Origin of the sequence: Mucilaginibacter sp. OK268, from assembly GCF_900103125.1 — a bacterium.
Lineage (GTDB): Bacteria > Bacteroidota > Bacteroidia > Sphingobacteriales > Sphingobacteriaceae > Mucilaginibacter.
This window is the reverse complement of record NZ_FNJV01000002.1, coordinates 346029-403699: the sequence shown is the minus strand read 5'-3', so window position 1 is coordinate 403699 and position 57671 is coordinate 346029. Positions and strand designations below refer to the sequence as shown.

Here is a 57671-nt window from a genome sequence, read left to right as displayed (position 1 = left end):
TTGGATCGTAACGGATTGATCCTGGCTACGAGCAAGCCAGAACTGATAGAAAAACAAAAAGAAAAACTAGCCGCTACCGGTATCATGCACTATGATCTGGATTCGGCTATGCACAAACGGCTTGAAAGATATTATCCTTTTGAAGAAAATATGTTCTTTTGGACGGGCGACGAAAATACCGGCGTATTTAATGGCAGCACCAATGGTTACTTCGCCGAGTACGAACATGCCGCCGAGCTGCGTGGATTTAAAATGCCTATTACCAGCTACAATGTGAAAGCTTCCCGCTACCAGGAAGACCGCTTTTTACCCCGTGGCATGAAAGAGATGACAGTAAGCAAGCGCGATTACAGTGCATTGGCCCCGCTGTTACTTGCTGATATTAACGGCCCCGAAATAGCTGCTTTTAAAAACAAGAACCGTGATGTGCAGCTTACTGTGGACGCCGAACTGCAAACCAGTATACAACAAGCCATCGCTGCCGATACATCCTTACAGGATAACCGGGTGTCGGTGGTAATTATGGAAGCCAATACCGGTGATGTACTGACTTCTGCGGTGTATCCGCTGCCGCCTGTACATAACTGGGATCAGTTGACCATGGCGCAGGCTGATCAGAATAAACTGGCCACCTGGATGACCACTACCGATCTGGGTTTTACCTATGCTTCGCAACCGGGATCAACGGCCAAGGTGCTCACAGCCATGTCGGCATTTAATAAGTTGGGCATGGGCGCTGCCGATGTGGTGTATCATGTAAGTACCGAAGAACGCATCCGGACAAAAGGTATCGAGCCCGATGAAACCGGGATGATCACCATGGAAAGGGCCATTGCCAAATCAAACAACGTATATTTTATCAAACTGGCTAATCAGCAGCACCTGGAAGAGTACATGGGTAACCTGTACCTGAAAACTGGGATGTTTTTGCATGGTGTAGGCGGCTACTATTATAACAAACCACCAGAAAATGATGCGCAGGAAGAGAAATGGCGTACCCTGTGGCGTAAAACCGAATTTAATACCAAGCCGCGCTATGACCCTAACAATATCCATAAAACAAGGGCCAAAGGTATATCGGGCATGGCCTGGGGACAAGGTGAGCTGATCGCGACCCCTGCGGCTGTAGCCAGGCTTATATCGGGTGTGGCTAATGAGGGGATGTTGCACCCTAATCGCTTTGTACTCAAGACCAACGATACGGCAATAGCGGTAAAACCGGCCTTTAAACTGGCCGAAAAACCGGAGTACGCTGCCTTACTGAAGCAATACATGATAGCGCAAAGTGCACCGAAAGTGCCTATATTGCATATAGCTGTAGCCGGTAAAAGCGGTACGCCCGAGCGTATTGTGAAAAATAAAAGCGTAAATGATGGCTGGTATGTGTTTTTTGCACCCGAGGCTAAAGGCACCGGCAATATGGTGGTGTGTATCCGTATCGAATCAACACGGGGCTCGTCGGATGCGGTACATCTGGCCGGGAATCATATAATCCCACTTTTATTGAAAAAGGGTTATATGAAAAGCTTCGATCCCGAAAAAGTGGTAGTTCATGAAAAAGCGGAAGCACCTGAGGAAATAAATTTTCCTACGGATACCACGCAATAGGGATTTTTGGAACAAGGATTTATAGAGCAAGGATTTTTAGATAAAGGAGTAAGGACAGAACTTTAAAAGTATAAAAGTATTTTGTATCGTTCAAAAATCTTTGTTTCTTGATCTCCCAATCCTTGCTCAAAAAAACAGAAATATGGCATTCAAATTATTTGGAAATAAGGGCGAGAAACGCGAATGGGATGTAAAAAGTCTGCGCGATGCCCTTTTGCGTTTTATCAAAGAAGCATTACAAAAAATAGAAGGCGGTGAAGGTGGTCATATCAAAGAATTGCTGCTTTATATAGCTGCCAATCCCGAGGATAAACATCTGTATGAGGGAGCGGTTTATGTGCACGACAAAGAAAAATTCAGGAATGAGGTACAAAAAATAGCCGACGATTATGCGCTTGATCTGCCATCCGACTGGACAATAGAGGTGGAATTTGTTGATGAGCTTCCGTTGGAAGCAAGCCCGGTCCCGGATCTGGATGCCGCATTCCTGATGCACACCCGTCGGCAGGTAATGCATAACGCTTCATCGGCCGTGGCCTATATCCGGATCTTGAACGGAGAAGCGGAGCAGGAGGAGTACGTGATCAAGGCTACCGACGATAAAATAAACATCGGTCGCGATAAAAAAGCGGTTACCGATAACGGATCATACCGCTTAAATAAATTGGTGTTCCCGGCCGATAGTAAGGATGATAGTAATAAATTCATCAGTCGCCAGCACGCCCATATTGAATGGAATAAGGACTCGGAGTGTTTTATGATATTTGCCGATGAAGGCGGTGTGCCTCCGGGCAACAAAACCAAGATCCATATTGCTGCCGATGGCAAAATGATCAAGCTGAACTCCACGCAGATCGGTCACCCTATGAGCGAAGGAGACCAGGTGATCCTGGGTGAATCGGCGGTATTTTTGTTTAGTACTAAGGCGGAGGGGTAATTATAAGTTTACTCTTCACGCGTCATTGCCACGCTGCGCTCGCAATGAGGTGTGGTGTAGTCCTTATTCCTTGTTCCAAAAATCCTTGCTCCAAAAATCCCCCTTTATTTCTTATCCTACATCAAGTGTAAACCGTGTTTTACACGGTAACTTTGAATCATCAATTAAAACAATTATTAATTTTTGATCACGAAAGGACAACAATGGAAAATACAATAAACGGCATCCACCACATTACTGCTATTGCAGGTAACGCCAAAAAGAACTATGATTTTTATACCCGTGTTTTGGGTTTAAGACTGGTTAAAAAAACAGTGAACTTTGATGATCCGCAAACTTATCACCTCTATTATGGTGATAAATTTGGTACACCTGGTACTATCCTTACCTTTTTCCCATGGGAAGGTATTACTGCCGGCAGAAGAGGGGCTCGTCAGGCTACCGAAATTGGTTACAGCGTACCCGAAGGCAGTTTGGATTTCTGGTTAAAAAGATTGGAGGCCAACAATGTACTGTATAACAAACCAGCCGAAAAATTTGGAGAGCAATACCTTACCTTATTGGATCCGGATGGCTTAAAGCTGGAACTGATCGTACCTAAAACAGCCGATAGCAGGCTGCCCTGGGAAACAGCAGAGGTGAAGGCTGAAAATGCTACACGTGGTTTCCACAATATCACCATCACTACCAATAAAATGGATGCTACCGCTAAAATACTAACCGATGTGTTTGGTTATAAATTGTTAGAGCAGCATGTAAACCGTTTCCGTTTTGTGACCGATGCGGTAGATAACGCGGCCATAGTGGACCTGGTTGAAGTGGCCGGAGAGGTTGCAGGCCATGTGGCCGGAGGTTCGGTACATCACGTGGCATTCCGTGTTAAAAACGAGGAGATATTGATGCAATACCGCGAAAAGATTGCAGCATTGGGTTTACATATTACGGATAAAATTGACAGGAATTATTTTTACTCGCTGTATTTCCGCGAACCGGGAGGTGTGTTGTTTGAACTGGCTACCGATAATCCGGGCTTTTCTGTTGATGAACCGGTTGATCAATTGGGTAGTGGTTTGAAACTGCCTGCACAATATGAGAATATACGCGAGGATCTGGAAAAATCGTTACCTTCATTAATATAAAGTCATGTACACGCATCGTAAACAGATAGTAACAGCGGGGATACCCGCCGATCAGGCCAAAAAAGCCATGATCATGCTGCATGGGCGCGGGGCATCGGCAGTAAGTATCCTTACATTGAAAGATCACCTGCAACTGGATGGTTATGCTATTGTTGCACCACAGGCTACCGAACATAGCTGGTACCCATATAGCTTTATGGCTCCGGTTAGTAATAACCAACCTGCCCTCGATTCGGCACTGGAGGTGATTGGCAGTTTGGTGGAGGATATTAAAGAACAAGGCATAGCACAAGAGAATATTTATTTCCTTGGTTTTTCGCAGGGGGCATGTTTAACGCTGGAGTATGTAACCCGCAATGCCGGTAAATATGGAGGTGTGATAGCTTTTACAGGTGGATTGATAGGTGAAAAACTGATCAGCGAAAACTATCAGGGCGATTTTGGTCAAACACCCATACTCGTTACCACCGGTGATCCTGATCCGCATGTGCCCGTAAGCAGGGTGAACGAAACCGTGAGCCTGCTCAAAAAGCTCAACGCCAACGTTACCCTGAAAATATATAAGGGGCGCCAGCATACGGTAACAGCCGAAGAGCTGGCTTTAGCTAACAGTATTTTATTATAAATATATCTTCAATAAGTAACAAAAGGGGCAGCTGAAAAGCTGCCCCTTTTGTTTTATATATCATACTTAACTAAATTTTAAATTCATTTTAATTTAACACAACCAATCCGTGTAAAATTTGTTAAGCATGTAATTGATTGTGCTACAGTTGCATTGGATTGTAGAGGTATTGAAACGCATATTCAGTTAATATAAACTCAATTTAGCTTATGGTTTAACATTTAGCCCTTGTCATAAATATGCCTGCCAAAATAGTTTTAAGTGATATAGAGCTGATAGATCGTCTGAAACTGGATGACGAAACTGCGTTAGCGGCTATTTATAAAAAATATTGGGCACTATTATACACTTCTGCTTACCATGTTTTAAAAGACGGTCATGCCTGCGAGGACATCATCCAGGAACTGTTTATTAAACTCTGGAATAACCGGTATCAATTACAGATCACATTTTCACTTCGGGCTTACCTGTATGCCAGCATCCGTTACGAGGTTTACCGGCAGATACGGAAGGGGCCGGTAAGGGCAGATATTTTTGATGAGGCCCTAAATCATATCCACAGTCCGGATGCTTATGACAGTATGGAATATAAGGAGTTGAGTACCCGGGTAAGTTCTATTGTAAATACCCTTCCAGAAAAATGCCGTGAAGTATATAAGCTAAGCCGGGAGGATTGTTTAAGCCATAAAGAAATAGCATCGCAACTAAACATATCCACTAAAACCGTCGAAAATCACCTCACCAAAGCCTTGCGCCACCTGCGCACTTCTATTGGCTGTGCTTTACTGCTGCACACCCTGTACCTCTTTATAAAAAAATAGTCCGAAAAAAATACATATCACGTAGGGGATACGCGGTTTTTTATACTCTCCCTTAAAAAACCAAATCCACGTGCAGCAACAGGAATTACTACAACTGATTGATAAATACCTGAACGGACAAGCCTCTGCCGAAGAAGAACAACTGCTGCTGGATATTTTCGAACGCTTTCAACCTGATCAGGATCATTGGGACGAGTCGATATTAGGCCTTAAAGATCAGCTCGAAAATAAAATGCTGAACCGTTTGCAACAGGCCGTACATGAACAGCAGCAATCAAAAGTTCAACAACTTTTTACATTTCGTAAAATAGCTGCAGCCGCGATCATAATTTTTATTGGTGCCGGGGCATATTATTATTCGCATAAACAAGCACTTAAGGCAAATCATTCCCAACTGGTTAAACACGATGCTGAGCCCGGTAATAACAAGGCCATACTTACACTCGGGAATGGAACTAAACTGGTGCTCGACTCTGCTAAAGTTGGCCTCCTGGCCAAAAAAGGCCATATCAGTATCCAAAAAACTCAAGACGGCCAACTTATGTACACGGTTGACAAGGGTGACGGCAAAACACAAAATGAACCCATTACCTGGAATACCATCAGCACCCCGCGTGGCGGACAATACCAGGTGATATTACCCGATGGTACCAAAGTGTGGTTAAATGCGGCGTCGTCCTTAAAATTCCCTACTGCTTTTACCGGCAATACTCGTAGTGTAGAGCTCACAGGTGAGGCTTATTTTGAAGTTGTAAAAAATGCAGCTCAGCCCTTTACTGTAAAGGTTGATCATATGCAGGTTAAAGTTTTCGGAACTCATTTTAACATTATGGCCTATCAGGATGAGCCGGCCATAAAAACTACGTTGTTGGAGGGATCTGTTCAGCTTAATGATGGCGGCTCGGGTAGTTTTCTGAAACCCGGGCAGCAGGGCGTGGCAAAAGGAGGTAACATTCGGGTTGCAGAAGTTGATGCGGAGCAGACCATTGCCTGGAAAAATGGATTTTTTGAATTTAACCGGGCAAGCATCTATGATATTATGAAGCAGATAAGTCGCTGGTATGATATTGAAGTAATATACGATGGCAAGTTACCTGATGATGAGTTTGTAGGTAAAATTGAGCGCAATGTAAAGTTGTCGCAGGTGCTGCATATACTGGAGCTTAACCGGGTGCATTTTAAGGTCGAGAATAAAAAAATAACAGTAACCCCATAATTAACAAGTTTTAAACACCAACAAATAACATGATGATCAAATACCAGCCCAGTCAATAACAATCTCCCCCGTCTTGACCATTCATAAAAAAACCGGAAGTGCGGCAACACTCCCGGCGTAAATGATTGGATCAATTTTACTGAGTTTCATTAACAGACACATTAACCCAAACACGACGAAGTTATGCAATTAAACTTTAGGGGTAAAGTATTTTACTTACCCCGTACATCAACCTCAAAACTGTTTTTAACTATGAAGTTAACGGTCTTATTAGTTATTATCGGTTGCTTACAGCTTAGCGCTAAAAGTTTCTCGCAAACCATTACGTTAAACACCAGCAACACGGCTATTGAAAAAGTATTTAAGGCTATTGAAAAGCAAAGCGGGTATTATTTCTTTTACAAGTACAACGATATTAAAGGAGCTAAGCCGGTTACTTTATCCCTAAAAGATGCGTCGTTGGAAGAGACTTTGCAGGAGTGCTTTAAAAACGAGTCTTTTACCTATACTATTGACAATAAAACCATCATCGTCAATAAAAAAGATGCAAGTGTTATGGCTAGTCCAGTGCAGGCGCCTATAACCATAACGGGCCAGGTAAAAGATTCGCAAAATCAACCGCTGCCGGGTGTTAATGTGAAAATAAAAGGGACAAGTATTGGGGCAACCACGGGTGTGGATGGCAAATTTAGTTTACAGGCCGACGATAACGCGGTATTGGTATTCACTTTTGTGGGTTTCAGAACGAGGGAAGAGCCGGTAAATAAACGTACTACCATAGATATAGTGTTAGAAGAAGACAAAACACAACTGCATGAGGTAGTAGTGGTAGGCTATGGTAACCAGGAACGAAAGGATGTGACAGGAGCTGTAGGAACTGTTAAAATGTCCAATATCAAGGAGATTAAGGCGGCCAGCATTGATCTGAAACTGGCCGGACAGCTGGCCGGTGTAACCGTGAACCAGGTAACAGGTACCCCGGGTGGTGGTGTATCAATCAATATCCGTGGTGCAGGTTCGGTAGGGGCTGGTGACGATCCGCTGTATGTGATAGATGGATTTCCCATCTCCCCAGGCTTTGATCAGTATTCCAATCCGCTGAGCACTATTAATCCCGATGATATTGAAAATATTAGTGTGTTAAAAGATGCTGCTTCAACAGCCATATATGGTTCGCGCGGAGCAAACGGTGTTATACTGATCACCACTAAAAGGGCCAAAAAGGGTGAGTCGACAGTTACTGTAAACACATCTACCGGCATCCAAACCATATTGCCTAAAACCAAGCTTAAAATGATGACGGCTTCTGAGTTTGCCCAATGGCGTACAGAGGCTATTGAAGATGCTAACAAAGTTAATGGCACAAATAACCCTATACCGGATGCCTACAAAAAACCGGCATCCCTGGGTAAGGGTACAGATTGGTTTGATGCGGTTACCCGGGTGGCTCCCATGCAAAACTATGATGTTACGATAGCTAATGGTACCGAAAAAGTAAGATCGTTATTTTCATTAGGCTATTTTAATCAGGAGGGTACGGTGCTGAATACCGGTTTCAAAAGATACTCTTTAAAAGGTAATATGGATGTCGATGTGGCAAAAAACGTAACGGTAGGCTTAAGCATCGCGCCTACTTATAGCATCCGAAATTTGCAGGAAACAGATGGGCACTTTTTATCGGGGGTATTGAGCCAGGCATATCTCGAAAGTCCGCTGATACCGGTGAAACAGCCTGATGGCTCCTATACCAATGTGGTAGGTTCGCCAGGTACCTTCCAAAATGCCAACCCGGTAAGCGAGTTGATGAACATTACCAATAACCGAAATGAGTTTCGTGCATTGGCCAATACCTATGTAGAATGGCAAATCATACCTGGTTTAACCTTAAGGTCGACATTTGGGGTCGATTATCAAACCAAATCACAGGACTATTTCCGGCCATCATTCCTCGGAGGCTTTAATGCGCCAAACCGTGATGGCACACAGGTAAAGGCAATAGGGTCTGCTACTTCGGTAAATTCACTTAACTGGCTCAATGAAAATTCAATTAATTATAAAAAAACATGGGGTAATCATACTTTAACCGTATTGGGCGATTATTCCATTCAACAGGAAACAAGTCATAACCGGTTCACATTCGGAACAGGTTATCCCGACGATGTTGTCAGGTCAATTGGTGCTGCAACTATCATAACCGCACCAGCAGATAATAATGGTGATGAACAGTGGCGCCTGCTTTCATTAATAGGCAGGGTAAATTACGCTTATAAAGATAAATACCTGTTAAGTGCCTCTGTCCGCCGGGATGGTTCATCCAGGTTTGCGGTAGGGCATCAATGGGGTACCTTCCCTTCAGTATCCGGAGGGTGGCGTATCTCGGATGAATCATTTTTTCCAAAAACCTCATTTATTGATCAGGTGAAATTTACAGCCAGCTACGGCCTTGCCGGCAATAATAATATACCTAACTACCCATCTATACCTTCGGTTGATCAAACCAATTATACGTTTGGCGGTGTGTTGGTACCTGGCAAGTCTTTAACCGTTCTGGGAAACCAATTGCTCGGATGGGAAACTACCAAGCAAACGGATATTGGTATGGATATTTCGCTGATCAAGGGGCGCATTTACCTGATTGCTGAATATTATAATCGTTATACACAACGCATGTTGCAGGGTATCGCTCTACCTATTGCTTCAGGGTATGATTATTCCTATACCAATGTGGGCAATGTACGTAACCGCGGATGGGAATTTACTTTAACCACCAAAAATATTGTGGGCAGCGGCTTTAACTGGAGTACGGATATGAATATATCTTTCAACCGCAATAAGGTGCTCGACCTGGGATCTACCCAACAAATATATGATGCGCCTGCCAATGACAATCCAACCAGCATTACCAAGGTGGGCTTACCTCTTGGGCAGTTTTACGGATATATATTCGAAGGTATTTTTCAAAACCAGGCAGAGCTTGACAAGTATCCGCATTTTGATGGCGAACAGGTAGGTAACATCAGGTATAAGGATGTTAATGGTGATGGGGTGATTGATGGCGGCGACCAGGTGCCTATTGGCAACCCCTGGCCAAAATTCACTTTTGGTTTTAACAATCACCTGTCATACAAAAACTTTGATATGAACATTATTTCGGCTGGTTCTGTTGGTGGTCATGTGTTTGATATGTATAAGCAGTTTACCACCAATCTGGATGGGGTATTTAATGTAGAGCAATCCGTGATTCAGCGCTGGCGTTCTGCCAGTCAGCCAGGTGCGGGGCTTTTGCCTACAACGGTATCCAATACCAACCTGGCCCGCGATTATTATCCCTCATATTGGGTAGAAAGCAACTCCTATCTCATGGTCAAGAACATCGACCTGGGGTACAACTTCAAAACCAAATTCAGCAAAAATATCAGGGTTTATTTCAGCGCGCAGAATGCCATCCTCATAACTGGTTATAAAGGAGGTAACCCGGAAGTGGGTATCGACGGGCAGGACGGTAACAGATCGCTTTCGCCAAATGTGAATTTTACCGGTTATCCTGTTTCTGCAGTGTATACTGTGGGTTGCAATGTAACCTTTTAGGAGATTTTGGAGCAAGGATTTTTGGAACAATGAACCAATAAACTAACAACTGAAGACATGAAAAAATACATATATCTATTTTTGATCCTTACCGCTGCTGGTATTGCCGGCTGTAAAAAGGATTATCTCGCCCTTCAACCTACTGATACCGAAAATAAGGCCAATTTCTTTAAAACACCGGCCCAGTTTACCCAGGCTATTAATGGCGCCTATGCCCCCTTGCAGGGTTTATATACGGGATCTTTTTGGGCCATGGGCGAAATGAGATCAGACAATACATCCTATGAGTTTAATCCTAACGACCGCTCCGGTACTAATAAAGAGGAGATAGACGAATTCAGGGAACTGAACAATAACGATATGGTTGGCGCCTTTTTCAATGCCAGTTTTACGGCCATTGGCAGGTGTAATATTATCTTAGAACGCTTACCGGCTGCTAAGCTGCCTGCTGCCATTGCCGATACCATTGGAGGTCAGGCCAGTTTTTTACGTGCTTTTAACTATTTTAACGTGGTGCGTATGTTTGGTGATGTGCCCTTGGTACTCACCGAAGTACAATCGGTAAGTGAAGCATTTAAAGTAGCCACCAAGGCCCATGTTGCCGATGTATACACACAAATAATTGCAGATGCTACTGCTGCCATAGCCAAATTACCGACTCAGTACTCCGGCGCGGGTAACAAAGGCAGGGTTACTAAAGGTACTGCCGAAACACTGCTCGCCGAAGTGTACATGACCCAGAAAAAGTTCGACCTGGCCGTACCACTGCTGCGTACTATCATCGCCTCTAACGTTTACCACCTGAATGCTAACTATGCTGATAATTTCGATCTTACTAAAGAAAACGGCCCCGAGTCGATATTTGAGATCCAGTACATCGAAGGCCCAAATGGCCTGGGCAGCGATTTTATAGATACGTTTGTGCCCTGGGATGTATATGACGATTCGGTAACCGGTTATGAAATAGCCAATGGGGCCCAGAACGGCTGGAATATACCAACCCAGGACCTGCTTGATGCTTATGAACCCGATGATAACAGAAGGGAAGCTTCGGTTGATGAAACTTTTACATCAGACGAGTACGGTATCACCATGCCTTTTATCAAAAAGTACCAGAGCATAGGCGCGGTTCAGGGTATCACTGGCAACAACTTTCCAGTGTATCGCTATTCTGATGTTTACCTGATGCTGGCCGAATGTTTGAATGAGCAAGGTTTTGCAGGTGGGGGTGATGCCTTTAGATATTTAAACCTGGTAAGAGAACGTGCTGGTTTACCTGATAAAAGCACCGGCAATGCCGATGCTACGCTGAATGTGGCTAGCCAGGAAGATTTCCGTACGGCTGTGGCGCATGAAAGACAAATTGAACTATGCTTCGAAAATCACCGTTGGTTCGATCTCCTGCGTACCGGAAAAGCGGTGGCCGTAATGACAGCCCACGGCGCCAGGGAAAAAGCCATCAAAAAACCATATTGGACTGTAAACTCAGCCGCGTACACCAATATTCGATTGCTTTTCCAATATCCGTTAAATGAAGGACAACTGGAACATTGATTAAGGGAAGGAGAATCAGGAATCAAGAGACAAGAATCAAGACAAAGGCGAAACCCAAGTTATTATTTGTTTTTCTTTCCTGGTTCTTGTCTCTTGATTCTTGACTCTTAAATTTGTAACAATGCCATCATATTTAATTTTGAGGCTAAAAAATATGTTATTTATACAAACAAAAACCGTTCTTAAGCTATATTTAATAGCATGAATTATATAACCCAAACAGGCGTTCTTAAAAAGATATGCCTGAGTATCGTAATATTACTTTTTATTTGCCGCCAGGGTTTTGCACAGGCTCAAAATGTGCCTGTTAATTTTAGGGTTGATAATTTGATATGTGAGTATAAAATTAATCCTATAGCTGTGGACGCGGCCAACCCGCGCCTGAGCTGGAAGCTGATAACCCAGGATCGCAACATACAACAAACATATTACGAAATACGGGTTGGTACGAATGCGGTATCGTTAACCAAAGGGCAAAACCTGATCTGGACCTCGGGCAAGATTCCATCTGATGAGTCGGCGCATGTATATTATGGCGGACCGATGTTAACGTCCCGCGAAAAATGTTACTGGCAGGTACGGGTATGGAATAATAAAAACCAGGTAACGCCCTGGAGTATGGTGAATTTCTGGAAAATGGGCTTGCTGAAACGGGAGGACTGGTCGGCTAAATGGATCCAGGATAATTACGTGTCTGATACCACTGGCGGCCCCAGCCCTATGTTCCGCAAAGCATTTAAACTCGATCATAAAATACGCGCGGCCCATTTATATATCACCGCTCATGGCGTATTCGAGGCGCAGATCAACGGCAAAAGGGTAGGTAATGATTACTTCGCGCCCGGCTGGACAAGCTATAACAAACGACTGCAATACCAGGTATATGATGTTACCTCACTGCTTAAAAGAGGGGATAATGCCACCGGTGTAACTATCGGCGATGGCTGGTATCGAGGTTATACCTACAATCGCAAAAAGAATGTCTATGGTAAAAAACTTGCCCTGCTTTATCAGCTCGAAATAGTTTATACCAACGGCAAACGCGAGGTGATTACTTCAGACAAAAGCTGGAAGGTAGCTTATGGCCCTATCCGCTCATCATCATTTTTTGATGGTGAGGTTTATGATGCCCGTAAGGAAAAGAACGGATGGACAGATCCCCTTTACAAGGATGCTACCTGGGATACTGTAAAAACAGACGAAAGCATCAAAAGCAACCTGATCACCACTGTTGGCCCTACGGTAAAAAAACACGAGAAATTTTTACCGCTAAAAGTATTTACCACACCAGCCGGCGAAAAGGTGATCGACTTTGGGCAAAACCTGGTGGGCTGGGTACAATTTAAGCTGAAAGCAAAGGCCGGCGATACCATCCACCTTTTCCACGCCGAGGTGCTTGATCAGAAAGGTAATTTTTATACCAAAAACCTGCGTACCGCCAAACAGGAGATCACCTACGTATTTAAAAGCGACAGCGCGGAAAGCTATGAACCACATTTTACATTCCAGGGTTTCCGTTATATGAAAGTGGTGGGCTATAATGGCCCGCTCGACTCTACCAACGTCGCCGCCTATGCCTTATATTCAGATATGGCGCAAACGGGCAAGTTCTCTACTTCCAATCCATTGATCAATCAACTACAGCATAATATACAATGGGGTCAAAAAGGCAATTTTGTGGATGTGCCTACCGATTGCCCGCAACGGGATGAACGTATGGGCTGGACGGGTGATGCGCAGGCCTTTGTCCGTACCGCTACTTTTAATATGGATGTGGCCGGCTTTTTTACCAAATGGCTAAAAGATCTTTCGGCCGATCAGCATAAAGATGGGGCCGTGCCTTATGTGGTACCCAATGTGCTGGACAGCGTGTCATCTGCTGCTTCGGGCTGGAGCGATGTGGCCACTATAGCGCCCTGGACTATTTACCTGGCCTATGGCGATAAACAGGTATTGCAGCAGCAATACGAAAGTATGAAGGCCTGGGTGGGCTATATTCAGCTCCACAGCCGCAATTACCTTTGGGATACCGGTAACCACTTTGGCGACTGGCTCTTTTACGCCGGAACCAATTATGAGGACGGGGCTGCATTGACCGATAAAAACTTGATAGCCCAGGCATTTTACGCGTATTCTACCCAGTTACTTGTCAATGCCGCCAAAATATTACACAGGGGCGATGACGTGCAGAAATACACCCAGCTGTTATACAATATCAAAAAAGCTTTCCAGAGCGAGTATGTAACCCCTAATGGACGAATGATATCGGGCACGCAAACCTCCTATGTGCTGGCTTTAAACTTTGACCTGCTGCCCGAAAATTTACGGGAGTCGGCTGCAAAAAGGCTGGTGAACAATATCCAGGATTATGACGAGCATATCACTACCGGCTTTTTAGGCACACCCTATATTTGCCATGTACTGAGCCGCTTTGGACATACCGATATTGCTTATGACCTGCTGATGAAAGAATCGTACCCATCATGGTTGTATCCGGTAAAACACGGTGCTACCACTATTTGGGAACGCTGGGACGGCATTAAGCCCGATGGTAGTTTTGAAGATCCCGAAATGAACTCCTTTAACCATTATGCCTATGGTGCCATTGGCGATTGGATGTACCGGGTGATAGCAGGCATCAATACCGACGAAACCTTACCAGGCTTTCATAGGATCATCATTTCGCCGCACCCGGGTGGCAAACTGACCAGCGCCCAGGCCGAACTGGAAACTTTATATGGTAAGGTAAAATCGGCATGGAGTATTGATAGTGGTATATTTACATTGGATGTTATTGTGCCGCCCAATGCCACCGCCGAGATCGTACTGCCATCGGTAACCGACCAGATCACCGAAAGCGGCCTGGATATCAATACCGAAAAGGAAATTACTGGTATACAAAAAATAGGCAACGATGAGCATTTAAATGTTGGTTCGGGCACATACCATTTTGTGTATACGCTAAAAACGTTTGGCAAGCACGTAAATTAATAAGAAGTAATTGGGTTTACATGGTTTACACTTTTTATGGTTAATATTTATATAATTAATTGGTAATCAATTGATTGTATTCTTTTTTCCGTCGTGTGGTGGGTTTGCATGTAAACCCACCCAGGGTGTCATTAAATAAGGGTTTAGTGATTGAAAAAATGATGAAAAAAACAAGATTTAAAGCAAGGTCTGTGCTATTCCCCTCTTGAGGGTAATAGCCCATGAGTAGACATAACGGAAGAATAATGCCCAAAAAAGGGACTGTCACCCTGAACTCCTTCGAAGGGGCGAGCGTAGAGGCTTGCCCACCATGCTTCGACGGAGCTCAGCATGACACCCTTTTTTGAACAAATATGCTTCTGATAAATAAAATTTTCGAATCGCTAAACACATTATATTAGGAATCATATAAAAATCATTTCCGTTGACTTTAGTCAACGGGATAATGACCGAAAACAAGGGGCTTTAGCCAAAAGCCGCTTGAATAATTGGGCTGAAGCCCATGATGATATTTTCTTTTACCGTTGAAAAAGTCAACGGCAATGAATAGTTGTCGTTTTTAAACAGATTAAGGTTTTTGATCAACAGAGAATAAAAATATGGCAAACACCGTCGTTGGCGATAAAGCCACCAGTATTAGTCGCCCGCGCTTACTTTCGCTCGATTTTTTTCGGGGATTTACGGTAGCGGCCATGATACTGGTGAACGATCCCGGGGATTGGGGGCATATTTACTGGCCTCTGGAACATTCCAAATGGAACGGCTGTACACCTACTGACCTTGTTTTTCCATTCTTTTTATTTATGGTGGGCGTATCCATAGTTTATGCCATGCAGGCTAAAAAGACTGACGCGGCGGGGCATCCTAAACTGATGTTATCCATCCTGCGCCGTACCATTATTATCGTGCTGTTGGGGATCTGTTTACCGCTTATCGGCGATTTTCAATTTGCTCATTTACGTTTCCCCGGTGTGTTGCAGCGCATCGGTGTTGTTTTTGGTATTACGGCTGTGTTGTACATTAAAACCAATACCCGTACACAGATAACTATTGCCGCGGTTTGCTTAATCGGCTATTACCTACTCATGACGCTGGTGCCTGTACCCGGTTTCGGACATGCCAATCTCAATCCAGAAACTAATTTGGGTGCCTGGATCGATAGATTGGTATTTACGCCCGACCACCTTTGGGGCGCATCCAAAACCTGGGATCCGGAAGGTTTGCTGGGTTCCATCCCAGCCATCGGTACCTGCCTGATCGGTGTGCTTACCGGTACCTGGCTCAAAAGTGATAGGCTGAAAACCGGCAGTCAAATACTTCGGTTAACAAACGCGGGAGCCTTGTTGGCTGTCGCTGGGTTAATCTGGAACACATTTTTCCCCATCAACAAATCCCTATGGACAGGCTCCTTTGTACTGTTTACCGCAGGGCTGGCTATCATTATCCTTGCGGTATCCTATTGGCTGATAGATGTAAAAGGCTACAAGAAACTATTACCGCCCTTCCTGGCTTTCGGGCGCAATGCGATAGCTGCTTATGTGCTGGCAGATGTTATCCCGGCTGTGATATCCATTATCCCGGTTACGGATAACGGACACAAGACCAATATCTGGTCGTATATGTATTTTCACCTGCTCACGCCAAACTTTTCGCCCGAGAATGCCTCGCTTATATCGGCTATCTTTACCGTCATCATCATCTTTATACCGGTTTGGATATTGTATAAGAAAAACATCACGGTTAAAATTTAAACCTTTATTCCTTTTATGATTCGTTTTAGCAAAATATATCTGCTTTTAATAATAACCTGTTTGGGCTTAGGTGTAAAAAAATCGGCCGCTCAAATGCGCATCATCCCGCAGCCACTGCATTTAACAACACAAAAAGGCAATCTTGTATTGAGTAGTAAAGCCGTTATCGGGGTTGACAAAGAAAGCGCCGCGGTGGGTAAATACTTACAGGGCTACCTTGCACAGTATTATAAATTGCAGTTAAACCTGAAAGTTTATAGCCAGATTCCTCCCTCAACAACTATCAGATTAATCAGCAGCAATCTTAAGGGCGCGGATGGCGCTTATGCCCTGAGTATTACTGCCGGCAAAATAACTATATCCGGTAAAGGGGGCGGTATATTTTACGGCGTACAATCGCTTATCCAATTGTTGCCTTCGGTTACTGCGAAGCCACTACTGATACCTGTTTGTGCCATCAGCGACGAGCCTCGTTTTCAATGGCGGGGTCTGAGCCTGGATGTATGCCGCCATTTTTTTACGGTGGAGGAGGTGAAGAAATACATCGATGTAATGGCACATTATAAACTGAATGTTTTACATTGGCATTTGACTGATGACGAAGGCTGGCGCATCCAGATTGATAAATATCCAAAGCTGACCGAAGTAGGTTCTAAAATAGCCTACTACGCTAAGGAAGGAAAGTTCCGGAAGCTGGATAACCTGGTAGATGGCGGTAACGATGGCTTTTATACCAAGGCGGAGATCCGGAATGTGATCAAATACGCGCAGGACAGGTTTGTGACCATATTGCCCGAAATTGAAATGCCGGGCCACAGCGAGGCCGCCATATTTGCCTATCCCGAGTTGGGTTGTAAGGATTCTACAGGAGCCAAACACCGGGTGCGCATGCTCGATCCCAGTGAATATACCTTTAAATTTATGGAAGATGTACTGACCGAGGTGATCGCCCTGTTCCCCAATCAATATATACATATCGGTGGTGATGAAGCCGAAATGGTTGACTGGCTCAAGAGCCCCACCGCGGTTGCCCTCATGAGAAAAGAAGGTTTGAAGAACGAAAAAGAAGTTCAAAGCTATTTTATTAAACGTATCGAAAAATTCCTGATCTCTAAAAACAAAAAACTGGTAGGCTGGGACGAGATACTGCAGGGAGGCTTGGCGGAGTCGGCCACGGTGATGAGCTGGCAGGGTGAAGCCGGAGGGATTGAAGCAGCCCGCATGCATCATCATGTGGTAATGACGCCGCTACCTTATATGTACTTTGATGCGCCGCAAGCCAATGAACAATTGGAACCTATCGGCTGGAATCCACCGGTTACCTGGCAAATGGTATATAATTATGAGCCACAGTCGAGCCAATTGACTCCTGGCGAGGCTGCCTATATTTTGGGAGTGCAAGGCAACATCTGGACAGAAAAGATCCCCAACGCCCCGCATCTGGAGTATATGGTATTCCCCCGCGCGCTGGCCGTTGCTGAACTGGCCTGGAGTAGCAAAGAAAATAAGAATATTGACCGTTTTGAATACAAACTAAAACAACAGTATCCTTATTTTAAACTCTGGAACCTGAACGCTCGCCTGCCCGATATTGTCGGCATCGATCATATCGCCACCAATGCAGAGCGGTTTAAACAAACACTTCAATATCCTTTATTAGGAGCGCAGGTACGTTATTCGCTCAATGGCAAAATGCCCGATAGTACGGCCAAAGCGGTGGCATTTCCTGTAAATATCGATGTTCCGCTGAAGGATAGTCTGGAGCTTAAAACCTATACTTCCTGGAACCTGAACGCGCAGCATATATTACAAAGCGCTACCATAAAACATGTTAGGGTTAAGCCCAAAACGGTAAGTATAGCCGAGCTGAAGCCGGGTTTAGGTTATAAGATCTTCAAAGCCAAAGAAAATAATTATGCTAGGCTGGAAGCTGTTACACCTGTTTCGGTAACCGTAATAACAACAGCAAACCCTATGGTGATGCCGGTAACTGATGGCGACCTGACCCTGGTTAAATTCAGCGGCCTGATAAAAATTGAGGCGGACGGTGATTATGAACTGACATCGGGTTTTGAGGTGAGCCCTACCTTATATCTGGATAATGAATTGCTCATCAAAGGTGAAAAGAATACTTATGTAGAGCCCCAAAAGGCAGTGCTGTACCTTAAAAAAGGCTTTTATGAGTTTAACGGTGATTACATGGCCAATGAGGCTAACAGTAAGCAGATATTGTTTGCATTAAAGGATGCCAGCGGCAAGTTGCTTGATCCGACAACGTACCTGTTTCATTTATAGATCATATCAGTATGATGCAGAAAAAATGGAGTTTAACAATAGCGGTATTTTTGATCATATCCGCCGCCCATGCCCAGGTTTATAAAGACCCGAAGGCTCCCGTGGCCGCCCGTGTAAAGGATTTGCTTGGCCGGATGACGCTGGAAGAAAAAGTAGGGCAGATGAATATGAACTCCTTAAAAGGCTCGTTGGAGAACCCCATCGCTTACGGCGTGTGTGAAAGTCCCTTCGTTACCATCAATGAGATTGCTGCCTTATCTATCAAAGCCAAAAAATACGCCCGCGAAAAAACACGCCTGGGCATTCCACCCATACAAATAGGCGAGTGCCTGCACGGGCAGCTGGCCGCGGGGGCTACTATATTTCCGCAGGCTATAGCGCAGGGCAGCAGTTGGAACCCGGTGCTCATCAAGCAAATGGGCTCTGTTATCGCCTATGAAGCCTCTTCGTCAGGCGTTGATCAGGCACTATCGCCTTTGTTCGATCTGATCCGCGACCCCCGTTTTGGTCGTGTAGAAGAATGTTACGCTGAGGACCCTTACCTAGTGAGCCAGCTGGGAACCGCCTTTGTAACCGGTATGCAGGGCGATGCCGCGCAAAGCCTGATAGGCATAGGAAAAGATAAGGTGATGTGTACCGCCAAACATTTTGCCGCCTACAGTATCCCGGTTGCCGGTATCAATTTAGGGCCTGCCTCCATCGGTGAGCGCGAACTACGGTCGATATTCCTGCCACCCTTTCGCGACGTGGTACAAAAGGCTAATATATACTCCGTAATGCCATCCTATAACGAAATGGATGGTGTGCCGGCCCATGCCAACCGGTTTTTACTAGAGCAGGTATTGCGCAAGGAATGGGGTTTTAAAGGTTATGTATTCTCCGATTATGAGGGCTTGAAAATGTTATACGGGTTTCAGCGCACAGCTAAAAACGCGGAAGCTGCCGCACCCATGGCCCTCAACGCGGGTGTTGATCTGGAAGCGCCAAGCGCGGATGTATACAGTAAACTGATAGAACTGGTAAAAGCCGGCAAAGTAAAAGAAGCGCAGATAGATACTGCCGTAACCCGTATGCTTACCGCCAAATTTAAGGCCGGTTTGTTTGAGAAACCTTTGGTAGATACCTTGCAGCTTAAAAAACGGGTGCATACCCCGGCGCACGTGGCCCTGTCGCAACAAATAGCCGAGGAATCTATCATCCTGCTTAAAAACGACCAACAATTACTGCCGTTGAATATCAATAAACTGAGATCGCTCGCTGTGATTGGCCCCAACGCCAATCAGGTACAATACGGCGACTACAGCTCCACCCGCGATAACCGCTCGGGTACTACCGTATTAGATGGCATCAGGCAATTGGCAGGTAATAAAATAAAGATCAATTATGCTAAAGGCAGCACCTTGTCGGGTCAGGATACAAGCGGCTTTGCAGAAGCTGTTACCGCTGCCAAAAGTAGTGATGCTGTAATCGTAGTGTTAGGTACAACCAGCGTAGTATTCTCGGGTATCGGCTGGAACGGCCACGCTCCCGAAAGCGAACCCAAGGATTCTTTTACCTGCGGCGAAGGTTACGATGTGACCGATATCAACCCCGAAGGTGTGCAGCGTCAGTTATTACAGGCCATTTATAAAACCGGCAAACCCGTGATACTGGTGCTGGTGCATGGCCGGCCATGGAGCATTGCTTGGGAAAAAGAACATATCCCGGCCATACTCGAAGCCTGGTACCCTGGCGAAAAGGGTGGCGCGGCGGTGGCTAATATCCTGTTTGGTAAGGTGAACCCATCGGGCAGGTTAAACGTGTCTATACCGCAGTCGACAGGGCATATTCCCGTGTTTTATAACCATGTAAGTTCGGGCAGGGGTTTTTATCATAATCCAGGCTCGCCGGATAAACCGGGACAGGATTATGTTTTTTCATCCACCGATCCGCTTTTTCCATTCGGTTTTGGTTTGAGTTATACTTCGTTTAAGTACAGCAATATGCAGGTATCGGCAACATCATTCGGTAAAAACGGACAAGTACAGGTTTCTGTTGATGTAACCAACAGCGGCAGCGTGGATGGCAAGGAAGTAGTGCAAATGTACCTGGGAAATAAAATTAATTCGGTAACCACACCGGTAATGGCGCTGAAAGGTTTTGATAAGATAGCCCTAAAACCCGGCGAAACCAAAACAGTAAAGTTTACCATAACACCCGAAGACATTGCCATCTGGAACATGGATATGAAACAGGTGACCGAACCCGGCACATTTGATGTGATGATAGCCCGCTCGGCAGCAGATGTGGTGTTCACCAAAACATTGGAATATAAAGACTAAGCTATGCGGAAAAGCCTGTTGATCGGAATGCTTTGTTTTGCAGGATGCTTTGGCGTTTATGCGCAGAGCTACAGCCAATACGTCGATCCTTTTATCGGTACTTCCGCTACGGGGCATACTTTTCCGGGCGCTACGGTGCCCTTTGGTATGGTACAGCTCAGTCCGGAAACGGGTAACTTTGGCTGGCATTATTCCTCGGGTTACCGCTATGAGGATAGTACTATCACCGGTTTTGCCCATACGCATTTAAGCGGCACCGGCGGGGTTGATCTGGGGGATGTGCTGTTCTTTCCCTTCCAGGGTAAAGATCCGCAGCAGTTCGTCAGCAGGTTTTCGCATCGTAAGGAAAAAGCTGTGCCGGGTTATTACGAAGTGGTATTGGACGATCATGATATCAAAGTACAACTTACCGCCTCCGTGCACACCGGCCTGCATCGCTATACGTTTAACAAAGCCGGGCAATCGCACCTGCTTATCGATATGCAAAGCGGACTGGTGGAGAATGCAAACGAATTAAAAGAGCATGTATCCGAAGGTAGTATCACTATCAATTCAAAAACTTCTGTTAGCGGTTATGCCTTCAGTAGTCAATGGGTCGAGAAAAAGGTTTACTTCAGCGCGCAATTCAGTAGGGCGTTTACCGGCTCTCATTTTATTGATGAAGATCATCGCCGTTTGGTCATCGATTTTGATACTCAAGTCGGCGAAACCATCGAAGCCAAAGTAGCCATATCGGGCGTAAGTATCGATGGCGCCCGCAAAAACCTGGCTGCCGAAACGCTGAACAAAACCTTTGATCAGGTTAAAATGGAGGCAGCTAAAGTTTGGGAAAACTATTTCAACCGGATAAAAGCTGAAGGTACTAACGCGCAGAAGACCGCCTTTTATACCAGCATTTACCACGCCCTGATCCAACCCAATAACATAGCCGATGTGGATGGGCTATATCGTGGCGCCGATGGGGAAGTGCACCAATCAGCAAATAAAGTGTATTACTCCACCCTCTCGCTATGGGATACCTACCGTGCGGCCCAGCCATTCTATACGCTGATGTGCCCGGACAAAGACGGTCAAATCGTAGAAACCATGCTACAGCATTTTAATACCGCCAAACTGCTACCCGTGTGGACTCTTTGGGGTAAGGAAAGCTACGCCATGATCGGCAACCACGCGGTGCCTGCTATCGTTGATGCGGCCTTAAAGGGCATCAAAGGTTTTGACAGGGAACATGCATTCGCGGCCATTAAAGCTTCGCTCACTCATAATAAAAACCCCAAATACAACTGGGATATCTATATGCGTTATGGCTACCTGCCTTCAGACTCTGTAAAACGCGAGGCCGTTTCCCGTACACTGGAAGCTGCTTATGACGATTGGTGCGCTGCTCAACTCGCCAGATCCCTGCATAAAACGGCTGATTACGATTATTTCAGCAAGCGTGCCCGGTTCTACAATAACCTGTTCGACAGATCAACCAACCTGATGCGTGGCCGTTTAGCTAATGGCGATTGGGTACGCCCCTTTGCCAATCTGGATAGCGGGCAGCTGGCTATCGGAGGCGATTATACCGAAGGCAATGCCTGGCAATATGTATGGTCGGTACAGCAGGATATCCCCAGGTTGATCAAACTCATGGGTGGGAGGAAACCTTTCATCGCCAAGCTCGATTCTTTGTTCAGCATGAGCTCTAAAGTGTTTGGCAAAGGCTCTACACTGGATGTTACGGGGCTAATAGGCCAGTATGCACATGGTAACGAGCCTAATCATCATGTAGCATATTTGTATACGTTGGCCGGTGAGCCTTACAAAACCCAGCGCCTGGTACGCCAAATTGCCGATCAGTTTTACCAGAACAAACCTGATGGCCTGTCGGGTAATGACGACTGCGGACAAATGTCGGCCTGGTATATTTTTACAGCGATGGGTTTTTATCCCGTTAACCCCGCCGATGGCCGGTATGTTTTCGGCGCACCGCAGCTGAGCAAGGTAAGCATTGCCATAACCAGTGGTAAAAGGTTTGTGATCGAAGCCAAAGGTTTATCGGAGACCAATAAATATGTACAAAGCATCAGTTTGAATGGAAAGCCTTATCTGAAAAATTATATCCGCCATACGGATATTTTAAAAGGCGGGAGCTTGGTTTTTGTGATGGGTGATAAAGCGAAGATGTGAGAGAAACAGGGAAATGCGCGGTTCCCCTTTTGAAAAAAGGCTGTCACCCTGAGCTTGTCGAAGGGCGAGCGCAGAGGCCTTCCCACAATGCTTCGACGGGCTCAGCATGACACCCCCCTTACGGCTATTCAATTTTTACCTTATACCGATACCCCAAAACCGCCTCCACATTCACACTCTTCACAACCTTCCATTCCTTCAGTTCATCAATAAACTCCGGAGCTTCTAACCCCGATCTGATGCTTGCCCCCGTATAAAAAGCCGAACGACTTGGATGATCAGGAGAGCAACCATTGAATAAATAACCAAATGCCTGCCGGTCAAGGATGGCCATGCTCAAACCAATACAATCATCCAGGTGGATGAGGTTAACCGGGGCCTTGCCGTTGGCGATATCCTTTTTGCCGGCAAAAAACCTACCTGGATCACGACCCGGACCGATCAATCCCGCGAAGCGGATAATGGTGGTTTTGAATGTGCTTTCTGCTCTGAACAGGTCTTCTGCTTTCAGCAATATCCTGCCCGCTTCGGTATTGGGTTGCGGGTCGCTCAGTTCATTAACTTCCGCGTTTACATCGGCATAAACACCTGTGGAACTGATAAAGGCCACATTTTGTACACCATGTTTTTTGATGGTCTTGATGATGCTCTGTATCTTGTAAATAAACTCAGGGCCTTCGCCACCCCGGCTTTTGGGAGGGATGCAGATAAAAAGCACATCGCAGGTAAAAAACGCATCATCATAATGTTCGTTACCCGGCAAAAAATTTACGAGGTAGGGCTCAATGCCTTCGGCCGCCAATGTGTCGGTTTTTTGTGGCGATGTGGTGGAGCCTTTTACTGTATAACCGGCAGTGATTAGTGCCTTTGCCAATGCCTGGCCGTACCAGCCGCAACCTAAAATACTGATGTTCATTTTCTGTGGCATTACCTGTTTTTGAATCCATTTTAATGGATTGGCGCAAAGGTAATTAAATATTTAAGGCAGGTAAATACGCTGAATATGCATTTATCATCTAAACTTTTTGTGCCCTATAATCGTTGTTGTTGTATGAAAAAGGAGATTTTAGCAACATCTGTCGTTTTAGGTTTAGCTGCGTTGGCCCTGCAAGCCAGGTGTAAACCTTTAGAAACTGTTAAATACGTAGAACTAAAAAAATATTTAGGTACCTGGTTTGAGATAGCTGCCTTCCCGCAAGTTTTTGAAAAGGATTGCAGCTGTACATCGGCAACTTATGGATTGGCCGAGGATGGTTCGCTGATTGTCAAGAACCGTTGCATTAAAGATGGTAGTCTAAAAGTGAAGGAAGGACGGGCTTTTGTGACCGATCATACCAACGCAAAACTTCATGTAGAATTCTTTTGGCCGTTCAGGAGTAAGTACTGGATCATTGACCTGGCCAAAGATTATAGTTACGCTGTAGTTGGTCATCCTGACCGTAACCATTTATGGATCCTGAGCCGCAGGCCTACACTGGATGAGCAAACTTATAACGAACTCGTAGTACGTGCTGCAGACAAAGGTTTTGATGTACGCAACCTGGTAAAAACTGAGCAGATCGCTGACGTTTCGGGGATATAAGTGAGGGAGCTAATAACCAACAAAGAAGAATGTCATTTCTCCTCGTACCTCGTTCGAGATGACAATTTGTTTATTTTATTATTATCTTGTACTGGCTTCGGTCCCATAGCCAACCCGTGCAACGGAGAAAGAAAATCATAATAATGAAAACGATATCAATATCTATCATTGTTTTTTTGATTACGATTTGTACGAATGCTTATAGTCAAAAGGTACGATTGGATTCTGTTATGGTTCAATGGGAACATTTCGGTACAGAAACTGTTGTCGCAGTATCCTGCGATCAGTTTGATACGCAATTTATCAAGTCAAAACAGAGCAAGAGAATATATAGTCCAACTATATTAAGCAGGTTAAAGAAAATCAGCCAATCCTCTTATTTTAAAAAAAGCAAGGAATGGGACTCAATTGATGTACGAGGAAAAATAGTTTATTTCTATTCAAACTCAACAGTCAAATATTGTTTTGATGCTAGTGGACATTTTGGTAAAAATGGAGTGATAACCGATAATAAACTATTATGGAATTTTATCACATCCAGGATTATTCCGAAAGCTTATCAATAGCGAAAAAGACTAAGAATACTCCAAAATATCACTTAGTTTTCTTTTTTGAGATAAGAGTTAAAAGTATGCCAACAATCAGCGTTGGAAACCACCATAAGAAGGAATATTTTCCCATTTCACTTACAATAGGATTTAATGGTGGACCTTGATATGTAAATAAGGATGCTCCAAGAAAAAGCATCCCTATTCCTATAACGATCAGCACTATGCCGATTATTCTATATGTGGTCATTGCCGATATTTATTTAAAACCGGTAACCTAAAGTCAAAAAGGCGTTATCGTTTGTCTTTTTGAAATTAGCTGTCGGGTTTCCGTTGTTGATCAAGTAAGGCGAAAACGCTTCGGAGCCGGTAACATGCGCATAGGTGGCATCCACATAATATTGACCAAACCTTAAACCTATACCTCCGCTAACGGTTTTGACATCGCTGCTTACATCTGTGGCGCCGGTGTTGTTTTTAAACGGACTACCTTGCTGGCTGTAACCACCGCGTAAATAAAATATGTTGGTTACGCGTGCTTCCGCACCTACATGTAGGTTGATAGCCGATTTGTAGTTGGCTTTAATAGCATCAATATCGCTGGTATTATCATAACTATCATTACTGCTGATATGGGTTGTTGAATAGTCGATGTATTCCACATCGCCAGATATAAAGCCATATTTGCCAATAAATACCGCCGCACCACCGGCCAGTTTAAGCGGGGTGCGCATGTTGTAGTTTAGCGCATAATCGCCGGATGAGTTAGGTTGATTGGCTCTCCCGTTAATAGAGGTAGCCAGTCCTTCGGCATACACATCATTGATACTGTAGAAGGTAGGGGAAGTAAATGTAAATCCTAAACGAACAGCTTCAACGGGTTTGTAAATAACCCCCAGCTTAACATTAGCGCCAGATCCTCTTGTTGATTGGTTTTGAGCATAGCTGGAACTAAAAGGAGTAGGGATGCCGGTTGTGCCACCATTAGTGATAGAGGCTGTACCATCTTCAATAAATTGGCGGGAATAATCATACCGCAGATCGGTTATGGCAACACCCAGGCCCAGGTACAGCTTATTGCTATAGTTGGCGCCAAAGGCAAAATCGAATTCTGATTGGCCGCCTACGCGCGAAATTACGCCGGTTTGGTTTACCGGAACTTGTACTGTACTCGCAAAATCAGGTCTTTGGGTTGTGCCAAAATTATCAATCAGTTTATCGCTATAAGCCCATTGAGCAAGCGCGTCATCCGGGTGGTTATTGGCTGTGCCGGCGTAATAATCGGATATGGAGTTGGATGCGTTTTTGCCACTATAAGCTATGTTTTCATAAAAGTTATTGGTGCGGCTGTAGCCCGCACCGTAATTGATGCTGAGCCATCCTTTGGTTTTATCCCTCCCTTTTGGTGTATTGAGGCGTTGGTAGAACACAATGGCGGCATTGCTTAAATTGACGCTGTTTTTACTGGCATTGCCGGCTTGACCAAAATAGGTAGAGTTTACTTTTGACCCATTATATTCAGGTGTTATGCTGAATTCGGAGTGGGTGAAAAAACCCAGGCCAGCCGGGTTACCACTGATGGAGCTCAGATCGCCGCCGATAGCGGTGCCCGCGTTTCCAATTGCTTTGATACGTGATGTAGAGCCATTTTGAAAGGTCGAAAAGCGGACTACATCCTGTGAGTATTGCGCAAAACTATCTTTGGTAATAGCTACTATAGCGATTACACTAAGTAAATATTTTATTTTCATCGATGTGATCGGTTTTTTTTTGGTGATGAAGCGATCATGAGCAATTATTCATTTTTTTATAAGCGGTTACTCATGATGATTTCATGGAATTTCAGGATAATAAAATTTATGGTCTGCCTGGTCTGCCGCCACCACCACCACCGCCGCCACTCGAACTTCTGGAACCCCCACCCGAAGAATTATTGGATGGTGCTGTAGAGGTACGATCAACCTGGGGTTGATACTGTGGTTGCTGTTGTGTGGCTGGTCTTGAGTTATCAGCATTTGTTTGTTGAGATCCCGGTCGTGATGGACGGGCATCGGTACGGGCTGGTCGCGAATAATTGTTGTTGGTACCGCGGCCGCCTGGTATATAACCAATGCCGCCACCGGCCGGTACACGTGAACCATAGCCTGGTCTGCCACCGGTACCCTGGTTGCTGCCGCCACCGCTACCGAATGGAATGCCTGGCCCCCTGTTTGGACGAGGCCGTCCTGAGGTAAAGTAATTGCTGCCCCAGTATCCACCCGGATAACCGCCACCGTAGCCACCACCCCAATATCCGCCACCATAGTAACCGCCGTATCCACCCCAGCCATATCCTAAGCCCCAGCCGCCGTAGCCCAATCCCCAGCCACCATAACCGTAACCGTAAGGAGAGTAGCCATAGCCAAAGGGGCCATAATTAAAACCTAAGCTAAAGCCATTGTTGTAATAAGGGTCGCTGTAGCCGTAGTACAAATTGTCGTAAAAACTAAAGGGAGAGAAATAGCTGAAACGGTTGATGCGCGATGCATAATCATCATAGTAAAAATAATCATCATCATCCACATATGCCTGACCTTGTGCCGCGTTTGGGTTATAATTGTCTGCCGCGGCGTAGGTGGGTTCGTCACCAGCCTTTGCTTTTGAAAAATAAACGTCATCGCTGGTATCTGTACTGGCAAGCTTGGTTGTGGAGCAGGAACTCAACGCCATGGCGCCGATCAGAAAAATTCCTATAGCAATGTTCCGTTTCATATGCAGGTATGTGAAAAGTTCGAGTTCAAATAACTTTTAAATTTATAAATTTGGCGCAATATACAATATTCGCACAAGTCAAATTATATATTCCAATCAATATGAGTAAAGGTGTTATTAGTAAAGACGAAGATTATTCGCAATGGTTTAATGACCTGGTAATAAAATCTGATATGGCCGAATATTCGCCGGTTAGAGGTTGCATGATCATTAAGCCGTACGGATATTCGATATGGGAAAAAATACAAGCCGTACTGGATCAGATGTTTAAAGATACCGGGCATAGTAATGCCTATTTCCCGCTGCTGATACCCAAATCCTTCTTTTCAAAAGAAGCTAGCCACGTAGATGGTTTTGCAAAGGAATGTGCTGTGGTTACTCATTATCGCTTAAAAAACGATGGCAATGGCAATATCATAGTTGATGAAGACGCTAAACTGGAAGAAGAACTGATCATCCGCCCTACATCAGAAACCATTATCTGGAACACCTATAAGGGCTGGATCCAATCATACCGCGATCTGCCTATCCTGGTAAACCAATGGGCCAACGTAATGCGCTGGGAAATGCGCACCCGTTTGTTCCTGCGTACCAGCGAGTTTTTATGGCAGGAAGGTCATACCGCCCACGCTACCTCAGAAGAAGCGGTTGCCGAAACCGAGCAAATGCTGAACGTATATGCCGATTTTGCTGAAAACTGGATGGCCCTGCCGGTAGTAAAAGGCCGTAAAACAGCCAACGAGCGTTTTGCCGGCGCTTTGGATACCTATTGTATTGAGGCTTTAATGCAGGATGGTAAAGCACTACAGGCCGGTACATCACACTTCCTGGGGCAGAATTTTGCCAAGGCTTTTGATGTGAAATTTACGAATAAAGAGAACGTGCAGGATTTTGTTTGGGCAACTTCATGGGGTGTGTCAACCCGTTTGATCGGTGCGTTGATCATGGCCCACTCTGATGATGCTGGTTTAGTATTGCCTCCAAAGCTGGCACCTATACAGGTTGTAGTGGTGCCTATTTACAAGCACGACGAAGAGCTGGACAATATTGCCGCTTACGTAGCCGGCTTAACCAAGGAGTTGAAAGCGAAAGGGATCTCTGTGAAATTTGATAAACGCGATACCCACCGCCCGGGAGCCAAATTTGCCGAGTACGAGCTGAAAGGCGTGCCATTGCGCGTAGCCATTGGCAGCCGCGATATGACAAACGGAACCGTAGAGCTGGCCCGTCGTGATACCAAAACCAAGGAAACCGTGAACCAGGAAGGTTTAGCGCAGCATATTGAAGGCTTGCTGGATGAAATTCAAAATAACATCTACAAAAAAGCCTTCGATTTCCGTGCCGAAAACACTACCGAGGTGGATACCTACGATGAGTTTAAACGTATGCTGGATGAAGAGCCAGGTTTCCTGAGCGCTCACTGGGATGGCACACCAGAAACCGAGCAAAAGATAAAAGAGGAAACTAAGGCGACAATCCGTTGCATACCTTTGGATAATAAACAGGAAGAAGGTAAATGTATCCTCACCGGCAAACCGTCGACACAACGGGTATTGTTTGCAAGGGCATATTAAACCCCACCTAAATCCTCCCCAAAGGGGAGGACTTGAAAAGGGATATCCAATTAATTAAATTAAAAGAAGCCCTCTCCTTTGGAGAGGGTTGGGAGAGGTTATGAAATTCGCAACTAAAGCTATACACGCAGGGCAGGAGCCCGATCCAACAACGGGCGCTATCATGACGCCGATATACCAGACATCAACCTACTGGCAAAAATCGCCTGGTGATAATAAGGGGTATGAGTACTCGCGTGGTACCAATCCAACCCGTAAAGCGCTGGAAGATTGTCTGGCAGCATTGGAAAATGCCAAATTCGGACTGGCTTTTTCAAGCGGCATGGGTGCTACCGATGCGGTAATGAAATTACTGGTACCGGGCGATGAGGTAATTACCGGGAACGACCTCTATGGCGGTTCATACCGCATCTTTACCAAGATCTACGCCAATTACGGTATCAAGTTTCATTTCCTGGATCTGTCGAACCCCGAGATCATCCGGGAGTATACCAACGATAAAACCAAGCTCATCTGGATAGAAACGCCTACCAATCCCACCATGCAAATTGTGGATATTGAGGCGATAGGCAAAATATCAAAGGAAAAGAACCTGCTTTTTGTAGTGGATAATACCTTTGCTTCGCCATACCTGCAAAACCCTATCGACCTGGGGGCTGATGTGGTGATGCACTCGGTAACCAAATACATCGGTGGTCACTCTGATGTGGTAATGGGGGCCCTGATGCTGAACGATGAGGATCTGTACAAAAGACTGTGGTTCATTTATAATGCCTGCGGTGCCACCCCGGGACCAATGGATAGCTTCCTGGTGCTGCGCGGTATCAAAACCCTGCACCTGCGCATGAAAGCTCATTGCGAAAACGGAAAGCAGATAGCGGAGTTCCTGAAAACACATCCTAAAGTAGAGAAGATCTACTGGCCGGGCTTCACTGATCACCCGAATCACGAGGTAGCTAAAAAGCAAATGCTTGATTTTGGTGGCATGATCAGCATTGTGTTAAAAGGCGCCGATCTGCAGGAAACTTTCCGCATCGCATCATCATTTAAAGTATTTTCGTTAGCCGAATCATTGGGCGGTGTAGAATCATTGATCAATCACCCCGTAAGCATGACCCACGGATCTATCCCCAAAGCCGAGCGCGAGAAAGCCGGCGTGGTTGACAACCTGCTGCGCCTGAGCGTAGGGGTAGAGGATATTGAAGACTTGTTGGAAGATTTGAAACAAGCACTTTCTTAGAAGAGAATCAAGAGATAAGAATCAAGATTTAGCTACAACGTTTTTCTTGACTCTTGATTCTTGTCTCTTGACTCTATCATAATCAATGATTGAAAACGTAAAAGCCTTCCTCGACGCCAAAGTAGCCCAGTACAACCAGCCCGGTTTTATTGAGAACGACCCGATTTCTATCCCGCATCTATTTACCCGTAAGCAGGACATTGAGATCATGGGGTTTTGGGCCGCTACTTTATCCTGGGGACAGCGCGTTACCATCATCAAAAAATGTAAAGAGCTCATCACCCTCATGGATGGCGCTCCTTATGATTTTATCATGAACCATGAAGAAGTTGACCTGAAAAAATTGCTCAGCTTTAAGCACCGCACCTTTAACGATATCGATACCCTGTATTTCATCGCCTTTTTCAGGTATCATTACGAGCGGTTTGAATCATTGGAGGACGCATTCATTCCCTCCGATGGGGATTACTCCCCCTTTAGGGGGCTGGGGGGCTTTCGCTCCTACTTCTTCTCCCTGCCCGATTATCCGCACCGTACCAAAAAGCATGTGTCGTCACCCTCACAAAAATCAACCTGTAAGCGCCTCAACATGTTTTTACGCTGGATGGTGCGCCAGGACAATTGCGGGGTTGATTTTGGTATCTGGAACCGCATCAAACCTGCTGATCTGATCTGTCCGCTTGATCTGCATGTGGACAGGGTGGCACGCAAACTATTGCTCATCACCCGCAAACAAACCGACTGGCAAACCGCCGAAGAACTCACCATCCGCCTGCGCGAGTTCGATCCCGCAGATCCCGTGAAATATGATTTCGCCCTCTTCGGATTAGGGATCGAAGAGCGTTGGGGTGTGCAGTTTTAGCTGAGCTTTATAAATCATTCATTCATCTCTTCCATATGTCATTGCGATAGCGTGGCAATCTCGTAGCTATTCATATCAATAAGAATGCGACGAGATTGCTTCGTCGTTCCTCCTCGCAATGACATATTGGGTAGTATTATAGGTGAAATCAGGCACCCCCAGCCATCCTATCAAAATGATAAAACCTATCAAAATGATAGGTTTATAAACCTCTATGAAAATTATAATTGTTTAGTTATATATCTGATATGCAAAGTTTTATCTAAATAAAACCCCTCCCGGCACGCATTTTGGCTATGGGAAAACATCAATCAAATTAATGTATGATGGTATTGTTTTCTGTAGCTGCCAGCCAAAAAATAAAACAAATGGCAAAAATCTCCCGGGCAGCCTTTTTTCCATTGTACCAACCCCTATTTTTTTATCTCATTAAATGAATTCGCACGTTAAGCAACTTTCTTTCGCGGGTCTGATAGTTACCCTCGGTATCATTTTTGGCGATATCGGTACCTCGCCGCTGTATGTTTTCCAGACCTTATTGGTGGAGGGCGGCAAGGTGGATATGGCCCTGGTATTAGGCTCCATATCCTGTATCTTCTGGACACTCACCCTGCAAACCACTTTTAAATACATCGTGATCACCCTACAGGCCGATAACAAAGGCGAGGGTGGTATATTTTCCCTCTATGCCCTGGTAAGGCGCTATGGCAAATGGCTGGCTATCCCGGCCATTGTAGGCGCCGGTACTTTGCTGGCCGATGGTATTATTACCCCACCTATATCCGTAACATCAGCCATAGAAGGCCTTAACCTGGTACCCGCGTTTTCCAGCGTTATTGTACCGGGCAACAATCTTATCCTCATCATCGTGATCAGTATTATTATCCTGTTGTTCTTTTTTCAACAGTTTGGTACCAAGGTGGTGGGTTCGGCATTTGGCCCCATTATGCTGTTGTGGTTTGTGATGCTGGGTATTTTGGGTACCATGCAGGTAATCCACCATCCATCTATATTTAAAGCTTTAAACCCCTATTACGGCGCACGTTTGCTGATGGATCACCCCAAAGGTTTCTGGCTCCTGGGCGCGGTATTTTTGTGTACCACCGGTGCCGAAGCGCTCTATTCCGACTTGGGCCATTGCGGGCGCAAAAACATACAGGTGAGCTGGATATTTGTAAAAACCACCCTGGTTTTAAACTACCTGGGACAGGGTGCCTGGGTGTTGGCACAAGCGCCAACTAAAGATTTTACCGGTGTTAACCCATTTTTCGAGATTGTGCCGCACCAATTCCTGATCCCTGGTGTAGCGCTGGCTACTATGGCTACCATTATTGCCAGTCAGGCCCTCATCAGCGGATCGTTCACGCTCATCAGCGAGGCGGTAAGCATGAATTTCTGGCCGCGCATCACCATTAAATACCCATCCAACATACGCGGACAGATCTATATCCCAAGTATTAACTGGATCCTGTGCGTAGGCTGTATCCTGGTATCGCTGTATTTTAAAACATCCGCCGCTATGACCGCCGCCTATGGTTTCAGTATTACCATAGCCATGCTCAGTACTACCATTTTAATGTACTACTTTATGCGCTATGTAAAACACTGGCCGGTATGGATGGTTACCATGATATTGTGCGTGTTTTTAACGGTAGAATTCTCGTTTTTTGTAGCCAACGCCGTGAAAATTATACACCGCTTGTTCTTTGTAGGCTTTGAAATTGGTTTGATATTTACCATGTACATTTGGTTTAAGGCCCGCAAGATCAATAACCGTTTCCTGAATTTTATCGACATCAAGGGGCAACTGCCATTACTGAACGCCTTGAGCGCCGATACTACGGTAAACAAATACGCCACCCACTTAATTTATTTAACCAAAGCCAACAATGGCAAACAGATAGAAGAAAAGATCATTTACTCCATCATGAGCCGCCGGCCAAAACGTGCCGATACCTACTGGTTTGTACATATTGAACGCACCGATGAGCCCTATACCATGGAGTACAGCGTTGACCAGATTGAGCCCGGCAAAGTGATCCGTATCGAGTTCAGGTTAGGTTTCCGGATACAGCCAAGGGTAAATGTATTGTTCAGGAATGTGGTGGAAGATATGGTGAAACGCAAGGAAATAGATATCACCAGCCAGTACGAATCACTGAATAAATACAAAATAGCCGCCGATTTCAGGTTTGTGATCATGGAGAAATTCCTGTCGTATAATAACCTGTTCAGCACCTCCGAAGCGTTTATTCTCAACAGTTATTTCGCCATTAAAAAACTGGCCCAGTCAGAAGCTAAAGCCTTTGGTTTGGATACCAGCGAAACCCGTGTTGAAAAAATACCGCTGGTAGTAAAGCCCGTAAGCAACGTACACCTCAAAAGGATTGATCCCGTTACCTATGGTAATGGTGTTTTGGAAGTGAACTAATCGTTATGGCCATACACATGGTCATCCTGAACTTGTTTCAGGATCCCACAGGACAGGTTAACCAGAATGCCGTATACCTTGCAGATGGGATGCCGAAACGAGTTCGGCATGACTTGAAATATAAAAAGACTTACGAAGTTTAACTCATTGTTATCGGTTTTTCAATGTTTTCGTTGAGTGCTTCGCAGTTTTAAAACTTCGTAAGTCTTTTTACTATTGGCCTGTTAATTACTGGTATGCTCTACAACAACATAGGGCTTCCGTTCACCCTCGTCTATGCGAACCAGTTTGCCATTAACAAAATAATAGTACATAACAGGCTGTGCCACTAAGGCCACAGCGGAGGTATTTCCTCTTTTGTAAACGGTTCTTTCTGCAGATTTCTCAACCAGGTCCGTTGCCCATTTATGATGGGCAGTAAATTCGTCTTCAGACATTCCTAAGGAGTAAACCGGAACTTTGCAGCTTGTCATAAAAAATAATAGCAAAAGACTTAAAAATGAGAGCTTTTTCATAAGTGCGGTGATAAAGTTTGTAAATAATGCTTGGTTGTATATTTCAGGTAGGACTCATGATCTTAAAAAAGGTTTATAGGGCTCGCAGTTTTTCTTAAACAGATAAATAATTCCGTTGTCTTGATCTTTGATCAACCCTGCACTCGTTGCAAACGGGCGCAAGTAAAGGGGGGGAATGGAAAAGAATCCTGTCATCCTGAACTTGTTTCAGGATCTCTCGGGACGGGTTAATCATCATGTTGTACACATTGCCCGTGGGATGCCGAAACAAGTTCGGCATGACGTGAGCGGAGAGGGACCTGTCACCCCTGAGCTTGTCGAAGGGGCGCGTGCAGGGGGGCCTGTCCTCCATGCTTCGACAAGCTCAGTATGACACCCCTATTTTTAGGCAAAACAAATATGTCATTGCGAGGAGGAACGACGAAGCAATCTCCTCGCTATTCTAATCGATGACTAAGCTACGAGATTATTAATGTTGTTAATTGCTTTTTTAAGGTATTAATGAGCTCCCTCCAGTCGGTTGTCCACGCTATCGCTCGCAATGACATGTGGGGGAGGAGTGCCGCCTTGATGTTATTAAATCACGAACTCAGTAATTCAATAATTGCCCACTTTACGCTTCTTCCTTAAAATAAACCTTGTAGTAGTTCATGGCGCGGCCATCGTCGAACCCTTTTTCAATGAGCTCTTTGTCGCCGTGAATGTAGATGTGGAAGTTTTTATCCAGCTTGAGCACGCTTTTATAAACACGGGCCTGTTTTTTTACGGCATTGTCTGATATCACAAAGTTATCGGCAATGGGACTGTCGAACTCCTGCTCGTACTGGTTTTTGAAGTTCTTGAACGATTCAATGGCCTCCGGGTTACCGATCACCTCGTTGGAGAACTCATCCATATTAAACTCGTCCTTCTCCTTAAAATACTTCATGGAGCGGTTCAGCAGATCGATCTTGTCTGCCTTGCTCATTTCAAACTGGTCGTCGAGTTTTTCGGTTACAAAGTTTTTGTAAATGCCCAGGGTGTTATTGGTTTGGTTAAAGCTGTCGTTACGGATGCGGAGCTGCAGAAAATTATCTTTCCAGTACACGGCGGTTTCCTGTCCGTTATTGGTTTTATCTATTACTACGACTTTGTAACCGTTCTCCTTTTCGATATTGAAGATGAGCACGCCTTTGTCCAGCTTATTGATGTTGATGGCATCCTGCTCGTAATCAACCTGGAAACCGCCTTTGTCCGGGTAAACTTTTAAATAGGTCTCCTTATTTTCCGATTTAAAAATGCCAATGGCATCCAGCGGATTGCCCTCAATTTGTACCTGGTTAAAGTAAACTACATATAATTCACCGCCTTTAATGTTGGGGTGCGTGGTAGTTTTGTACAGATGCTTGGCTATCTGTTCAGATGCTTCGTGAAATTTCTCTTTGTCCTCAAAAGCTTGTGTGGCAAAATGGTGGATCTCGTTGAGAGCCAGGTTTCCGCTGCTGTGCATGAGGTGATATACCTCGTTGGCTTTTTCAAATGGTTTTAAAAAATACTGCATCAGCAGGTTGGGAATAATATCGTCCTTCAGTTCCAGGGGCTGGTCAGACAGGGCGTACATTTCTTCCTGCGACTGGTTGCCCACATGATGAACCGAAATAGTATCGAGTGAAGCTTCAAAAAAAGTTACCATAATTGATGCGAATGTAGGGCTTTTGGGGCGTAGACGGATAGTGTTTTTTTGAACAGGGGGCAGACGACTCACCCCGTCTGCGCTTCGCTGGACGACCCTCTCTGCTGCTTTGCGGCAAAGAGGGTAAAAGCACCCCTCTCCGCGCGTCATTGCGAGGTACGAAGCAATCCCCTATTTACAGAGCCGCCCTGTTTATCGGGGATTGCCACGCTATCGCTCGCAATGACGCGTGTATTAAAAGGTAATAATGGTCGGGTGAGTCGACTACACTCGGCCCATTTTTATCATCGACGATGGACTTCTTTAAATTTGCTCCTTTCCCGGCAATTTCGTATCTTTATAAAAAGCCAACAGCCCGGCTCCCGTATATGGGAGCCGGGCTGTTTTATTAAGGATAAAAACAAGCCAAAAATCGGCCGATTTGTATGTAGTTATTTGATTATCAATAAATTAATACTTTTTAAAGTTTCAAAAACGCGTTAAAACCTCGTTAAAATTTGTTAAAAAGTGTTAAAATCGATGTTTTTGGAGTGATTTTGAGCCGTTTTTACCTCGTTTTTGTGCAGAAAAGTGTTAAAATTAAAGGTTTAAAAAGTTTTAGAGCCATCCAAAAGTAAAAGCTCGGGCAAACAATCCTGCTAACAAGGGGGAGGAAAGTAATTTGTATTACTTTTGTGCCTTGAGTCCATAACCCTCAAAATATGACTGCTATGGACCATTGACTATTGACCATGGACAACTTACAACACGCGCAACAGGAAACCATAGTAGCCCTGGCTACACCAAACGGGATAGGGGCAATCGCGGTGATCCGCCTTTCGGGCCTGGATGCTATCGACATAGCCAACAGCGTATGGAAAGGTAAGGATCTGACCAAACAGGCCTCGCACACTATCCATTTCGGTCATATTATGGATGGCGACCTGATGCTGGACGAGGTGCTGGTATCGCTGTTTGTAGCACCCAGATCCTATACCCGCGAAAACGTAGTGGAAATAAGCTGCCATGCTTCGGGATATATTATTGAAAGTATCATTAAGCTGTTTATCAAAAAGGGCGCGCGAAGTGCCAAACCCGGCGAATTTACGCTAAGGGCATTCCTGAATGGCCAATTGGACCTGTCGCAAGCCGAAGCTGTAGCCGATCTGATCGCTTCCAACTCCAAAGCGTCGCAGCAGGTGGCCTTACAGCAATTACGCGGCGGATTTAGCAATCAGCTGCAAACCCTGCGCGAGCAACTGGTAAATTTTGCCTCGCTCATTGAACTGGAACTTGATTTTGCCGAAGAAGATGTAGAGTTTGCCAACCGCGATCAGCTCAAACAACTCATCGTGGATATTACCCGCATTATAGGCCGGTTGATACAGTCGTTTGAGTTGGGAAATGCGATAAAACAGGGGGTTAACACCGTGATAGCCGGCCGACCCAACGCGGGTAAATCAACCCTGCTCAATGCCTTGCTGAACGAAGAAAGGGCCATTGTGAGCCATATACCAGGCACCACGCGAGATACCATTGAAGAGGTATTGAATATACAGGGCATCAATTTCAGGTTGATAGATACTGCCGGTATACGCGAGGCTACCGATGCCATTGAGCAGATAGGGGTACAGCGTACCATGGAAAAGATAAGCCAGAGCGCCCTGCTTATTTATGTTTTTGACTCGGAGCGGATAAGCCCGGAAGAGCTAAAAAGTGACCTGGAGAGTCTGCAAAGTCCCGGTATAGCCATGCTGCTGGTAGCCAACAAGATGGACCTGATTCAACAGGACAAAAAGCGGGAAAGTATCCATGAGTTTTTCCGTACCTCCGGACTTCCAGATCTACAGACCATCTTTATCTCGGCCAAAGAAAAGCTGCATATAGATGACCTGAAAAATAAGATCTATGGCACAGCCATTAAAGATCAGCTCAGTGGTGACGAAACACTGGTAACCAACATTCGCCATCTGGAGGCTCTGCAAAAAACCGAAGAAGCCCTGATCAGGGTATTAGGCGGAATTGATGGTAGCATCACCTCAGATTTCCTGTCGATGGATATTAAACAGGCCCTGCATTACCTCGGTGAAATAACCGGAACTGTTACTACAGATGATCTGCTGGAAAACATATTCAGTAAGTTCTGTATCGGCAAGTGATTGATTATTAGATAATTATATTAATATCTTTTAAAGGTAACGTTGGGAAGACCTGTCATGCTAAGTCTTTCAAAAACTATCGAAAGAAATAAAGCAGCCTATTATGTTGCACTTAAAGAAGTGCAGCGGCCTTTAGAAATCACCGCATGGATTAATTATTTCGCGGGTGTGATTCTGGATGCTCAGCGGGATACCAGGTGGATGTGCCGGTTTACTTTAAAAAAGAACATTTTTTTGATCGGCATAAGAATCAGTTTAACGAACGGCAATTAAAGGCAGTCAATAAAATGCTGGAGAAAGGTACAGAAGGGTTTGACGGCGGGATGACTGCTCAAAAGTATATTCGTATAACCAGAACATCTAAGGCGACTGCCCCCCGTGATTTACAGCAGCTTCAGGAAACAGGATTTTTTATATGGGAAGGTGCGGGAAGGTTAGTGCGATACTAGCTAAATTTATCTTAGGTTTTGAATTTGATTGCCCTGGCGCGTGGAAGCCACTGAATATTTCTGTTCTCCGCAGCAGTTAAATTACTTGTTTCAGCTTAATAGAGAACGTCCCGTTTGAGCAAACGGCTCCTGTTTTTAAGCAAACTATTGTTTAAGCATTTGCCGATACCGATCTCCTTTAAGTTCAATATAGCTAGACAAGGAAATTCCAAATGGGGGCCTGTCACCAGCAAAGGGGTGTCTGGAAAGTATTGATCATTTTTTCTACAGGTTAAAATGAACTTATTAACTTCGCCGGATGACTGATCACGAACTAATCACTTATTTCGAAAATAAAGAATTACCCGAAACCCTGCGCCTTGACCGGGCCTGTACACAATATGAAGTAAAGGACGCTGTATTAAGAAATATCGAAAGTATGCTTAATGGCTCGCAAGACCGACACGCGCATCATCGCCTGATGCTAATCATGAATGCGCTTGAAAACCCCTATAATGGGCCCGAAATACCACGGTTTTAAACGTGATTCTTGAATATTTGCTAATGGTGTGACCTGGAAGCGTAAGTATATAATGTACGTTAGTAAAAGAGATATCATGGATTTGGTTTATCTGATTGTCTCGATTCGGATGCTATTGTTCTGATGATGTGCATTTTGCAGTGTCCAATCGTATAAGTGAACGGGAAAGATAGCAAGTGGAAGTCAATAAATAATATAGTCTAAGTGTCGCGAAATTAAATGAGAACTATCTGGGAATGTCTAAGGGGCAGATAATTTTTTTATTAGTGTGTAAAACACAATTATTTTTTAATTTTCGTATTGCGATTTAAAAATATGCTTATATTGCCGTTGTTATAACCTAAGTAATAGTACTGTAATAATCATATCGGGTGTTGTTGCCCTTTAATTAATTGTAAACACAACGATTATAATGTGAGGTTACGGCAGTTTAGCTATATCGGTGTGTGTTGGTAACTATCGTAAAGAATGAAGAAGTTTTGTGGCCTTACGGATGTAGAATTGACCGAGCTTTTCGAACAGGATAATATCAGCGCGTTTGAGGAGATCTACAACCGGTACTGGCTTAAACTTTATGCTGCGGCTTATAAACGCCTCAAAGAAAGAGAAACAGCAAAAGAGATTGTGCAGGATTTTTTTACCAGCCTTTGGATCAACCGGCAGCAGGTTAAAATAGTCACATCGCTGCAAGGGTATTTGTTTACTTCTATCAGGTACCTGGTACTCAACTATAAAAGGGCCGAGGCTGTACGTAACTCTTACAGTGAGATTTTGCTAATGGTTAACAACAGTTTAGATAACTCTACCGAAGAAAATTATTACTACAAAGAATTGCTTGAGCGTGTTGAGGCCGAGGTTACCCATTTACCGCCCAAATGCCGCAATATATTTGAGTTAAGCCGCAATCAGTATAAAACCAATAAAGAAATAGCACTACTTTTGGGAATTTCTGAAAAAACAGTGGAGAATCACCTTACCAAGGCACTGCGGTTTTTAAAGGTACACCTTAATATCCTGGTGTTGTTTTTCCTGCTTAGGTAACCAGCGCTCTCCTGCTAAAAAATACACCTTTATTTATATATTAAACTTTTTTTGAAAATATTTTAAACAGGACTAGGGGATGCACCTTACTCGGGTTACATCTTATTATATAACCAATATTAACTCTTGTCCAAAACAAGTTCCTAATGAAAAAGAAATTACCTGCCGAGCTATTGGAGAAATTTTTTGCAGGCAACTGTGATGAGCACGAAAAGGATATGATCCTTTCCTGGTATGAGTCGTTTGAACTTGACCGGGACGATGTTACTAAGCTTTCGGCCCGCGAACAGGAGCTTTTTAAAATGCTGATGTGGCAAAACATCAACAGCAACATCAACGCGGCCGAAGGCGATGGGATAGTTTCAATTAATCGTAACAGAACAAGGCGGGTAAAAACTATTTTGTATTGGCTCTTGGGTACTGCCGCGGTTTTTATCGCGGTGTTTTTTATCAAGCTAAAACCACAACTGGTAAATAACACTTTGCAGGACACAAATATGCTGCAGGTTTTTAATAATAACTCCAATGCCATCAAAGACATTATTTTATCAGATGGTAGCCGGGTTTGGGTAAGTCCGGGTTCGGCCTTAACTTATACCAAAACATTTGAAAAACACAGCCGCAAGGTTTCATTAACCGGCGAGGCGTTCTTTGAAGTAACCAAAGATCATTCGCGCCCATTTTCTATTTCAACCGGGAATGTAATTACTAAAGTATGGGGCACAAGTTTCAGGATCCGTGCTTACGCAGCCGATAAAATCACCCGAGTAGATGTAGTTACCGGTAGGGTTTCAGTATCGGTTGCCGGGCAGGATAGAACCAGGTCCGGGGTAAACAAAACGCTTGCTGCCGGCGATGGGGTTATGCTGTTGCCTGACCAGGAAGCTGTTTATGATAAAGCGACCGATGATCTTAAAAAGAATATGGAGATCAAGGATGCCTCATTGGGCATGTGGAAAAAAGCCAGCCTTTCATTTAACAATACGCAAATAAGTGAGGTATTTAAAGCACTTAATAAAAGCTTTGATGTAAACATCAGCTCAAAGGATGAGAGTATTAATGCTGATTTCTTGAAAGCTGACTTTACTAATGAAAACCTGCCTGCCATTATGGAGATCCTTAAAAAAACGCTGAATGCAACCTACAGCGTAAATGGTAATAGCTTTGTGATGGAAAGCAATAAACAATAACCAATTATACAATTCAATAAGCAGTAAAACCTAAAGCAGCCTATATGGAAAAAAGAATCATTACCTAATCCCCATCCCAATTTCCTGAAAAAATTATAGGAGTGCTGGAGACACCCCTATAATTTTTAAACCCCCGGTGTGTAACGCCTAAAAAGGTGAACCGGAAATCCTATGTCTCAATTTTTTCAAAAGAAACACTTAAATGTATGAAGATTTATTTACAAAACCACTTTGACTGGTGTAAAATTATGAGGATCACTTTTAGTCAAATTATAATCATGCTTGTATTTACAGGCATCTCCTTTGCAACAACCAGCAAAGGGCAGGGCCTGCTTGATAAGCGGGTTGATTATAATATTCAAAATACAAGCCTTACCAACGCTATACAACAGCTGGAAAAAGTAACCAGCCTAAAGTTTGTATACCGTAAAAACCTTGTAGAAAATGAGCTTGGCCTTTCTATAGATGCCAAACATGAAAAGTTGGGCATCGTGCTTAGTAAGCTGTTAACGCCCAGGGGTATTACGTATGATGTTATTGGCGATCAGATCGTTTTGGCCAAAGCAATAGGCTTAGCAAAACAACCTGATGTGGTAAATGCCGATGAGCCCGAAGATGCATCATTGGTGGTTACCAAAACCATGGCGGGTAAAGTAACTGATGATCATGACCAGCCTTTACCTGGCGTTACCGTAAGTATAAAAGGAACCACTATGGGTACCCAAACCGATGCAGCCGGTAAATACACCCTGAATATTCCGGATGCCGAAACCGAAAAAGCTATCCTTACATTTTCTTTTATTGGCTTTAGCTCGCAGGAGATACCGGCCGGTGGCCGTAGTGTAATCAATGTACGCCTTGTGGCATCACCAAGCTCGCTTAATGAGGTCATTGTTATTGGTTACGGCAGCCAGCGTAAAGGGGATGTTACCAGTTCTGTGGCTACTGTAAAGGCCGAAAATTTTGTAAAAGGCCCGGTGTTAGATGCCGGCCAGTTATTACAGGGTAAGGTGGCCGGTCTTTCGGTATCTGCCCCAAGCGGCGATCCTACATCAGGCTCGGTGATCCTGTTAAGGGGTAACACTACATTATTGGGCGCCAACTCTGATCCTTTGGTATTGGTTGATGGCGTACCCGGAAGTTTAAAAACGGTTGTACCAGAAGATATTGAAACCATTGATGTGCTGAAGGATGGATCGGCAGCAGCTATTTACGGTGTGCGTGGTACCAATGGCGTTATCATTATCACCACCAAACGCGCCAGCAGCAACTTTACCAACGCGGTTGATTATAGCGGTTACGTAAGTACCCAAACCCTTGCCCGCCAGCCTAAACTGTTCACCGCGGCCGATTACCGTGCCCAGATTGCGGCAGGTACCAGGGATAAATCATATGATTTAGGCAGTTCGACAGATTGGCTTAAAGCGATATCAAACAACCTGCCGGTAACTACCGTACATACGCTTACTTTAAGGGGCGGCAACAGCAAAACCAATTATTTGGCATCGGTTAATTACCGATTATTAAACGGTATTTTCCTGAAATCAGATAACCGTACTTTCTCGGGTCGGGTTGATATCAATCATTATATGTTTAATGATAAACTGAAGATCAACTTTGGATTGCTGCAACAGGATAACGCTTTTACCCAAACCCAGGACGGTGGTACTTTTAATGGCTATACCTATCGCCAGGCTATACTGCAAAACCCAACCGCGCCTATCAAAAATGCCGATGGTACTTATTTTGAGCAACCAAGCATTTTCAATTACCAAAACCCGGTATCGATGATCTATAACAGCGATGGCAGAACATCAAACACCACATCAAAATATAACTCAACTATTACCCTTACGCCCATTGATGGCCTTAAATTATCGGCATTGGGTTCATATACGCGTTTTAACCAAACTGCCGGTTATTCAGAAAATAAAGAGAATATCTCCAACATCCGCGATCACCTCAATGGCTACGCTGCTGTAGGTTCTTTACAGTCGATAGATCGTTTGTTAGAGTTAACTGCCGAATACAAAAAAACAATTGGCGATCATAATTTTTCGGTTTTAGGTGGCTATAGCTACCAGGATAATGATACGTTTTCGTTTTTTGAGCAAAACCATGATTTTCCTACCGATATATTCAGCTATAACAACATTGGTTTAGGCCGTGCTGCCGCCAATGGCCTGGGTGTTGAAAGCAGCACAAGATCAGAAACTAACCTCATCAGCTTTTTTGGCCGTGCTACCTATAACTATAAAGATAGGTACCTTTTGCTGGCTAGTGTACGCCGCGAGGCGGCCAGCCAGCTTTATGGCGCAAAAGAACCTTGGGGTACCTTCCCTGCCGTGCAGGTAGGCTGGCGGATCACCAAAGAATCGTTTATGCAGGGGCAGCAAATTTTTGATGATTTGAAATTGCGTGCAGGTTATGGTGTTACCGGTAACCAGCCGGCACAAGGCTTTTTGGGCGTGGGTTTGTTGGGCTATGGCAACTACGTGTTATCCAATGGGCAATGGGTACAAACGCTTGGCCCGTCACAAAACCCAAACCCAAACCTGCGTTGGGAAGAAAAACATGAAACCGATTTGGGCTTGGATTATAGCATGCTTAAAGGGATGATCACTGGCTCTGTTGATCTTTATAACCGTAAGATAGAAGGTTTGTTATATGATTACGCTGTGCCAAGTCCACCAAATTTATATCCATCCACGAGGGCAAACGTCGGTACCATGCAAAATAAAGGTATTGAGGTTTTATTAAACATCACCCCAATACGTAATGCTGATTTTCAATGGACAACCAGCTTCAATTTTTCAACCAATACCAATAAGCTTATCAGCTTATCAAACGAAACCTATAAAACAACCAGCAACTACTTTACAACAGGTGGTACCGGCGAGCCTATTCAAACCTTTACCAATATTGTTACTGTTGGTAAAAACATAGGCGATTTTTATGGCTTTAAAGTTACCGGTGTATCAACAGATGGACAATGGATCTACGAGGATAAAGATGGTAAGTCAGTAGCTTATAAAGATTTTACCCATTCGTTTGAAGATAAAAGGGTATTAGGTAACGGTTTACCTAAATATTATGCCGGCTGGAACAACAACATCCGCTATAAAGATTGGGATTTTAGCGTAACCATGCGCGGTGCTTTTGGCTACCAGATCCTCAACTTTCAGCGCATGTATTATGAAAACACCTCTATCCAATATTATAACCGGTTAAAATCGGCCAATGATAAGGTGTTTGGTACCGCTGTGCTTAATAAAACTATGCCGCTTGAGTTTAATAGTTATTATATTGAAAATGGCGATTTCTGGAAAATTGACAACATCAACCTGGGGTATACTTTCAATAGTTTAAAATCAAAGTATATCCACGCACCACGTATTTATGTATCTACGCTTAACACATTTGTAATAACCGGCTACAAGGGAATTGACCCGGAAGTGAGCCGCAGCGGATTGGATCCCGGTAATGATAACCGTGACAAGTATCCAACCACCAGGACATTTACATTGGGCTTAAGCGCAAACTTTTAATCATTAACATCATGAAAAAGATACATTATATATTAAGCAGCGCGGCAGTTTTAACTGCTGTTGCTATTACATTTTCCTGCACCAAATTAAAAGATAAGGATTACTCCACCATTGTGGCCAGCAATTTTACACCAGGAACAGAAGATATAGCCTCGTTACTTGGGGCAGGGTATACCTATTGGCGCCCGCTGGAGCTGGGGCGCAGCGCCAACTCTATTTTCAGAACAAACGAGATCTCGGCCGATGAGCTGGTAATTCCCGAACGACCTAATGGTTGGGTAGATGGTGGTATTTATCGCCGGGTTCATGAACATAAATGGACATCTGATGAGGATAACTGCTACCAGATCTGGAACAACGCTTATGCCGGTATCACAACCTGTAATCGGGTGATTTACCAGATAGAGAATGGTCTTATCCCCATCACAACAGGTAAAGACGCTGCCCTTGCCGAACTGAAGGTTTTGCGTGCATCGTTCTATTACCCGCTTTGCGATTTTTTTGGCAGCGTACCCATCATCACCAAGTTTGATTTACCTGCAGGATATTTACCCACCCAGAGCAGCAGGCAGGAGGTTTATAATTTTATGGTATCAGAAATTACCACCAATTTACCGCTGTTAAGCAAGGCCAATGATCAGACAACCTATGGTAAGTTTAACCAATGGGCCGCGCACGCATTGTTGGCTAAAATATACCTGAATGCAGGCGTTTATACCGGTACTGTTGCGTGGGATAAATGTATCACCGAGTGCGATGCCATTATCAACGCTGGTGTTGGTTTTGGTTTGGAAGCAAGCCAGAGCTCGGTTTTTGCTACCGAAAATCAAAACTCGAAAGAGATCATCTTTGCTATCCCTTTTGATGAAAAGTTTACTGCCGATGGTGCCAACGCTTTTGCTTTACACATGGAAAGCCTTGAGCCCGAAAACCAGGCCACCTATAATTTCCAATACTCGCCATGGGGCGGTATTTGTGCTATACCGCAATTTATCAACACGTTTGATCCGGATGATAGCAGGTTAAAAAGCAATTGGATACAGGGGCAGCAATACACCCTTGCCGGTGTGCCTATCAATGGCTCATTGGGGGCTTATACCGGCAAGCCGCTAAACTATATTAACGTGGTGCCGGGTATTGATTCAACCGAAGAGGTGCATGGTTTCAGACTTGGTAAGTTTGAGTACAAGCAAGGTGCTTTGCTGGGCTTAAGCAATGACTTTCCGCTGTTTCGTTATGCCGATGTGCTGATGATGAAGGCAGAAAGTATGCTCCGTTCTGGCGATGCCAACGGCGCGGCCCTGTTAGTTACCCAGGTAAGGCAGCGTAATTTTACAGCTAACCCTGCAAAAGCTACAGTAACCGGTGCCGATTTACAAAAAGGCAGCACCTATGATTACGGATTGAGAAACCACCTGAACACCACCCACGAAGGTGGCACTGATATTCAATACGGAAGATTTTTAGATGAACTGGCCTGGGAGTTTAATACCGAAGGTCGCCGCAGGCAGGATTTGATCCGTTTTGGGGTTTATACCAAAAAATCATGGCTGTCGCACTCGCCAAACGGCGATTACCGTGCCTTGCTGCCATTACCAAGGCAGGAAGTTGTTAAAAATACCAACCTTAAACAAAATACCGGTTATTAATAAATTGACAGCACAGGGCATTTTTATGCCCTGTGCTGTTTTAATATAGAGAAGATGAAGAGAATACTAATTGTTTTATCGTTTTATTGTGGCGTGACATCCGCGCAAAACAAAGATTATCCTATTAAACCGGTATCATTTACCAATGTAAAGCTCAATGATCATTTTTGGTCGCCGCGAATTGAAACCAACCGCACTGTAACCATACCGGCATCATTTGCCCGTTGCGAAAATACAGGCCGGGTAAAAAACTTTGAAATGGCGGCTGCCAGGAGCGGTAAGTTTTGTACCAAGTTCCCTTTTGACGATACCGATATTTATAAAACTATTGAAGGCGCATCTTATTCCATGGCCGTTCATCCCGATGCAAGGCTGGACGCTTATGTCGATTCGCTGATCACCATAGTGGGTAAAGCCCAGGAGCCAGATGGCTATTTATATACCGCTCGGACAATTGATCCGTTGCACCCTCACCCATGGTCGGGCCCGGAGCGTTGGGTTAAAGAGAACGAATTGAGCCATGAGCTATATAACTCCGGCCATATGTTTGAGGCCGCTAGCGCGCATTACCTGGCTACCAATAAGCGTAATTTTTTAGATATTGCTTTGCACAATGCCGATCTGTTGGTTAAAACCTTCGGGCCGGGTAAAAGACATGTTGCGCCGGGGCACGAAATTGTAGAAATGGGCCTGGTGCGACTGTACCGCATCACCGGAAAAAAGGACTACCTGGATTTGGCAAAGTTTTTTATTGACGAACGCGGTCATCGCGCTTATGATAAAACCAGCACCGATGAATGGAAAAACGGAATGTATTGGCAGGATAACCTACCGGTTATTGACCAGAACGATGCCGAAGGTCACGCTGTACGGGCTATGTATCTGTACTCGGGCATGGCCGATGTAGCAGCCTTAACAGGCGATAAAGAATACATTACCGCCATTGATAAGATCTGGAACAACATGGTGAGCAAGAAAATTTATGTTCAGGGCGGAATTGGGGCCGTACCGGGCGGTGAGCGTTTTGGGGCAGACTACGAACTGCCCAACGCCACGGCCTACAACGAAACCTGTGCCGCCATTGGCGATGTATACTGGAACCAGCGAATGTTCCTGCTGCATGGCGAGGCTAAATATATTGATGTACTGGAGAAGGTATTATATAACGGCCTCATATCTGGCGTTGGCCTGGATGGGCAATCGTTTTTTTACACCAATGCCATGCAGGTAACCAACGGTTTTACGCACCCGGCTTTAGAGGCCGGCCGTTCGGGCTGGTTTGAATGTTCCTGCTGCCCAACTAATATGGCGCGTTTCCTGCCATCGCTATCGGGTTATATTTATGCCCAAAAAGATAAAGACGTTTTTGTTAACCTGTTTATAGCGGGCACTGCCGCGCTTGAGGTCGAGGGTAAAAAGGTAACCTTCGTACAACGTAACAATTACCCATGGGACGGCACGCTTGCATTTGATGTATCGCCGGAAGCGCCTGCTACTTTTGCCCTGCGTGTAAGGTTACCTGGCTGGGCAAGGGCCGAGGCGATTCCCTCAGGTTTGTATTCGTTTCAGAATAAAGCCGCCACCCACATTGGCATAAAACTAAACGGCAGGCCATTAAACTATACAATCGAAAATGGTTATGCTATAATAAACAGGCAATGGAAAAAAGGCGATAATATTCAAATGGATTTGCCTATGCAGGTAAAAAAGGTGGTTGCCAATGAGGCGCTGGCCGATGATCATGGCAAAATAGCCTTACAACGTGGCCCAATTATGTATTGTGCTGAGTGGCCTGATAATAAAGTAAGTATAAGTACTATCGTGATTCCTGCTAATACCACTTTTAAACCGGTAGCGGAAGTAGGCTTATTAAACGGTGTAACAGTTTTAAAAGGAGAGGTATTGAGTGAGGGCGTTAATGGCGCGGCCGCTAAAAAGGTAGAACTTACCGCCATCCCGTATTACTCATGGGCCAATAGGGGCAAGGGCGAAATGACGGTTTGGTTCCCCGAAACAAGAACTAGCAAATAAATTGATGAAGAACGGGAAGCTATCCGGCAAAAAATTAAAATGGTTTAGGGCTGTTGCTTTTTGCTGCCACCGGTTATTTTAGTTTTAGCCGGGCTTTTTTTACGTCTGCTTAATTACGGGCATGATACCGACCTGTTTATCCGCTACCCGGATAACCCCGATTATTGGGTGATCGATAAATATGCATCTGAACGTTATTTTACAGATACGGCTAATGCTACCAAAGGCAGTATTGAGCCTTTTAAAGTTGTAAAAGCTAAAAACACTTTCAGGATTTTTGTTTTGGGCGAATCGACTACGGCCGGTTATCCTTATCTGTATAATGGTTCGTTTCACCGCTGGCTGCAGTACCGGCTAATGCATACTTACCCGGAACTGCAGTTTGAGGTCATTAATGTTTCGCTGACGGCAGTAAACTCTTATACCGTGCTTGATTTTGGCAAACAAGTGGTTAAATACCAGCTCGACGCGGTGTTATTAATTCTGACGGTAATTAAACTCACAGCCAACATATAGATTCTAATCTACTCATTGTTTCTATTTGAATTTATTTCACTAAGAAGGTATTGGCCATACCGCCATCCGCTAAGATATCGGCGCCTACGATGAATGTTGAATCGTCGGAGGCTAAAAATACAGCCGTTTTTCCGATCTCAGCCGGAGTCCCTTGCCTGCCAAGCGGCGTAAGATCTATCCAGACTTGCTTCACCTGATCCACTAGATCCTGCGGTACCATCTTTCCAAAAACCGGCGTATCAATTGAGCCAGGCGAAATTGTATTCACCCTTATTCTCCTTGACAATAAATCGAGCGATAAGCCTCTGGCCAATGAAATAACGGCCGCTTTTGCAGCGGCATATATCGTCGCTCCGGGTGCAGCCCGATGTGCGGCGTTCGACGCGATTAGTATAATGGAAGCGCCGTCATTTAAATAAGGAAGCGCTTTTTTTACGGTGAAATAGGCGCTTTTTAAATTCAGGTCCATATAGCGGTCGTAACCTTCTTCCGTTACATCGGTTATCGTCATCAAGGGAATCCCGTCCACAACGCCACCTGCATTTACTACCAGTGCGTCTATCTTCCCAAACTTATCAGCCGTAGTCCTATACAGGTTCTCCAGGTCATCAAGATTTGTTACATCTCCTTTTACACCAATAAAATTACCACCCAGGGTTTCAACAGCGCTGTTCAACGCAGTCTCATTTCTTCCGGCGATTGCACCAACTGCGCTTTCGTTTTTAAATGCTTCAGCAATACCAAACCCGATACCACTATTGCCGCCAGTAATCACCGCAACCTTGTTTTTTAGTTTACTCATTATCTCTATTATTTAATATTTGAGCAACGAAGGTAGAATTGATAAGTTACTTTTGGTAACTTTGTGATGAAAAATAACAGTAACATCGATGTAACTAAGTAACATTATGGGGTGTAAAATAGAAGAGTTCCAACAGGAACAAAAGAAAAGAATGAGAGCCGTTCAAGATTCAATGGACGTGCTGAATGGGAAATGGAAGATTTCTATTATTACGTCTATTTGCTGTTACGGTACAAGGCGGTTTTCCGATATTTTGAATGATATAGAAGGAATTTCCAACAGAATGTTAAGCAAAGAATTAAAGGAATTAGAGATAAACCAATTGGTAAAACGAACCGTTTTAGATACGCAACCTATAACGGTTCGATATGAACTTACAGAACACGGCAATACGCTACAAACCATCATCAGTAATCTAACAGATTGGGGAATTGTACACCGAAAGAAAATTGTCGGGAAATAATGCTCATACTTTGTTGGGTATCGTCCTACCAGTGCTACCAACAACCTCGTATCAGCATACAGACCGTATATCAGATTCCGATACTTACGCATTCATCTTATCGATGAATAAATGCTGCTCATGGATTTTAACCGTCATGAACTGGTCTATCGGTAAAATTCTCTTTGAGTTTTTGAAGTAGAAAAGCTCCTAATCTTCACTAATGACAGGGCGTGGTGATTCGGGAATTTGCTGGCCCAATAGTGTTCAGCATGGTAAAATAAAATGTTTTAGCAAGCTTTTTCGATGTCAAAAAACTGATGATGACAAAGGAGGGAGGTGTAATTTATACAAGTGTTTGAAAAAAAAATAAGTACAAATAGAGGTGATAATTATTGTAGTTTTAACAATTAATAAGTAATTTTAATCCCCAATTATCGTGTAATTGACAACCTGAAATTATTTTAATGAAAAAAAGATACCCCCTTTATTTTTTTCTTTTGTTGATCGTTTCTTCGGGCTATGCCCAATCTCCGATAAAGAATAAAATACTGAACTACTCTTTAAAAAATGGTCTTTCTTTTGGTATTGTAAACAGCATCACCCAGGATGATAAAGGCTTTATGTGGTTTGCCACAAATGATGGACTGAATCGTTTTGATGGAACAAACTTTAAGGTTTTTAAATCCAGGCAGGGCGATGCTGCAAGCCTGGCCAGTAATTATGTTCAGAAGACTTTTTGCGATGTACACGGAAACATTTGGGTGTCATCCCGCAATGGGCTCAGTAAACTGGATACGCATACAGAGAAATTCATCCACTATAAATTATCCCCCAACCGTGCAGTTAAAAATGATGTCGGGAATATTATACAAAGCCGCGATGGTAATTTATGGATAACCTCTTATGGTTTAGGTTTCTCCTATTTTGATATTAAGTCGGCAAAGTTTACTAATTATACGCAGACCAATTTACCCCAACTATCAAGTAACCGGGTTATAAGTTTGTTTGAGGATTCAAAGGGCCTGCTATGGGTTGGCACACAAGAAACAGGTATCAACGTATTTGATCATAAAAGAGGTATAATAACTAACCAAAAGAACCTGATCCCCGAGGTGAAAAATCTTCCGGCAGCACGGATCAATGATATTTTTGAAGATCATTTCCACAACATTTGGATAGCAACCGGAAACGGGCTTCTGTACTATCACCGGCAATCAAATAAATTTACCTTGTTGCAAACCAGCCAGCCTGGTATTAAAAGTAAAAGATATATTTCGGTTATTGAGGATAGCAACAAACAACTACTTGTTGGTTTGCAGGATGGCGGATTATATAAAATTAACCTGGGAGCCAGCCCTGATTACAATACAGAAAGCTTTGTATTGCAACCGGTAACCGGCGACGATGGCTATTACCTTACGCAACGCTCCGTTCAAGCTCTTTTTATAGATAAAGACAAGAATATTTGGGTAGGCACCTATGGCGATGGTATTTATATGATCAGCAGCATCAAGGAAAAGTTTTCCAAGATCACCAGGAAACGGATTGAGCCCAGCGGAGAAAGTTTGGTGAGGTTTTATGGGATGTGCCAGGACCGGGACGGGTTTTTATGGTTGGGTACCGACGGTGAGGGTATATTTAAAACCAGTCATAACGGCAACCTGGTGAAGCAATATAAAGCCGATGGGAAGCCCGGAAGCATTAAGGATAATGCTGTTTTGTATGGTTATAGTGATAAAAATGGCAATGTATGGTTTGGTACCTACGCCAAGGGGCTTTTTCTTTATGATAAAAAAACAGATTCATTTGTCAATTACGCCAATAATCCAACAGATGCTAAAAGCTTAGGAGCAAATGATGTAAGGGTGATTTTTCAGGATAGCCATCAAAATTTATGGGTTGGGACAAACGGCGGGGGCTTGAGTTTATTTAATGCTGCTGCAAAAACATTTACAAATTACACCCCGGTCAATAGCGGCCTCACTTCTAATGATGTACGCTCTATTGCCGAAGATGAAAATGGAAACCTGTGGATAGGTACTTACGGAGGTGGGCTTGATTTTTATGACTTTAAACAAAATAAATTCAACAGATATTTTAAACCAGCCGACGAAAAGAATAATTTACCTAGCCAGGTAATTTTTTCAATTTATCCCGATAAGCAACATCGCTTATGGTTGGGGACTGAAGGAGATGGTCTGATCTCTTACGATTTAAAAAAGCGGCTTTTTAAGAAATTTAATGAAACCAATGGTTTAGCTAACAATACGGTATCAGCCATAAAAGCATCGGGCAATGGGTCTTTATGGTTAAGTACCAACAAGGGCCTATCAAACATTAATATCCTTACTGATAAAATATTAAACTATGATCAGTCGGATGGTTTGCAGGCGGGGCAATTTAATGCCGGATCTGTTTTGTTTGATTCAGATAACGGATTGATGTATTTTGGAGGGACAGAAGGCCTCAACTTTTTTGATCCTGAAAAAGTAATTCAAAGCAATTACCAGCCAAAGGTTATCATCACAGGGCTGCAAATTTTCGGTAAGCAGGTTGAAGTCGGTGCTCTTGACGGGAACCGGGCCGTATTACCCGAAGCGATCAGTGAAACCCGGCAAATTACGCTGCAACCCGATCAGTCTGTGTTTTCTATCCAGTATGCTTCATTAAATTATACCTATCCACAAAAGGGCAGTTTTGCCTATAAACTGGAAGGTCTTGATAAATCATGGAACTATGTGGGTAATCAAAGACTGGCAACCTACCGTTATCTTGAACCCGGCGATTATACATTTAAGGTAAAAGCCTCTAACCAGGATGGTTTATGGTTTGAAAATTATGCTACCATTCAAATAAAGATCATGCCGCCCTGGTATAAAACATGGTGGGCTTATTTGATCTATATCGCTGTAACCGGACTGGCTATTTATTACTATTTATTGTACAAAGCCAACCAAACTAAACTTAAATACGAAATAAAAGTTGCCCAGCTATCCGCAGAAAAGGATAAGGAGCTGAATGAGCGTAAACTTTCTTTTTTTACTAATATTTCTCATGAGTTTCGTACACCGCTAACGCTGATCATTAACCCGGTTAAGGATATGCTGTTTGGCAAAGGCGGGCAGGAGAGTGATCCTGGTAATTTGCATATTATTTATCGTAACGCGCGCCGCTTGTTGAGTTTGGTTGATCAGCTACTACTTTTTAGGAAAGCTGAAAGTGATACGGATAAACTTAAAATAGTAAAATTGAATATAGTGGTTCTTTGCCGTGAGGTGTTCTTATGCTTTAATCACCAGGCTCGTACCAAACATATACAGTTTGATTTTTCGAGTGAAAAAGAAGCTATTGAAATATTTGCCGACAGGGAAAAAATGGAGATAGCCTTATTTAACCTGATATCAAACGCGTTAAAATTCACACCGGAGCATGGGCTGGTAAGCTGCACGATAACTGATAATGATGATAAAGTTAGTATCGAAATAAAAGATAGCGGCTGCGGTATAGCCGAAGGAATTGGCGATCAATTGTTCAACAAGTTTTACCAATTGCAAAATACAATGCCTTTAGCCGGAGGCTTTGGTATTGGGCTTTACCTGGTTAAGGCATTTATTGAAAGCCATAAAGGTAGTATCAGCTACACAAGTAAGCAAGGGCAAGGCACTTTGTTCAACGTTTTATTACTCAAAGGACGGGAGCATTTTGGCCAGCAGTTTGTTTTTGAGGATGTTGCTGAAACCTCGATATTTTTAGACGAATTGATAGAGAATAAAGGGGAATTGGATACGGATGAGACCGAAAGTTCCACAACAGCTAAAAGTACGGAAGCTTTGAGCTCGGATACCAAAACAATGCTGCTTATAGATGATAACGAGCAGATCCGCGTTTACCTTAAACGGATATTCACCGGCGAGTTTGAGATTTTTGAGGCCGATAACGGTACCGATGGGCTTGAATTGGTTTACCACCTGGTACCCGATATTGTGATAAGCGATGTGATGATGCAGGGCCTGAGCGGTATTGAGCTGTGCAGCCGTATTAAAGAAGATCCGCTTTTGAACCATATCCCGGTAATATTACTAACAGCCAGTTCATCGCCAGAGATTAAACTCAAAGGCATCGAAGGTGGAGCCGACGATTATATCAGCAAGCCTTTTGAAAAAGAAATACTGATAGCCCGTGTTAATGGCATCCTGAAAAGCAGGAACAATCTGCAAAAGTATTTTTATAATGAGATCACCCTTAACAAATCGAATGATTTAAAAATATCTCAGGAGTACAAGGAGTTTTTAGAGAAATGTCTCAAAATTGTGGAGCAGCATTTAACCGATCCTGAGTTTAGTATAAAGACCCTGGCTTCAGAAATTGGCATGAGTCATTCTAATTTATATAAGCGTATCAAATCTATTTCTGGTCAATCGGCCAATGGTTTTATCCGTTTTATCAGGTTAAGAAAAGCGGCTGAGATCCTGTTATCTACGGATAGTACCATATACGAAACCGCCTCCATGGTTGGTATAAACGATCTTAAATACTTCAGGGAGCAGTTCAATAAGCTTTTCGGCATAAACCCTTCAGACTACGTGAAAAAATACCGCAAGCCTTTTCACAATAATTATAATGTGAGTCGTGATATGGTTAAAGGATAATTGACCATTACCCCCTGACTTAAAACGGGTGTCATGCTGAGCCCGTCGAAGCATGGTGTGCAGGCCTCTGCGCACGCCCCTTCGACGGGGGGACAGACTTTTCCTGTCCCCTCAGGGTCCCTTCCAGGAGACCCTGAAAGGACCTAACTTCAAAACACGTCATTGCGAGGTACGAAGCAATCTCTAAACTGTACAGAGCAAACATGAATAGCTGACCTGCTATCGTAGAGATTATTAATGCTTTGTTTATTTTAACCGGAATTAATGAGCTCCCTTTGGTCGGTTGTCTTCGTACCTCGCAATGACGCTCGAGAGAAAGACATTGCCCGCGCTATTCGTCGAAATGATATGGGGCTTAGTTAAAATCATGGTTTACACTGTAAACCGTTTTTTATGGTAAAATAAAAAATAATTAATTGATTATCAAGTAATTAGATAGATGTTGACCATGAAAAGTGTAAACCATGTAAACCCACTTTTTAATGAAACAGTCTGCCCTCCCGATAGCTATCGGGAGGGCAGGGTTTGGGTGGGGGCTTTTGCCCAGCCTATTTTGAAAATTTTACTAAGGATAATTGATGATATTATTTTACCCCCTAAGCAAAAAGGCCTAAAAAGTGCTGTAATGGCATTTTTTGATGATTTTATCCCGTTTTAAATCCGAATTTACCCCTCACTTGATCCTGTAATTTAGCCTCATTTTAGTCTCACCAATAACCATGGTTTAAACCAAACTTCTGTATCCGGCACTGATCTGACACGAGGTAACACGGAAGGCAATTAACCTGCCCTAACCGTTTGCCCATAGCTGTGCTTTTTACGGACTAAGGTTTAAACCAATTAAACCCCAACTAAAAAAATATATGGAATTAAATTTACATGTAAAGGATTCTCCTCATCGGAAAAGATCACCCCGTTTTTTCCTGTTGATAGCAAGTATGGCAATTGCCTGCTTTATCACCTGCCAGATGCCATCGGTCGCTTTTGCCAATGGTAGTAAAGTGCTTGGCGCGCAGGATGTAAAAATAAGCGGTAAAGTTACCGACGAAAAAGGCGAAACACTACCCGGCGTAAGTGTTACATTAAAAGGAACGTCAACGGGAGTTGTTACTGATGTAAATGGTAAATTTTCGTTTAATGTTCCCGATGCTTCGTCAGGAACATTGGTGTTCACTTACATTGGTTTTGCTACGCAGGAAGTTCCCTTAAAGGGGCAAACTACCATCAATGTACAATTACAGGCCGATTCAAAGTCATTGAATGAGGTCGTGGTTGTAGGTTATGGTACGCAGAAAAAAGCTACCCTCACTGGTTCTATCTCCGTAGTGAAGGGCGGAGATTTAGCTAAAAGCCCTCAGCCTAACGTTTCAAGTTCATTCGCAGGTCGAGTGTCTGGTGTTATTGCCAACAACGGATCTGGTGAACCTGGTTATGATGGTTCAAATATTTCGATCAGGGGCCTGGCAACAACTGGCAGCAATTCCGTGCTGGTTGTAGTTGACGGTATCCCCGGCCAGATCGGCGGCCTGGAACGCCTTGATCCTAACGATATCGAAAGTGTTTCGGTATTAAAAGATGCATCGGCTGCTGTTTATGGAAATCGCGCGGCAAACGGTGTTATTTTAATAACTACCAAACATGGTAAAACAGGTAAGGCTGCCGTTTCTTATAATTTTAATGAAGGGTTTAGCTCACCAACACGTTTACCTAAACTGGCTGATGCGCCAACCTATGCGCAGATCATGAATGATATCAGCTATTATGATAATCCAGCGGGCGGCTTTAACCAGGTTTACAGCAATGATCAGATAACGAAATACAGGGACGGCTCTGACCCGCTTAATTATCCAAATACGAACTGGGAAAAAATAACCTTAAAGAATTATGCATTGCAGAATCAACAGAACGTAACGGTTGCCGGTGGTACTGAGGATGTTAAATATTACACTTCGGTTGGTATCACCTCACAGGATGGTCTTTATAAAAATGGCGCCGCAAAATACAATCAATATAACTTCAGGGCGAATATTGATGCTATTGTTGCCAAAGGATTTAAAATAGGGCTATCGTTACAGGGCAGGGAAGAAGATAGGAAATTTCCGACTACTTCAGCCTCCGATAATTTTCGGGGTATTTACAGGGGATACCCAACCACGGCCGCTTTTTATCCGAATGGCCTGCCTACTTCCGGATTCGATAATACCAATCCAGCGCTCACCCCAACAAGTATTGGTGGTACCTCCAATAATCCTACGCAAACTTTTAACGGTATACTCCGGGCGAGTTATGATATCCCGGGCATAAGCGGCCTTTCGCTTGACGGTTTCTTTTCGGCAGATAAAACAGGTGTGTTTAACAAAACATTTTATACACCTTACACTGTTTATACTTATAGCAGTACTACCAACCTTTACACGCCAAGCATTCAGGGTGGCTCAAACAAGCTTGCTTATTTGAACGAGTCGCAGCTTAATCAATCGCTTATTACGTCCAATATTAA

36 protein-coding genes (2 of these 36 cut by a window edge) are annotated in these 57671 nt (G+C 44.1%); 30 read left to right on the top strand and 6 right to left on the bottom strand.

Annotated elements, in window-relative coordinates; genetic code table 11:
• The 13 genes from BLR84_RS07575 to BLR84_RS07515 form a co-directional block, all read left to right on the top strand.
• On the top strand, positions 1 to 1608 hold the 3' end of the coding sequence (locus BLR84_RS07575; protein WP_090466567.1) for an FtsW/RodA/SpoVE family cell cycle protein. 2520 nt of this gene lie to the left of the window's left edge; 1608 of the gene's 4128 nt are visible here — the last part of the coding sequence; the start codon falls outside the window, past its left edge; the stop codon is at positions 1606 to 1608.
• 142 nt (positions 1609 to 1750) lie between these two features.
• On the top strand, positions 1751 to 2545 hold the full coding sequence (locus tag BLR84_RS07570) for an FHA domain-containing protein (protein ID WP_090466565.1): 795 nt from the start codon (positions 1751 to 1753) through the stop codon (positions 2543 to 2545).
• 203 nt (positions 2546 to 2748) lie between these two features.
• The gene (locus tag BLR84_RS07565) at positions 2749 to 3684 is read left to right on the top strand and encodes a ring-cleaving dioxygenase (RefSeq protein WP_090466563.1); all 936 of its coding nucleotides are present in this window, start codon (positions 2749 to 2751) and stop codon (positions 3682 to 3684) included.
• A 4-nt stretch (positions 3685 to 3688) separates the two neighbouring features.
• Complete coding sequence (locus BLR84_RS07560; RefSeq protein ID WP_090466562.1) at positions 3689 to 4309, top strand: alpha/beta hydrolase; 621 nt, start codon at positions 3689 to 3691, stop codon at positions 4307 to 4309.
• Positions 4310 to 4548: 239 nt separating this feature from the next.
• Positions 4549 to 5130 carry an RNA polymerase sigma factor gene (locus BLR84_RS07555; protein WP_090466560.1) on the top strand — a complete coding sequence of 194 codons (582 nt, stop codon included), beginning with the start codon at positions 4549 to 4551 and terminating at the stop codon, positions 5128 to 5130.
• 70 nt (positions 5131 to 5200) lie between these two features.
• Positions 5201 to 6346 (top strand): FecR family protein, encoded by a 1146-nt coding sequence (locus BLR84_RS07550; protein WP_090466558.1) that lies wholly within the window; start codon positions 5201 to 5203, stop codon positions 6344 to 6346.
• A gap of 252 nt (positions 6347 to 6598) precedes the next feature.
• Positions 6599 to 9934, top strand: coding sequence for a TonB-dependent receptor (locus BLR84_RS07545; protein WP_176851990.1), 3336 nt, complete (start codon positions 6599 to 6601; stop codon positions 9932 to 9934).
• Positions 9935 to 9991: 57 nt separating this feature from the next.
• The gene (locus BLR84_RS07540) at positions 9992 to 11488 is read left to right on the top strand and encodes a RagB/SusD family nutrient uptake outer membrane protein (RefSeq protein ID WP_090466555.1); all 1497 of its coding nucleotides are present in this window, start codon (positions 9992 to 9994) and stop codon (positions 11486 to 11488) included.
• Positions 11489 to 11689: 201 nt separating this feature from the next.
• Positions 11690 to 14479 (top strand): alpha-L-rhamnosidase, encoded by a 2790-nt coding sequence (locus BLR84_RS07535; protein WP_090466553.1) that lies wholly within the window; start codon positions 11690 to 11692, stop codon positions 14477 to 14479.
• A 599-nt stretch (positions 14480 to 15078) separates the two neighbouring features.
• Positions 15079 to 16230, top strand: a complete 1152-nt coding sequence (locus BLR84_RS07530) for an acyltransferase family protein (RefSeq protein ID WP_090466551.1) — start codon at positions 15079 to 15081, stop codon at positions 16228 to 16230.
• Between the two features lie 15 nt (positions 16231 to 16245).
• The gene (locus BLR84_RS07525; RefSeq protein ID WP_090466549.1) at positions 16246 to 18525 is read left to right on the top strand and encodes a beta-N-acetylhexosaminidase; all 2280 of its coding nucleotides are present in this window, start codon (positions 16246 to 16248) and stop codon (positions 18523 to 18525) included.
• An 11-nt stretch (positions 18526 to 18536) separates the two neighbouring features.
• The gene (locus tag BLR84_RS07520; RefSeq protein WP_090466547.1) at positions 18537 to 20846 is read left to right on the top strand and encodes a glycoside hydrolase family 3 N-terminal domain-containing protein; all 2310 of its coding nucleotides are present in this window, start codon (positions 18537 to 18539) and stop codon (positions 20844 to 20846) included.
• 3 nt (positions 20847 to 20849) lie between these two features.
• Positions 20850 to 23018 carry a GH92 family glycosyl hydrolase gene (locus BLR84_RS07515; RefSeq protein ID WP_090466545.1) on the top strand — a complete coding sequence of 723 codons (2169 nt, stop codon included), beginning with the start codon at positions 20850 to 20852 and terminating at the stop codon, positions 23016 to 23018.
• A gap of 124 nt (positions 23019 to 23142) precedes the next feature.
• Here BLR84_RS07515 and BLR84_RS07510 read toward each other — a convergent pair whose 3' ends face one another.
• Positions 23143 to 23934: an SDR family oxidoreductase gene (locus tag BLR84_RS07510; RefSeq protein ID WP_255366876.1), complete on the bottom strand. Its 792-nt coding sequence runs from the start codon at positions 23932 to 23934 to the stop codon at positions 23143 to 23145.
• A gap of 135 nt (positions 23935 to 24069) precedes the next feature.
• On the opposite strand from BLR84_RS07510, the gene BLR84_RS07505 reads away from it, so the two are divergent.
• Together BLR84_RS07505 and BLR84_RS07500 are read left to right on the top strand one after the other, a co-directional pair.
• Positions 24070 to 24600 carry a lipocalin family protein gene (locus BLR84_RS07505; protein WP_090466541.1) on the top strand — a complete coding sequence of 177 codons (531 nt, stop codon included), beginning with the start codon at positions 24070 to 24072 and terminating at the stop codon, positions 24598 to 24600.
• Positions 24601 to 24743: 143 nt separating this feature from the next.
• A complete protein-coding gene (locus tag BLR84_RS07500) occupies positions 24744 to 25166 on the top strand; it encodes a hypothetical protein (RefSeq protein WP_143013859.1) in 423 nt (140 codons plus the stop codon).
• A 245-nt stretch (positions 25167 to 25411) separates the two neighbouring features.
• On the opposite strand, the gene BLR84_RS07490 is transcribed toward BLR84_RS07500, so the two are convergent.
• Positions 25412 to 26899 (bottom strand): OmpP1/FadL family transporter, encoded by a 1488-nt coding sequence (locus tag BLR84_RS07490; protein ID WP_090466535.1) that lies wholly within the window; start codon positions 26897 to 26899, stop codon positions 25412 to 25414.
• A 106-nt stretch (positions 26900 to 27005) separates the two neighbouring features.
• Positions 27006 to 27899, bottom strand: a complete 894-nt coding sequence (locus BLR84_RS07485) for a hypothetical protein (RefSeq protein ID WP_090466533.1) — start codon at positions 27897 to 27899, stop codon at positions 27006 to 27008.
• Positions 27900 to 28000: 101 nt separating this feature from the next.
• On the opposite strand from BLR84_RS07485, the gene proS reads away from it, so the two are divergent.
• From proS to BLR84_RS07465, 4 genes are all read left to right on the top strand, one after another.
• Complete coding sequence (gene proS, locus BLR84_RS07480) at positions 28001 to 29473, top strand: proline--tRNA ligase (protein ID WP_090466530.1); 1473 nt, start codon at positions 28001 to 28003, stop codon at positions 29471 to 29473.
• 100 nt (positions 29474 to 29573) lie between these two features.
• Positions 29574 to 30713: a cystathionine gamma-synthase gene (locus BLR84_RS07475; RefSeq protein ID WP_090466529.1), complete on the top strand. Its 1140-nt coding sequence runs from the start codon at positions 29574 to 29576 to the stop codon at positions 30711 to 30713.
• An 85-nt stretch (positions 30714 to 30798) separates the two neighbouring features.
• A complete protein-coding gene (locus BLR84_RS07470; protein ID WP_090466527.1) occupies positions 30799 to 31575 on the top strand; it encodes a TIGR02757 family protein in 777 nt (258 codons plus the stop codon).
• Positions 31576 to 32008: 433 nt separating this feature from the next.
• The gene (locus tag BLR84_RS07465; protein WP_090466525.1) at positions 32009 to 34006 is read left to right on the top strand and encodes a KUP/HAK/KT family potassium transporter; all 1998 of its coding nucleotides are present in this window, start codon (positions 32009 to 32011) and stop codon (positions 34004 to 34006) included.
• A 224-nt stretch (positions 34007 to 34230) separates the two neighbouring features.
• Here BLR84_RS07465 and BLR84_RS07460 read toward each other — a convergent pair whose 3' ends face one another.
• Both BLR84_RS07460 and BLR84_RS07455 read right to left on the bottom strand, forming a co-directional pair.
• Complete coding sequence (locus BLR84_RS07460) at positions 34231 to 34521, bottom strand: hypothetical protein (protein WP_143013858.1); 291 nt, start codon at positions 34519 to 34521, stop codon at positions 34231 to 34233.
• A 613-nt stretch (positions 34522 to 35134) separates the two neighbouring features.
• Complete coding sequence (locus tag BLR84_RS07455; RefSeq protein ID WP_090466522.1) at positions 35135 to 36193, bottom strand: nucleoid-associated protein; 1059 nt, start codon at positions 36191 to 36193, stop codon at positions 35135 to 35137.
• Positions 36194 to 36924: 731 nt separating this feature from the next.
• On the opposite strand from BLR84_RS07455, the gene mnmE reads away from it, so the two are divergent.
• The 8 genes from mnmE to BLR84_RS07410 all read left to right on the top strand — a co-directional run bounded on the left by mnmE (position 36925) and on the right by BLR84_RS07410 (position 49275).
• Positions 36925 to 38331 carry a tRNA uridine-5-carboxymethylaminomethyl(34) synthesis GTPase MnmE gene (gene mnmE / locus BLR84_RS07450; RefSeq protein ID WP_090466520.1) on the top strand — a complete coding sequence of 469 codons (1407 nt, stop codon included), beginning with the start codon at positions 36925 to 36927 and terminating at the stop codon, positions 38329 to 38331.
• Positions 38332 to 39078: 747 nt separating this feature from the next.
• A complete protein-coding gene (locus BLR84_RS07440) occupies positions 39079 to 39300 on the top strand; it encodes a DUF6965 family protein (RefSeq protein WP_090466517.1) in 222 nt (73 codons plus the stop codon).
• Between the two features lie 468 nt (positions 39301 to 39768).
• Positions 39769 to 40341, top strand: a complete 573-nt coding sequence (locus BLR84_RS07435) for an RNA polymerase sigma-70 factor (protein ID WP_090466515.1) — start codon at positions 39769 to 39771, stop codon at positions 40339 to 40341.
• A gap of 146 nt (positions 40342 to 40487) precedes the next feature.
• On the top strand, positions 40488 to 41531 hold the full coding sequence (locus BLR84_RS07430; protein ID WP_090466513.1) for a FecR family protein: 1044 nt from the start codon (positions 40488 to 40490) through the stop codon (positions 41529 to 41531).
• Between the two features lie 278 nt (positions 41532 to 41809).
• Positions 41810 to 45079 carry a SusC/RagA family TonB-linked outer membrane protein gene (locus BLR84_RS07425; RefSeq protein WP_090467629.1) on the top strand — a complete coding sequence of 1090 codons (3270 nt, stop codon included), beginning with the start codon at positions 41810 to 41812 and terminating at the stop codon, positions 45077 to 45079.
• A gap of 11 nt (positions 45080 to 45090) precedes the next feature.
• A complete protein-coding gene (locus BLR84_RS07420) occupies positions 45091 to 46728 on the top strand; it encodes a RagB/SusD family nutrient uptake outer membrane protein (RefSeq protein WP_090466511.1) in 1638 nt (545 codons plus the stop codon).
• 54 nt (positions 46729 to 46782) lie between these two features.
• Entirely contained in the window at positions 46783 to 48759 is a 1977-nt protein-coding gene (locus BLR84_RS07415; protein WP_090466509.1) for a glycoside hydrolase family 127 protein, read from the top strand.
• A 60-nt stretch (positions 48760 to 48819) separates the two neighbouring features.
• Entirely contained in the window at positions 48820 to 49275 is a 456-nt protein-coding gene (locus BLR84_RS07410; RefSeq protein WP_090466507.1) for a hypothetical protein, read from the top strand.
• 31 nt (positions 49276 to 49306) lie between these two features.
• Here BLR84_RS07410 and BLR84_RS07405 read toward each other — a convergent pair whose 3' ends face one another.
• Positions 49307 to 50077, bottom strand: coding sequence for an SDR family oxidoreductase (locus BLR84_RS07405; protein WP_090466505.1), 771 nt, complete (start codon positions 50075 to 50077; stop codon positions 49307 to 49309).
• A gap of 151 nt (positions 50078 to 50228) precedes the next feature.
• Between BLR84_RS07405 and BLR84_RS07400 the strand changes: the two genes are divergently transcribed.
• The 3 genes from BLR84_RS07400 to BLR84_RS07385 all read left to right on the top strand — a co-directional run.
• Positions 50229 to 50540: a winged helix-turn-helix transcriptional regulator gene (locus BLR84_RS07400; protein WP_255366875.1), complete on the top strand. Its 312-nt coding sequence runs from the start codon at positions 50229 to 50231 to the stop codon at positions 50538 to 50540.
• 446 nt (positions 50541 to 50986) lie between these two features.
• Complete coding sequence (locus BLR84_RS07395; RefSeq protein WP_090466501.1) at positions 50987 to 55171, top strand: hybrid sensor histidine kinase/response regulator transcription factor; 4185 nt, start codon at positions 50987 to 50989, stop codon at positions 55169 to 55171.
• Between the two features lie 863 nt (positions 55172 to 56034).
• Positions 56035 to 57671: the 5' portion of a SusC/RagA family TonB-linked outer membrane protein gene (locus BLR84_RS07385; RefSeq protein ID WP_218128244.1), read on the top strand. It continues 1585 nt past the right edge of the window; the window shows 1637 of its 3222 coding nt (coding positions 1-1637); the start codon lies at positions 56035 to 56037; its stop codon lies beyond the right edge, outside the window.

Excerpts from the sequence above, each read along its gene's own strand:
- BLR84_RS07570 (WP_090466565.1), top strand. The coding sequence starts at position 1,751 with ATGGCATTCAAATTATTTGGAAATAAGGGCGAGAAACGCGAATGGGAT.
- BLR84_RS07565 (WP_090466563.1), top strand. The coding sequence starts at position 2,749 with ATGGAAAATACAATAAACGGCATCCACCACATTACTGCTATTGCAGGT.
- BLR84_RS07560 (WP_090466562.1), top strand. The coding sequence starts at position 3,689 with ATGTACACGCATCGTAAACAGATAGTAACAGCGGGGATACCCGCCGAT.
- BLR84_RS07555 (WP_090466560.1), top strand. The coding sequence starts at position 4,549 with ATGCCTGCCAAAATAGTTTTAAGTGATATAGAGCTGATAGATCGTCTG.
- BLR84_RS07545 (WP_176851990.1), top strand. The coding sequence starts at position 6,599 with ATGAAGTTAACGGTCTTATTAGTTATTATCGGTTGCTTACAGCTTAGC.
- BLR84_RS07540 (WP_090466555.1), top strand. The coding sequence starts at position 9,992 with ATGAAAAAATACATATATCTATTTTTGATCCTTACCGCTGCTGGTATT.
- BLR84_RS07535 (WP_090466553.1), top strand. The coding sequence starts at position 11,690 with ATGAATTATATAACCCAAACAGGCGTTCTTAAAAAGATATGCCTGAGT.
- BLR84_RS07530 (WP_090466551.1), top strand. The coding sequence starts at position 15,079 with ATGGCAAACACCGTCGTTGGCGATAAAGCCACCAGTATTAGTCGCCCG.
- BLR84_RS07525 (WP_090466549.1), top strand. The coding sequence starts at position 16,246 with ATGATTCGTTTTAGCAAAATATATCTGCTTTTAATAATAACCTGTTTG.
- BLR84_RS07520 (WP_090466547.1), top strand. The coding sequence starts at position 18,537 with ATGATGCAGAAAAAATGGAGTTTAACAATAGCGGTATTTTTGATCATA.
- BLR84_RS07515 (WP_090466545.1), top strand. The coding sequence starts at position 20,850 with ATGCGGAAAAGCCTGTTGATCGGAATGCTTTGTTTTGCAGGATGCTTT.
- BLR84_RS07510 (WP_255366876.1), bottom strand. The coding sequence starts at position 23,934 with ATGAACATCAGTATTTTAGGTTGCGGCTGGTACGGCCAGGCATTGGCA.
- BLR84_RS07505 (WP_090466541.1), top strand. The coding sequence starts at position 24,070 with ATGAAAAAGGAGATTTTAGCAACATCTGTCGTTTTAGGTTTAGCTGCG.
- BLR84_RS07500 (WP_143013859.1), top strand. The coding sequence starts at position 24,744 with ATGAAAACGATATCAATATCTATCATTGTTTTTTTGATTACGATTTGT.
- BLR84_RS07490 (WP_090466535.1), bottom strand. The coding sequence starts at position 26,899 with ATGAAAATAAAATATTTACTTAGTGTAATCGCTATAGTAGCTATTACC.
- BLR84_RS07485 (WP_090466533.1), bottom strand. The coding sequence starts at position 27,899 with ATGAAACGGAACATTGCTATAGGAATTTTTCTGATCGGCGCCATGGCG.
- proS (WP_090466530.1), top strand. The coding sequence starts at position 28,001 with ATGAGTAAAGGTGTTATTAGTAAAGACGAAGATTATTCGCAATGGTTT.
- BLR84_RS07475 (WP_090466529.1), top strand. The coding sequence starts at position 29,574 with ATGAAATTCGCAACTAAAGCTATACACGCAGGGCAGGAGCCCGATCCA.
- BLR84_RS07470 (WP_090466527.1), top strand. The coding sequence starts at position 30,799 with ATGATTGAAAACGTAAAAGCCTTCCTCGACGCCAAAGTAGCCCAGTAC.
- BLR84_RS07465 (WP_090466525.1), top strand. The coding sequence starts at position 32,009 with ATGAATTCGCACGTTAAGCAACTTTCTTTCGCGGGTCTGATAGTTACC.
- BLR84_RS07460 (WP_143013858.1), bottom strand. The coding sequence starts at position 34,521 with ATGAAAAAGCTCTCATTTTTAAGTCTTTTGCTATTATTTTTTATGACA.
- BLR84_RS07455 (WP_090466522.1), bottom strand. The coding sequence starts at position 36,193 with ATGGTAACTTTTTTTGAAGCTTCACTCGATACTATTTCGGTTCATCAT.
- mnmE (WP_090466520.1), top strand. The coding sequence starts at position 36,925 with ATGGACAACTTACAACACGCGCAACAGGAAACCATAGTAGCCCTGGCT.
- BLR84_RS07440 (WP_090466517.1), top strand. The coding sequence starts at position 39,079 with ATGACTGATCACGAACTAATCACTTATTTCGAAAATAAAGAATTACCC.
- BLR84_RS07435 (WP_090466515.1), top strand. The coding sequence starts at position 39,769 with ATGAAGAAGTTTTGTGGCCTTACGGATGTAGAATTGACCGAGCTTTTC.
- BLR84_RS07430 (WP_090466513.1), top strand. The coding sequence starts at position 40,488 with ATGAAAAAGAAATTACCTGCCGAGCTATTGGAGAAATTTTTTGCAGGC.
- BLR84_RS07425 (WP_090467629.1), top strand. The coding sequence starts at position 41,810 with ATGCTTGTATTTACAGGCATCTCCTTTGCAACAACCAGCAAAGGGCAG.
- BLR84_RS07420 (WP_090466511.1), top strand. The coding sequence starts at position 45,091 with ATGAAAAAGATACATTATATATTAAGCAGCGCGGCAGTTTTAACTGCT.
- BLR84_RS07415 (WP_090466509.1), top strand. The coding sequence starts at position 46,783 with ATGAAGAGAATACTAATTGTTTTATCGTTTTATTGTGGCGTGACATCC.
- BLR84_RS07405 (WP_090466505.1), bottom strand. The coding sequence starts at position 50,077 with ATGAGTAAACTAAAAAACAAGGTTGCGGTGATTACTGGCGGCAATAGT.
- BLR84_RS07400 (WP_255366875.1), top strand. The coding sequence starts at position 50,229 with ATGAGAGCCGTTCAAGATTCAATGGACGTGCTGAATGGGAAATGGAAG.
- BLR84_RS07395 (WP_090466501.1), top strand. The coding sequence starts at position 50,987 with ATGAAAAAAAGATACCCCCTTTATTTTTTTCTTTTGTTGATCGTTTCT.